The organism is Streptomyces nanhaiensis (assembly GCF_046614825.1).
Taxonomy (GTDB): Bacteria; Actinomycetota; Actinomycetes; order Streptomycetales; family Streptomycetaceae; genus Streptomyces; species Streptomyces radiopugnans.
Genome location: NZ_JBKJFM010000012.1, coordinates 1 through 55,897, shown reverse-complemented (window position 1 = coordinate 55,897; position 55,897 = coordinate 1). Strand labels below are relative to the sequence as shown.

Genomic DNA, 55,897 nt, shown 5'->3' with positions numbered 1-55,897 from the left:
GGGGGAGCCCGGCGCCTCGCCGTGAGCACCTGCGGGTGTGAAGCCGCGGAAGTCGTCAACTCCGGCGCGCTCCTGGTGCGCTCCCGGCCTACTTGAAGAAGGCGATCCCGTCGTCCGGGAGGTCCTTGAGGTCCTTGGCCCACTCGCGCGGGTCGACGACCTTCTTCAGGTGCGCCGACATGTACGGGCGCAGCGGGCGCTCGGGGTCCGGGGTGGCCAGCTCGCCGACCCACATCAGATCGCCCTTGACGTAGCCGTACAGCCGCTTGCCGCCGGAGTACTCGCCGGCCGAGGACAGGCGGGCGAAGGCGTCCGTGACCAGGTCGATCTGCGGCTTCTGCTCGGCCATCCCGCCGTGCCAGACCTCGACGATGCCCCGGTCGCGGACCATGACGGCCTCGACCCGGCGCTCCGCGTCGATCTTCCAGTAGCCGCTCTCGTTCTCCAGCGGGCGGACCTTCTCGCCCTTGTCGTCCAGCTCCCAGGTGCGCGAGACGTACTCCAGGGTGTCCCGGCCGTCGTGGGAGAAGGTGACCTCCTGGCCGAAGTTGCACTGCTCGCGGTCCGGGAAGTCCGCGACGCCAGCGCCCGCCCAGTCGCCCAGGAGGAACGCGAGGGGGACGAGGTCCGGGTGGAGGTCGGACGGAATCTCGATCATGGGGTGCTCAGACGATCTGTCGAGGGCGTGTGGTCTGCGGTGCGGCCCGGGCTCAGGCCGTACGCGGCCCGGGTCATGGGACGGGAACGGGTCAGCGCTGGCCCTGGTAGAGCTTCTTCACGGTCAGGCCCGTGAACGCCAGGACGCCGACACAGACCAGGACCAGCAGGGCGGTGAAGAATGCCTCAAGCACGGGAGCGCTCCTCGGGGGCTCGGCACGGACGTACGGGCCTGCGGGCGGCCCGCCGACGAGTCTAGTCGGCCCGCGGCGGGGCGGTGCTGTGAGGTGCGCCGCCCCGCCACGGGGCCGGTCGGGGCCGGGCTCCCGGCCCTGGATCTCAGCCCCTGGATCCCAGCCCCTGGATCCCAGCCCCTGGATCCCAGCCCCTGGATCCCAGCCCCTGGATCTCAGCCCAGGAGCTGGGCCTGGAGGATCACCGTCTGCCGGAACGGCACCGCGGGAGCCGTCCCCTTCCGGGACTGGACGATCAGGGCCACGGTGTCGCCGGCGAGCAGGTACGCGTGGCGGGTGTGGACCTCGCCGCGGGGCTTCGGCTCGTCGTACACCTCGAGCTCGACGTTCTCCGGGGCGTTCTCCGGCGGCCAGCTCTCGTCCATCTTCGACTCCGGGGCCTCGGCCAGGGGCAGACCCGGCACCAGGCCCCCGTACAGCACCTCGGCGTGGAGGTCGCCCGCCACGGCGCCGCTGTTGAACCGCAGCAGGTGGACGCTGGTGCGGGTGCCGTCCGGCATGACCCAGCCGCGGGCGGCGACGTGCCGTACGGCGTCGTCCGCCAGCCGCTGCCGCAGCTCGTCGCGGTCGCCCTTCTCGTAGAGGCCGGTGTAGTCCCCGACCGTGACCCAGCCGCCCTTCGACGGGGGAAGCCCGCCGCCCTCGCCGGCCTTCCCGTCCTCCTCGGCCTCCTCGGCCCCCTCGGGCAGGGGGATCAGCAGCTCGCGCAGGTCGGCGTGGTGGACCTCGCCCTCGTTGCCCCGCGCGAACGGGCGCGGGGAGCCGGAGGGGAGGGCGGGCAGGGCGAGCCGCGGATAGTCCCAGCGCCCGTCGCTCTCGGTGGCCAGTCCCGGCACCTCGTGGCGCTCCAGCCGCGTGATGCCGTAGGCGGTGCCAGCGCAGAACACACCGAAGACCGCCACGGCGGCAGTCCAGCGGCCGACGGCCCGCAGGACGCGGGGCGACGGACGGCGGCGCTTCGGCGGCGCGGGGGGACCGGACCGCGCGGCCGGAACGGCTGCGGAGGGAGCGGGCGGCGGAGCAGGCACGGCGGCCGCCCGCGGGTCCTCCGCCGGGCTGGCCGCCGGTACGGGCGAATGCGGCGGGGCGGCGGGTGCGGTCGGCTCCGGCCGGTCTGTCGTGGACTCGGTCATACGTACTCCCCCGGGGACACCAGGTGGTCGAGCTGGTCCTTCAGCAGTTCCGCCGCTTCCTTCTCGGGGAAGGGCTCGACGCCGTCGACCCGGAACGAGACCAGGTACTCGTCCTGGTGGGCGGTGCAGAACATCGCCTCCAGCTCCGAGTCGCCGTCCTCGGGCGGCAGGAAGCACCGGGCGTTCCCGTGGCCCTTGATCTCCGGGCCGTCGCGGAAGACCGACAGGGCGTCGGCCAGCTCGGACTGGAAGGTGCTCAGGTCCTTCACGCCCTTCTCGTTCTTCATGCGCGCGAGCTGGATCTCGGCCGTGAACCGGTTGTCGTAGGGCGTGTACGTGCGCATCACGATGCCCTGGACACGCAGCTTCTCCACGTACTCGCGGTGCCGGCGGCGCTCCTTGCCCGGCAGCCCCTTGCCGCCCTCGCGCAGCAGGGCCTGTGCCTGCCTGCCGCTCAGCTCGGTGTCGTTGCCGAACTCGGAGACGTCCGGGCCGAGCCGGAAGTCCTCGGGGACGGGCAGCAGTTTCCTGCGCAGCTCGCCGTCGGTGCGGCCTTCCCGGAGGTCGGGCGCCGGATCGTCCTCGGAGGGGGTCTTCGAGGGCTTCTTCCAGACCTCCGTGGGGGCCGAGACGTCGGCGCCGTCCACGGTGGCCCTGGTGTAGGCGAGTCCGCCGCCGGCCGTGCCGAGCACCAGGGCGGCGGACAGCAGGGGGACGAGGACGCGGCGGAGCCGGCCCCTCCCGCGCGGACCGGCGTCCTGCGGGCCGTCCGCGGCCGCCGTGGCGGGGGGTGCGTCCGGGCCGGTCCCCGCGCTTGGCGCGGTCCCCGTGTCCGGGCCGGTGGTCCCCGTGTCCGGGGCGGTGGTCCCCGTGTCCGGGGCGGTGGGCGCGGTCGGCGGCTCGGCCGGTGCGTCCGCGGTGCTCCGGTTCTCCTGGTCGCTCACAGCCGCTCCAGTTGCCGCTCGGCCAGGGACCTGATGTCGCGCTCGGCGATCGGCTTGGCGTCGTAGATCCAGATGTCCATCATGATGTCGCCGCGCTGGGCGATGGCCCGGGCCCGGTACATCGGGAGGTAGCCGGGCCTGCGGTCGGGCCGGTCGAAGGTGTAGTAGCGGCCGTTGCCCGACCCCTTCAGCGCGGAGCCTTCGTTGCCCGCGTGACTGTCGAAGGACATGTACGACTGCTGGCTCTCGGCGTGGTCGAGGGCGGACCGGCGCTTCTCCTCGCGGAACTGCACGAGCCTGACGCTCACCGTGCGCCGTGCGCTCGGGCGCCAGGCCGCGGTCGCGATGCGGCGCAGGTTCTCGTCGGCCAGGTAGGTGAACATGCGGCTGGGACTCTCGAACTCCCCGGCGTAGCCGGACAGCGAGAGCCAGCCGTCCGACTCCGACGGCATCTCCGACTCGCGGGCGCCCTCGGGCTTGTCCAGGAGCAGCTTGCGCAGATCGCCGTCCGTGCGCACCCGCCGGTCCTCCTCGGCGGTCAGCGGCTCGGGCCCCTCGCCTTCGGGCAGCGGCTTCTTCGGGTACGACAGCTCCGCCTGGGACAGCGGGGGCAGCGGGGTGGGCGCGCGGTCGGCCTGGGCGGTGTAGCCGCCCGCGAGTCCGCCGACGGTGCCGAGCAGGGCGGCGCAGGCCAGCAGCAGGGCCGTACGGCCGCGGCGGCGCGGCCGGTCCCGGACGGGCGCCGCGGGCGGCGCCTCCGCCGGGAGCGAGGGCGGGACCGGGGGCGGAGGGCCGGCCGGGAGGGCCTGTACGGCCTCGGCTTCCGGCGCGGGCGCGGCCTGGGGTACGTGCGCGGGCTCGGGTACGGACTCGGGAGGTTCCGCCGGTCGCGGCGGGAGCGTGGACATGAAATCTCCTCACACGTTTGTCAGTTCGCTGACAAGGCGGTGGGAGGGAAGGTTGTGCCCGTGCCGATCACGATCGGATTGCGGTAGGCGCCAGGGGCTACCGTGGTCCGCATGGCAGCTGTGTCGAAGAAGCTCGTGATCAAGGTGACGGCCGGGGCGGACGCGCCCGAGCGGTGCTCGCAGGCCTTCACGGTGGCGGCGGTGGCCGTGGCCAGCGGGGTGGAGGTGTCGCTCTGGCTGACCGGGGAGTCGGCGTGGTTCGCGCTGCCGGGCCGGGCGGCGGAGTTCGAACTGCCGCACTCCGCGCCGCTGCCCGAGCTGCTCGACGGCGTCCTGGCGGGCGGGCGGGTCACCCTGTGCACCCAGTGCGCGGCGCGGCGCGGGATCGAGGAGAAGGACGTGATCGAGGGCGTCCGCATCGCCGGGGCCCAGGTGTTCGTCAGCGAGATCACGGGCGAGGGCGTGCAGGCACTCGTCTACTGAACGCCCGCTGGAAGCCTGCCGGACGCCCTCCGGGCGTCCGCGTCCGGACAGGACGGAGGCCGTGCCCCGCACAAGGTGTCCAACCCCGGGGCACGGCCTCCGTACGTCATGCGGCCGCCGGCGGCCGCCGTGCGGCCGTCACGCGGTCACACCGCGATGGGGACCTCCACCAGGCCGCCCTGCTGGGCGACGACGGTGCGGTCCGCGCTGCCGCCCGGGACCAGGGCGCGCACGGTCCAGGTGCCCTCGGCGGCGTAGAAGCGGAACTGGCCGGTGGCGGAGGTGGGGACCTCGGCCGTGAACTCGCCGGTGCTGTCCAGCAGCCGGACGTACCCGGTGACGGGCTCGCCGCCGCGGGTCACCTGGCCCTGGATCGTCGTCTCACCGGGCTTGATGGAGGAGGCGTCGGGGCCGCCTGCCTGTGCTCCGCACATGTCGGGTGCTCTTCCTTCCGGAACGGGGAGTTGGTGTGGCGGTGGAGCGGAGGGGCTCAGGCGCCCTTGCCGTCGCCGAGCTCGATCGGCACGCCGACCAGCGAGCCGTACTCGGTCCAGGAGCCGTCGTAGTTCTTGACGTTCTCCTGGCCCAGCAGCTCGTGCAGGACGAACCAGGTGTGGGCGGAGCGCTCGCCGATGCGGCAGTAGGCGATGGTGTCCTTGGACAGGTCCACACCCGCCTCCTGGTACAGCTCCTTCAGCTCCTCGTCGGACTTGAAGGTGCCGTCGTCGTTGGCCGACTTCGACCACGGGATGTTGCTGGCGGTCGGGACGTGGCCCGGACGCTGCGACTGCTCCTGCGGCAGGTGGGCGGGGGCGAGCAGCTTGCCGCTGAACTCGTCGGGGGAGCGGACGTCCACCAGGTTCAGCTTGCCGATGGCCTCGACGACGTCGTCGCGGAAGGCGCGGATCGACTTGTCCTGCTCCTTGGCCTTGTACTCGGTCTTCGCGCGGGTGGGCACCTCGGAGACCAGCTCGCGGGCGTCCAGCTCCCACTTCTTGCGGCCGCCGTCGAGGAGCTTCACGTCCTGGTGGCCGTAGAGCTTGAAGTACCAGTAGGCGTAGGACGCGAACCAGTTGTTGTTGCCGCCGTAGAGGACGACGGTGTCGTCGTTGGAGATGCCCTTCTCGGACAGCAGCTTCTCGAAGCCCGCCTGGTCGACGAAGTCACGGCGGACCGGGTCCTGGAGGTCGGTCTTCCAGTCGATCCGGACGGCGTTCTTGATGTGGTTCTTGTCGTAGGCCGAGGTGTCCTCGTCCACCTCGACGATGACCACCTTGGGGTCGTCGATGTGGGCCTCGACCCAGTCGGCGTCGACCAGGACGTCACTGCGGCTCATGTCTCTCCTCCGGAGGGCAGGTACTACGGGGTGTGCGGTGCGGTGGACGTGCGTGCGGCGGCGCGGGGCGCCGGCGGGCGCGCACGGGGCTGTACGCCGCGGTGGCGGGGACAGCGGGGCGGTGTGCGGCTGCGGTCCGGGCTGCGAGGGGCGCCGAGGGCCGGCCGTCAGACGACGGCGCGACAGAGCATGGCGGCGACACGGCAAAGATCGACTGCCCGTCGCTTCGTGAGATCCGCCTGTCGCTTCATGGGCCCGATCGTAGGGACGGAGGGGCGGGCGTGTCACCGTAGTTCCAGATGGTGAGAAAGTGATGCCCGAAATGTGAGACGGAGGGGAGGCCGGGGAGCCCCTCCGGACGGATCCGCGGATGCCCGGGAGAGGGGTTCTGCGAGGCGGACGCGGGCGTCTCGGAAAGTGGACGGGCCGGGCGGTCCGCGAGCGGTGCGGTGCCGGCCGGGTGCCGGCCGGGTGCGGCGTCAGCCGGCCAGGTTCACGTCCGATCCGCTCAGGTGCAGCACGACGCCCTCCTCGTCCACCTCCGCCTTCTCCAGCTTCAGCCCCGCGGGAAGGCCGGTGATCTTCAGCTTCCGGTCTATCTGCGCCCGCACGGCGTTCTCGGCCACGGGCAGGTCGGGGAGGTCCTCGGCGTGCAGCGCGACGGTGTCGCCGTCCTCCACCTCGACCGAACTGTGCAGGGTGAGCTCCACGAGGGTCAGGTTCACATCCAGTCTGACCTGGTTCTTCGCGGCCCGCTCCGCGCCGGCGTAGGCGAGGGAGGCGCCCTTCGCGCCCGCCTCGGTCAGGTCCTGGTAGCTGATCCGCGCGCTGCCGGCGGCCCGGTCGGCGACGGCGGAGGAGAAGTTGTCCTCCAGCCGCACGTCGCTGAGGCGCACGTCCACCTCGGTGACGTCCACGTCGCGCCCGCCGACCTGGACCGTCAGCCCGTTCATCGTGGCGTCCACCGACTCCAGCTCCTTGCCCACGACCTGGGTCAGGAAGGGGAAGCCGTGGATCTCCACGGCGGCCCGCTCGTTCAGGCCCCTGGAGCTCTGGACCTTCTCGGCGACCTTGTCCTCGGCCAGGTTCACCGCCAGCCGGTCGGCGCCGACGAACAGACCGCCGAAGAGGACGACGAGTCCCAGCAGGGCTTTCAGTGCGCGCATCGTGGTGGTCCCCCCAGGGTGGCCGGGTGCGGTCGGGTCGGTCGGACTGGTCGCGCCGGTCGGTCCGCGCCGATCGGTCCGGGCTGATCGGTCCCGGCTGATCGGGCTGCTCGGTCAGATCGACGCAGACGGAAGCCGATCGGGTTCCGGCGAGCCTAACCCGTGGTGCCCCGCGACAGGTCGGCACCACGGGCCGCGCGGCCCTACGCCAACGCCCTGCCGAGCAGGTAGACCGCCGGCACGGCGGCGGTCAGCGGCAGCGCCACACCGGCCGTCATGTGGACGAAGCGGGAGGGGAAGTCGTAGCTCGCCACCCGCAGCCCGATCAGTGCGCACACCCCGGCCACCGCCCCCAGCAGCGCGCCGGAGCCGCCCATGGAGGTGAACTCCCCGGCCGCGGCACCCGCGCCCGCGGCGGCCGACAGCGACACGACCACGGAGACCGCCTGCGGCAGCGGCAGCGCCCGGGCGAGCGCGGCGGCCGCCACGGCGAGCGCGCCGACCGTCACCGCGTCGGGCTCGGCGGCCAGGTGGCCGGCGGCGATCACGGTGAGGGCGGTGGAGGTGACCCCGGCCGTCAGGGCGTACAGGCGCTCGTCGGGCGAGGAGTGGTTGCGCAGCTGGAGGACGAGGACGAACAGGACCCACACCCCGAGCGTGCCGATGACGACGGCCGAGGCGTGCTCGGCGCCGAGCGCCAGCAGGGCGACGTCCGCGGTGACGCCCGCCAGGAAGGCCAGGGCGATGCCCTGCCGCGCCGGCCACATGCCGTTGAGCCGGAACCAGCCCGCGGCCGTGACCGCCTGGAGCAGCACCACGGCGACGGCCGCCACCGGGCGGGAGGCCTGGACGGTGGCCGCGAGCAGTACGGCCAGGAGGGCGGTGAGGGCGGCGGGCGCCAGGCCCGGCGCGATGATCGGGCTGCCGGTACGCCGCGGAGCGGCGGAGGGGGCCCCGGCGGCGGAAGCGGCGGCCGGAGCCTCGGCGGTGGCGGTGACCGCCGCGCCGCCCCGCTCGGGGGGCAGTGGCCCGGGACCGGGGTGGTGGGGCGGCGCGGGGACGCCGGGAGCTGTGTACGGGTCCTGGCCCGGGGCCTGACCCGCGGCGGCGTACGGGCCGGGCTGCTGGTACCGGCCGTACTGCTCGTACTGCTCGTACTGGCCGTACGCCTCCTGCCCGCCGTACGCCGGGCCCGCGGGGGCGGCCGGGGAGTCGTGGCCGTGGCCGTGACCGTGGTCGTAGCCGTAGGGGCCGGGCTGCGAGCCGTACGGCTGCCCCGGCGGGTACTGCTGGTCGGTCATCGGGAGCCTCCCGCGAAGGGGGGAAGCACCTCGACGGTGCCGCCCTCGGTCAGTCGGACGAGTCGGTGGTCGCGCTTGCCGACCGGCTCGCCGTCCACCAGGAAGGAGCACAGGCCCAGCACCCGGTCGAAGTCAGGCCGGCCGGCGTGCCGCAGGCGCGCCTCGGCCAGCGCTTCGGCCAGCGTGTGGGCCTCGTATCTCTCCTCGGTGATCCCGGCGGCGGCCTTGGCCGCGGCCCAGTAGCGGATCATGCCGCTCGGCATGGTGTGTCCCTCTCAGCCGTCCGTCGTGCCTCCACCATGATGGCGCGGCGCACGCCCGGCCCGTGCCGTCGCCCAGGAGGCGATCCGCTCCAGCAGCTCCGGGGGCGCGGCGTTCTCGGCGTGTCCGAAGCCGCGCTCGATCCACAGCTCCGTGCACGCCGGGTCGGCGGCTTCGAGCAGCGAGTACGGGTGGTCCAGCGGGAAGTAGGCGTCCCGGTCGCCGTGCACCACCAGCAGCGGGGTCGGGGCGACCAGCGGTGCGGCCTCCACCGGCGACAGCGGCACCGGGTCCCAGTCCCGGTGGTGGACGCGGGTGCGCAGTCCGTAGCGGGAGACCAGGCGCCCGGTGGGGTGCTGGATCGCCCAGTGGACCCGCCGCATGGCCGGGGTGCCCCGGTAGTACCAGCGGGCGGGGGCGCTCACGGCGACGGCCGCATCGGTGTGTGCGTCCGTGCGCCCCCGGTGCATCCTGTGCTCCGAGTCACCTGTGCCGGCCCCGCCGTCCGGCCCGGCACCGTACGCCGTGCCGGCCGGCTCCGCCCGGCAGAGCGCCGCGTGCCGCAGCACCACCGAGCCGCCCATCGAGAAGCCCGCAGTCGCCACCGCGGAGTGCCCCAGCGAACGCGCCCAGCGCACCGCCGCGGCGAGGTCGAGCACCTCCCGGTCGCCGACCGTGGAGCGCCCGCCCGAACGGCCGTGCCCGCGGAAGGAGAACGTGATCACGTCCGCATGCCGGGCGAAGACCTGTGACACTCGTCGCACCGCGGGCCGCTCCAGCGAGCCGGTGAAACCGTGCGCGACGACGATCGCAGGGCCCCGCCCGGCGGCCCGTGCCGCGCCCTCGTCCCGGCCCGCGGAACTCCCGTCGCGGGGCTGGTAGCAGGCGTCCACGCCCACCCCGTCGTCGGTCCGCAGCCGTGTCCGCAGGAGCGTGCGCGAAGGCGCCCGCTCCCCCGTGCGCCCGGCACCCTGGGTGACCGTCCCGCCACGGAAAAGTCCCTCCGCGCCCTCCGCGTCCTCGCTCATGTGGGATATTGTCGATGAAGAGAAGGATCCGGGCAGCGCCGCCCCCGGGTCCTTTCGTGCTTTCGGAGCGCAGTACGAAGCAGTGCCGCCACACGCCCCACGGGGCCGGGGAAGGACTCGACGTCATGAGCTCGCTACTCCTGCTGACCAACGCCCTCCAGCCCTCGACCGAAGTCCTGCCCGCGCTCGGCCTGCTGCTGCACAACGTCCGTGTGGCCCCGGCCGAGGGCCCGGCGCTGGTGGACACCCCCGGCGCCGACGTCGTCCTGATCGACGGCCGCCGCGACCTTCCGCAGGTGCGCTCCCTGTGTCAGCTGCTGCGCTCCACGGGGCCGGGCTGCCCGCTGATCCTGGTGGTCACCGAGGGCGGTCTCGCGGCCGTCACCGCCGAGTGGGGCGTCGACGACGTCCTGCTGGACACCGCGGGGCCTGCCGAGGTCGAGGCCCGGCTGCGGCTGGCCACCGGACGGCGGCAGATCGCCGGCGACGACGGCCCGGCGGAGATCCGCACCGGCGACCTGTCGGTGGACGAGGCCACCTACAGCGCCAAGCTCAAGGGGCGCGTACTGGACCTGACCTTCAAGGAGTTCGAGCTGCTGAAGTACCTGGCGCAGCACCCCGGCCGGGTGTTCACCAGGGCGCAGCTCCTCCAGGAGGTGTGGGGCTACGACTACTTCGGCGGCACCCGGACCGTCGACGTCCACGTACGGCGGCTGCGGGCCAAGCTCGGCCCGGAGCACGAGTCGCTGATCGGGACCGTGCGCAACGTCGGATACCGCTTCGTGCTGCCGGAGAAGAAGGAGCCGACCGCCGAGGAGCGCAAGGCGCGCAAGGACGCCAAGGCGACCGTGGACGCCGCCGAGAGGATGGCGCAGGACGCGGCGCACGGCGTGGCCGGGGACGCGGCCGGGGACGGGCGGAGGACCGCCGCTCGCCGGGGAGGGAACTGAGTCGGCGCGCGTAGACTTCCCGCTGTGGCGAAGGTGACGCGGGACGATGTGGCGAGACTGGCGGGTACGTCGACCGCGGTCGTCAGCTATGTGATAAACGACGGGCCCCGGCCGGTCGCGCCGGCGACCCGCGAGCGCGTGCTCGCGGCGATCAAGGAGCTGGGGTACCGGCCGGACCGGGTCGCGCAGGCGATGGCGTCCCGGCGCACCGACCTGATAGGGCTGATCGTCCCCGACGCCCGGCAGCCGTTCTTCGCGGAGATGGCGCACGCGGTCGAACAGGCCGCCGCCGACCGCGGGAAGATGGTGCTCGTCGGCAACTCCGACTACCTCGACGAGCGCGAGGTGCACTATCTGCGGGCCTTCCTCGGCATGCGCGTCTCGGGCCTGATCCTGATCAGCCAGGGCCCCAGCGAGCGCGCCGCCGCCGAGATAGAGGCGTGGGACGCGCGCGTGGTGCTGCTGCACCGCAGGCCCGAGGCGATCGACGACGTGGCCGTCGTCCTCGACGACGTCGGCGGCGCGCAGATGGTCACCCGCCACCTGCTGGAGCACGGCCACGAGTACGTCGCCTGCCTGGGCGGCGTGGAGTCCACCCCCGCCTACGGGGACCCGGTGACCGACCACGTGGAGGGCTGGCGCCGGGCGATGAAGGAGGCCGGCCGCTCCACCGACGGCCGTCTCTTCCAGGCCCCCTACAACCGCTACGACACCTACCGCGTCGCCCTCGACCTGCTCGCCGGCCCCGACCGGCCGCCCGCGCTGGTGTGCGCCACCGACGACCAGGCCATCGGCGTGCTGCGCGCCGCCCGCGAGCTGGGCCTGGACGTGCCCGGCGAGCTGGCGGTGGCCGGGTTCGACGACGTGAAGGAGGCGGCGCTGACCGATCCGCCGCTGACCACGGTGGGCTCGGACCGCGAGGCGATGGCCCGCGCGGCGGTCGACCTGGTGCTGGACGACGGGGTGCGGGCGACGGGGTCGCGGCGCGAGCGCGTGCGCCAGTTCCCGTCGGGGCTGGTGGTGCGCCGCTCCTGCGGCTGCGGCGGCTAGACGGGAGCAGACGGAGGTCCCGGCCGGTTCCGGTCCGCCGGGCTTCGGTCCGCGGGGCCACGGTCCGCGGGGCTTCGGGGGATCCCGGGGGCGGTTCTTCCCGAGGTCTCAGCCCGCCCTCATGAAGTTCTCATTCCGGGCGCGCACGGTTGTGTGCATGAGCGACCACGAGACGAACCGCGCGTATCCGCTCCGCCCGTCGTACGAGCCCTCCGTTCCGGACCCCGGCCCCACTCCCGAGCCCGCCCCCGGAGCGCACGCCCGGCGGCGGGCGGGCCGCCCCGTCGGGCTGCTGGCCGCCGTGGCCGTCGTGGCCGCCGCGGTCGGCGGCGGCACGGCGACCCTGGCCGGCGAGGCGTTCGGCGGCGGTTCCGCGCCCGCCGCCACCTCCTCCGTCCTCGGAACCAACGCCTCCGACACCGGCACCGGCATCGCCGAGGTCGTCAGGGCCGTCACCCCGAGCGTCGTGGAGATCGCCGCCTCCTCCCGCTCCGGTTCCGCGACCGGATCCGGCGTGGTGATCTCCGGGAAGGGCGAGATCCTCACCAACAACCACGTAGTCTCCGGCGCCACCGGGATCGAGGTCACCTTCTCCGACGGCGGCACCGCCCGCGCCGAGATCGTCGGCACCGAGCCCGGCCTCGACATGGCGCTGATCCGGATCGAGGACGCCGACGGCCTCGACCTCACCCCCGCCGAGCTCGGCGACTCCGACGCCGTCCGCGTCGGCGACCGGGTCATCGCCTTCGGCTCGCCCCAGGGCCTGTCGGGCACGGTCACCAGCGGCATCGTCTCCGCCAAGGACCGCGAGGTCACGGTGGAGAGGGCGGGGGAGGACGCCCGGCCGAGGGACGACCGGACCTGGCCCTTCGAGTTCGACGGCGGCCGGTACAACGGCGAGCTGGGCTCCGAGACCACCACCTACCGGGCGATCCAGACCGACGCCTCACTCAACCCCGGCAACTCCGGCGGACCGCTGGTCGACACGGAGGGCCGCGTGATCGGCGTCAACTCGGCGATCCACAGCAACGCCTCCACCGCCGCCGAGGCGGGCAGCGTCGGCCTGGGCTTCGCCGTACCCGTGAACGACGTGAAGGAGATCCTCGACGACCTGCGCGCCGGCGGATGAGCGGCGGACGAGGTGAGTGCGACACTCCCCCCATGACCACCGCCTCCTCCGCCACGCCCCACCCCGCCCCGCCCGCGCGCGTGCTGGTCGTCGACGACGAGCCGGCCGTAAGGGAGGCCCTGCGCCGCAGCCTGGTCTTCGAGGGCTACGAGGCCGAGCTCGCCGCCGACGGCCTGGAGGCGCTGCGGCAGGTGGAGGCGTACCGCCCCGACCTGGTGATCCTGGACGTGCTGATGCCGCGCATGGACGGGCTGACCGCCGCACGGCGGCTGCGCGCGAACGGGGTGACCGTCCCCGTCCTGATGCTCACCGCCCGGGACACCGTCGGCGACCGCGTCACCGGCCTGGACGCGGGGGCCGACGACTACCTGGTCAAGCCGTTCGAGCTGGACGAGCTGCTGGCCCGCATCCGCGCACTGCTGCGCCGCAGCTCCTACGCCCGCGAGCAGGCCGGCGCCGAGGAGACCGAGGTGCTCTCCTTCGCCGACCTGCGCATGGACCTCACCACGCGCGAGGTGACCCGCGGCGGGCGGCCGGTGGAGCTGACGCGGACGGAGTTCACGCTGCTGGAGATGTTCATGGCCCACCCGCGGCAGGTCCTCACCCGCGAGCAGATCCTCAAGGCCGTCTGGGGCTTCGACTTCGAGCCCTCCTCCAACTCCCTGGACGTGTACGTGATGTACCTGCGCCGCAAGACCGAGGCGGGCGGCGAGCCGCGCCTGGTGCACACCGTGCGCGGCGTCGGCTACGTCCTCCGGGACAACGCGGGCTCCGGCCCCGGCGCGGCACCCGGCCCCGCACCGGGGGAAGCGCGCCCGTGACGTCCCGGCTCAACTCCCTGCCGCTGCGCTCGCGCCTGGCCCTGCTGGTCGCGGTGGCCGTGGCGGTCGCGGTGGCGGCGTGCTCGCTGGCCGCCTGGCTCCTGGTGCGGGAGCAGCTCACCGACTCCCTCGACGACGCGCTGCACGCCAACCGGGTGCCCGACAGCCGGCTCATCGACCTCGTCCGCGCCGGGCGGTGCCGGGCGGTGCCGGAGGAGGAGCGGCTGGACACCCCCAATCCGTTCGACTCCACCGTGCAGCTCGTGGACCGCGACGGCGACAGTTGCATGGCCTTCGGCGAGCGGCCCCTGCCGGTCTCCGCCGCCGATGTGGCCGTCGCCCGCGGCGAGCGCGCGGAGGCCCTGCACACCGTCACCGCGGGGGGCGAGAGGTACCGCGTGCTCACCACCCCCCTGGGCGGCACGGACGCAGCCGTGACGGTGGCCCGCCCGATGGCCGAGGTCGACCAGAGCCTGGACACCCTCGCCCTCGTCCTCGGCCTGGTCGCCGCCACCGGCGTGCTCGGCGCGGCGGGCGCCGGCGTTCTGCTCGCACGCGCCGGCCTGCGCCCGGTGGACCGGCTGACCGACGCGGTCGAGCACGTCGCCCGCACCGAGGACCTGGCCGTCCGCATCCCCGTCGAGGGCGACGACGAGATCGCCCGCCTGTCGCGCTCCTTCAACGCCATGACCGCCGCCCTGGCCACCTCCCGGGACCTCCAGCAGCAGTTGATCGCCGACGCCGGGCACGAGCTGCGCACCCCGCTGACCTCGCTGCGCACCAACATCGACCTGCTGGTGCGCAGCGAGCAGGCCGGCCGCCCGCTGCCGCCGGAGGACCGCCGGGAACTGCTGGAGTCGGTACGCGCCCAGATCGGCGAACTGGCCTCCCTCATCGGCGACCTCCAGGAGCTGTCCCGGCCCGACGCGGCGCCCGCCGGCGGGCCGGTGGAGATCACCGGACTGCACGAGACCGCCGAACGCGCCGTGGAGCGCGCCCGGCTGCGCGGCTCGGACATCACCATCACCCGCGACCTGGCCCCCTGGTACGTACGGGCCGAACCGGCCGCGCTGGAGCGGGCGGTGGTCAACCTGCTGGACAACGCGGTGAAGTTCTCCCCGCCCGGCGGGACGATCGACGTACGCCTCGACGGATCCACCGGCACCCTGCGCGTACGCGACCGCGGCCCCGGCATCCCCGAGGACGAACTCCCCTACGTCTTCGACCGCTTCTGGCGCTCGCCGTCCGCCCGCAGCCTCCCCGGCTCGGGCCTGGGCCTGTCCATCGTGGCCCGCACGGTCCGCCGCAGCGGCGGCGAGATCGCCCTCCGCCCGGCCCCGGGCGGCGGCACGGAGGCCGTCCTGCGCCTCCCGGGCGCACCCGCGCCCCCGCCGGACCCCGTGCCCTGACCGACGGGGCCGGAGGCCCGGCGGAGGCCGCGTCACGCGGTGGCGGGCCGGCCGGAGGCGGCGGCAGCGGCGGGGGCGGTCAGGACACAGGTGAACACGGTGTCCCCGCCCTGGCGGCCCGTCACCTCGACTCCGTGGCTCCCGCCGTCCGGGTCCGCCACGGGTTCCACCTCGACGGTGCAGGGCTCGTCCAGTTCGACGTAGCGGTGGAAGAGGGCCGACGCGGAGGTGGGCCCGGTGCGGTGGGAGAGGAAGTGGCCGTGGGCCGCCTGGTAGGCGGCTTCGAGCAGCACCATGCCGGGGACGTGGTCGGTGCTGTGGTCGAAGAGGACGGGGTTGCGGGGGTCCGGGCTCAGCAGCCAGTGCTCCGGGCGGCTGGTGGGGGCGAGCACCACGTTCACGGGGTCGAGGCGGCCGACGAGGTGGGGGGCGACGGTGGACGGCCGCTCACGGAGACCGCCGATGCCGGCGGTGTCCCTGCCGCCCCGCATGCGGCGGTACGTCTCGGGAGGGATGCAGGTGAACTCTCCCCCGCCGATGGCCACGGTCCGGCCCTCCCGGCGGATGGTGATCGACATGCGGAGCCGCACGCGCCGGGAGCCGCGCCGGTGGACCTCCGCGGTGGCCTCCAGCGTGAGGTCGGTGGGGGCCAAGCCTATGCGGCAGTGCTCGCGGTCGACCGTGAAGTCCAGGTGGTGCAGGAGGAAGGCGTGCCCGAGCGGGACGCCGAACTCGCTGTGGGCGAGGTACAGCCCGGCCTGGCGTATGGTCTCGGCGGCCAGCAGCGGGTGGTGCAGGGTGCCGTCCTCGACGGTGAAGAGGGTGTGGGCCCGGGGCCACTGGCCGGTCAGGGAGAAGTGCTTGTCGTCCAGCCGGGTGGCGCGGCCGGTCAGGAAGACCTCGGCCACCGCCCTGCGGTGGACGAACTCCCGCGGAACGGTGGTGGTCGTCTCCGGAGGGGTCGGCTCGGGCCTCCGGAGCGGCGGGCGGTGGGAGGGGACCGAGATCGTCATTTCGCTCATGGACATCTCCAGATGAGGGCGAGAGACGCGGAGAGATGGCGGTCAGACTCGACAGTTAATAAGATACAAACTGGACGGTTTTTTCAAGGGAGTTCTGTGGTCCGCCTGCCGACCGAGGCGGCCGGGCCGCCTCACCGTGCGGCGGGCGGCCCGTACTCCGACCATTCCGAGGGGAGCTGGAACTTTGAGAAGCCGGATCCGCCCTGTGGTGCTCGACCCCTCCGGCCGTGACGTGCTCGGTGAGGCCGACCGTCTGCGGCGCATGGGCCCCGTCGTGCCCGTGGAGCTCCCCGGAGGTGTGAGGGCCTGGTCGGTCACCAGCCACGAGCTGGTGAGGCGGCTGATGCTCGATCCCAGGGTCTCCAAGGACGCCCACCGCCACTGGCCCGCCTGGACCGGGGGCGAGGTGGACGACAGCTGGCCCCTGGCCATGTGGGTCTCGGTCGAGAACATGCTCACGGCCTACGGCGAGGACCACAGGCGCCTGCGGCGGCTGGTGGCCGGAGCGTTCACCGCGCGCCGTACGGCCGGACTGCGGCCGCGCGTCGAGGAGATCACCGCGGAACTGCTCGACGGGATCGCCGCGGCGCCCCGGGGCCGGCCGGTCGACCTGCGCGAGGAGTTCGCCCTGCGGCTGCCGGTCCGGGTGATCTTCGAGCTGCTGGGCGTCTCCGGCGCCGACCACGGCGGCCTGCGCCACCTCGTCGACAACCTGCTCAGGACCTCGGCGACCCCGCAGGAGGCGGCGGCCAACCAGCGGAAGCTGTACGCCGAGCTCTCCGCCCTCGTCGCCCGGCGGCGCGCGGCTCCCGGCCCGGACCTGATCAGCGCCCTGATCGACGCGTGCGACGAGGGCGGGGGGCTCAGCGGGAAGGAGCTCGTCGACACGGTCCTGCTGATCGTCGGCGCGGGGTACGAGACGACCGCGAACCTGCTCGAGCAGGCGGTCTTCTCGCTGCTCACCCACCCCGGTCAGCTCGAACTCGTCCGCTCCGGCCGCGCCTCCTGGGAGGACGTGATCGACGAGACGCTCCGCTCCCGCCCGCCCATAGCCAACATCCCGCTGCGCTTCGCGGTGGAGGACATCGAGGTGGGGGACACCCTGATCGCGAAGGGCGATCCGATCGTCATGGGCCTGGCGGCCGCGGGACGGGACCCCGATGTGCACGGGGCGGACGCCGGGGAATTCGACGTCACCCGCCCCACCCGGGCCGACCACCCGGCCTTCGGCCACGGCGTCCACCACTGCCCCGGGCGTCCGCTCGCCCGGCTGGAGGCCGGCATCGCGCTGCCCGCGCTCTTCGACCGGTTCCCGCGGATGGCCCTGGCCGTGCCGCCCGGCGGAATCCCGCCGCTGGAGTCGTTCATCTCCAACGGCCACCGCACGCTGCCGGTCCTGCTGCACCGGGAGGAGGAGCTGTGAGCCGCCGCACGGGGGGTCTCCGAGGGGCGGCGCAGGTAAGATACGTCTCGTTCGGTTTTGTTTCACCGGCGGCACACCCCCGTCCTCCCGAAGGGCCGTGGTCGCGTACGCCGCCGGGACGGCCGGGGCGCAGGCAGCACCACCGGCGGGAGGACGCTGATGGCACGGCAGGAACGCGGGATCCGGACTCGCAGGGAAGTACTGGAGGCGGCGGCGGAGGTGTTCGCCGAGCGTGGCTACGCCGCGGCCACCATCTCCGAGATCCTCTCGCGGGCGGGGGTGACCAAGGGGGCGCTGTACTTCCACTTCGCCTCGAAGGAGGAGCTGCTGCGCGGGGTGCTCGAGGAGCAGTTCACGGAGAAGGACATCGTGCCGCGGGAGTCCAAGCTCCAGGAGTGGGTGGACGTGGGCATGGCGCTGGCGCACCGCCTGCCCCGCGAGCCGCTGCTGCGGGCCGGTGCCCGGCTGATGTCGGACCCGAAGCTGCAGGAGCTGTTCGGCAGGGGCCCGCAGGTCTCGTGGGTCGGGCTGACGCACCGGCTGCTGGCCCAGGCCGGGGAGCGGGGCGAGCTGCTGCCGCACGTGGTGCCGGGGGAGACGGCGCAGTTCGTCGTCAACGCCTGGAACGGGGTGCAGCTGGGCTCGCAGATAGCCGCGGACTGGACGGACCTGGAGAAGCAGGTGTCGGTGCTCTTCCGGCACGTGCTGCCGGCCGTCGCGGTGCCCGGGGTGCTGCTCCGGATCGACACCGCCCCCGACCGCGGGGAGCGGGTGGTCGCCGAGGTCGAGAGGCTGCCGGCACCCGCGTGACCGGTGCGGGCGGGACGGCGGGCGGGGGAGGCGGCCGGTGATCCTGCTCACCGGAGCGAGCGGCACGGTCGGCCGGGAGACGGCCCGGCTGCTCACCGCGGACGGACACCGCGTACGGCTGCTGACCCGCGACCCCGCGCGCCTGCCGGAACCGGGCCCCCTGGCCGAGACGGCGGTGGGCGACTTCGGCGACCCCGGGGCGGTGCGGGCGGCGATGTCCGGCGTCCGCGCGGTGCTGGTCGTCACCAGCGACCCGCTGAACCCCGGGCACGACGCCGCGCTTGTGCGCGCGGCCCGGCAGGCGGGAGTGCGGCGCCTGGTCAAGCTCTCCGCGCTCGCGGTCACCGACCCGGAGGCCGACGACCTGATCACCCGCTGGCAGCGGGAGGCGGAGGAGACCGTGCGCGCCTCCGGGCTGGAGTACACCCTGCTGCGGCCGCGCGCGTTCATGTCCAACACCCTCGCGTGGGCCGCGGACGTCAGACGCTCGGGCACGGTCCGCCTCTGGCCGGCCGACGCCCCCTCGGCGTGCGTGGACCCGCTGGACGTCGCCGCGGTCGCGGCCCGGGCGCTGACCGGGCCCGGACACGCCGGACGCGCCTACGCGCTGACCGGGCCGCGGCCCCTGACCGCCCGGCAGCAGGTCCAGGTCCTCGCCCGTGAGCTGGGACGTCCCCTGACCGTCGAGGAGTCGTCGCGGGAGGAGCTGCTGCGGCGGTTGCGCGGACGGTTTCCGGAGCCCCTGGCCGAGGCGCTGGCCGAGATGGCGGCACGGAGACTGGGAGGGGCCGGCGCCCGGGTGGACCCGACCGTGGAGCGGTTGCTGGGAAGGCCCGCGCGAAGCTACCGGCAGTGGGTCCGTGAGCACTCCTCGTCGTTCCTCTGACCGCCGCCGTGGCCGTCCCCGCGCCCGGAGGGAGGGAGATCGCCGTCGGCGTGCAGGCGCCGGGCGCAGCCCTCCTCGGCCAGGGAGGGCAGGATCATCCCCCAGACCTGGGTGAGCCACTCGCGGGGGGACTCCTCGTGCCGCTGCGCGTCGTAGGCGTCGCGCACCAGTGCCAGGGCGAGCCGGACGACGGTCCTGACCACGAGGCCGGAGCGCAGGCTGCGGTCGGCCGCGGCGTGCTGGACGGCGTCACGGAAGACGTCGCACCAGACGGCCATGCAGTGCACCGCCGGGTCGTGCGGGGTGCCGCGCTCCACGGCCAGACGCATGCTCGCGCGGGTCACGGGGTCCTCGGCGAGCTGCTCGGCCGCCGAGTGGGTCATGTCGATGACGGTCTGGAGTGCGGGGACGTTCCGCCCCTTCAACGCCTCCAGCCGGGCGCGCGAGGAGGCGCAGGCCAGGATCTGGACGTTGTCGGCCAGGGCCGACTTGCTGGAGAAGTGGAAGGAGAGCGCGCCCCGGCTGACGGAGGCCGCCTCGCTGATCCCCGCCAGCGTGGTGCGGTCGTAGCCGAGGCGGTCGAAGACGGTGGCGGCGGCCATGAGCAGAGCCTTCCTGGTGCGCTCCGCCCTCTCCTGCATGAGGTCTACCTCCGCTTCCGGTGTGCCCGTGCGGTGCTCACCCAAGGTTGCGGCGAGCCACCACAGCGTAAAAACAGCGCGTTTGGTATGTCAACTTCGCCGACAACCCCAGGTGGAGTTCGCCGACGCGGTGAAGTTGGCATATGATCTTGGAATTTCCTCTTGAAAAACCGTCTGGGCGGTTTGGTAATGTGTCGGGGTGTCGCCGCAGACGGGCTCCCGATCGCACACCAGTGCCCATGGGGCGAGTGGGCGGGCCGCCGGTCCGCCGACTGCCCGTCCCCGGGGATCGAACAGGGGGATAGCCATGCATGTACTCGTAGTCGAGGACGAGGCGGGCGTCGCCGAGTCCCTGATCCGCGGCCTCCGCCGTCATGGTTACGAAGCGTTCGGTGCCGACACCGGAGCCCGCGCGCTGGAGGCCTACCGCAGCGCGGACCTGGTGCTGCTGGACCTCGACCTGCCGGACATGGACGGGCTGGACGTGTGCCGCCGCATCCGCTCCGCGTCCGACACCCCGATCATCGCCTTCACCGACCGCGCGACCGAACTCGACCGGGTGCTGGGGCTCCAGGCGGGCTCGGACGACTGCCTGGGCAAGCCGTTCGGCTTACGGGAGCTGATGGCCCGGATGGACGCGGTCATGCGGCGCGCCCGGCCGCGGGAGCGGACCGAGGGGCGCTGCATCTCCCACGGGCCGCTGCGGATCGACGCGGCCGCCCGGGAGGTCCGGCTCGACGGAAGGCTCATCGAGGTCACCCGCAAGGAGTTCGACCTCCTGTACCACCTCGCCTCCCATCCCGGCATGGTCATCTCGCGCGCGCAGTTGATGGCCGAGATATGGGGCGACCCGGTCGGCCCGCATCTCGGCACCCGGGCGAGCCGCACCATCGACACGCATGTGAGCACCCTGCGCAGCAAGCTCGGCAACAGGGACTGGATCCGCACCGTGCGAGGGGTCGGCTTCCGGTTCGGCCACGGATGAGGGGCCGCCGCGCCGGGGAGGACTGAAGAACGCCGGAGGGCGGTGCCGTGAGGCACCGCCCTCCGGCGTGGCCGGGGCCGTGCGCAGGATCACCTCCCGGACCCCGCACGGCCCCGGAGGGCCTCGCGCACCTCGGCCTCGTCGTAGTACGTACGGCCGCCGCGGCGGTGGCGGGACCAGCGCCGCTCACTGGCCAGGCGGTAGACGCTGCCGGACGGCACGCCCCACAGCCTGGAGATCTCGTCGGCGGTCAGCCAGGCCGTCCGGCCCGCCGGAGGCCCCGGCCGGCCGCGGCGCACGTGCCTTCCCAGGCGGGTCCACTCGCTCCCGGCCCACCGGTGGTCCGGATGGGCGTCGCAGCGGATCTCCGCCCTCGCCTCCGGTGCCTCCGGCCTGAGCGTGGCGACGAGCGTCCCGCGGCAGTCCGGCTCCGCGCAGCGGCCGACGCGCACCCGGCGCACCGGATCGGGGTCGGCCAGGCGGCCCGCCCGGCGGACCAGCCGCGCGACCTCCTCGGTGAGGTCGCCCACCGCGCAGTGGGCGGACAGCCAGCCCAGATGCCGGGTCAGGAACGCGGCCAGGTCGGGCACCGCGCGCCGCGGCGGTGCCGTCCCGCGCTCCTCGGCGACCAGCGAAGCCCAGGAACCGAGGACTCCGAGCATGGCCGAACGGACCTCGAAGGCCGCGGTGTTGAAGGGCATGCCGGGCAGGTGCCCCCCGGAGGTCCGCTCCCGCGGCCCGGTGCGGCCGCCGCCCAGGACGCGGCCGCAGGCGTCGTACAGCCGGGGGATCCGGCGCAGGTCCGCGGCGAGCCGGTCGTGGCACACCGCGCACAGCCGTCCGCCGGCCGGGGTCCGCCGCCCCGCCGTCCCGTTCCCGCCGCGGGAGCGGCACCCGGCGCCCACGCAGAGATCGACCTTCTCCACCGTTCTCCCTCTCCTTCGCGGTTCCTCGGACTCCCGGTTCTCCTTGGAACCGGTGCGTGTCCCGTGGACACGCGAACACTAGGAGCGCGGTGGCGGCCGGGCCCAGTGGCGTCACAGATATTTGTATTTCTCTTGAATGCGCGGAGACTGCGGCGATCCGGGCCGGATTCCGTGGACCAAGGTGTTTTCCTCCGGTCTTTCGCGCGGCCCGCCACCGGTTCACCGAAGGGCCGCAGAGCCTGCGCCGGGAGGCTTGTCGGTGCCTGCCGGCCGAGGAACTCCGCATTGCTCGACGGGAATCCCGGAACGATCAATTCCGTTCTCCTGCGGAGGAGGAAGCGGCCCGTCATCACGCACCCGATCAGGTGTGACCTGCGGCACAGTGAGGGTCGGCATCCTGCCGTTTAACTTTTCCCTGACGTTCTTCTGTGTTTCTTTTGAAGAGATCGGCTTGACTCGGGAAGGCGCCGCGAAGAAACTCCTGAATAGCCTCCGGTGAGTTGCGCGCAAGCCCCACCCGTTGAACTCCCGACGCTTACTGGGCGGTCCGCGGGAGTTCCGGACGAATCCCGCGGTCATTCCCCCGCCGCTCTCCCGGCTATTCGCCCGAGTGGCGCCGGCGGCCTTCCGGCGAGGCTCCCCCGCACCTTCCGGGAACCGCGCCGGACCCCGTTCCGCGTGGCCTTCCCCGCCCGGCAGCCCTCCACTCCCCGGACGCTCAGCGTCGAGGTCCTGCCCGTTCCGAACCCATCGAGGAGAGGCACATGGATGCTTCGGTCATCGTCGCCGGCGCCGGCCCGGCCGGACTCATGCTCGCCGCCGAACTGCGTATCGCGGGGGCCGACGTCATCGTCGTCGAGCGCCTCCCCGAACGCACCGGTGAGTCCCGGGGCCTGGGCTTCACCGCCCGCACCATGGAGGTCTTCGACCAGCGGGGCCTGCTGCCGCGCTTCGGCGAGGTGGAGACCAGCAACGTGGGGCACTTCGGCGGCCTTCCGGTGGACTTCGGGGTCCTGGAGGGCGCCCACCAGGCGGCCAAGACCATTCCGCAGTCGGTGACCGAGACCATCCTCGAGCAGTGGGCGGCCGAACTCGGCGCGGACATCCGCCGCGAGCACGAACTGCTCTCCCTGCGCGAGGACGGCGAGGGCGTGGAGATCGAGGTCAGCACACCCGAGGGGAGGCGGACACTGCGCGCCTCCTACCTCGTGGGCTGCGACGGCGGGCGCAGCACGGTCCGCAAGGCCGCCGGCTTCGACTTCCCCGGCACCGCGGCCACGATGGAGATGTACCTCGCCGACCTCCGCGGCGTCGAACTCGAACCGCGCATGATCGGCGAGACCGTGCCCGGCGGCATGGTGATGGTCGGCCCCCTCCCCGGCGGCATCACCCGGATCATCGTCTGCGAGCGGGGCAACCCGCCCCAGCGGCGCACCGAGCCGCCCGCCTTCCAGGAGGTCGCCGACGCCTGGAAGCGGCTCACCGGCATCGACATCTCGCACGCCGAGCCGGTGTGGGTCAGCGCCTTCGGCGACGCCACCCGCCAGGTCACCGAGTACCGCCGCGGCCGGGTCCTCCTCGCCGGCGACGCCGCGCACATCCACCTCCCGGCCGGCGGCCAGGGAATGAACACCAGCATCCAGGACTCGGTCAACCTGGGCTGGAAACTGGGGGCCGTCGTCCGCGGCACCGCGCCGGAGACGCTGCTGGACACCTACCACGGCGAGCGCCACCCGGTGGGGCGGCGCCTGCTGATGAACACCCGGGCCCAGGGCCTGCTGTTCCTCAGCGGCGAGGAGATGCAGCCGCTGCGCGAGGTGTTCTCCGAGCTGATCCGGTACGAGGAGGTCAGCCGCCACCTGGCCGCCATGGTCAGTGGGCTGGAGATCCACTACGACGTCGGCAGCGGCACCCACCCCCTGCTGGGCCTGCGGATGCCCCGCCTGGAACTGTCCGCGGACGGCCGCCGCACCAGCAGCACCGAACTGCTGCACCGGGGACGCGGCGTGCTGCTCGACCTGGAGGACAACGCCGTACTGCGCCGCCGGGCCGCGGGGTGGACCGACCGGATCGAGGTCGTGACCGCCGCTCCGGCCGGCGCCGCTCCCGGCGGTCCCCTGGAGGGCACCGCGGCGGTGCTGGTGCGCCCCGACGGCCATGTCGCCTGGGCCGCCCCCGGCAGCCACCACGACCTGCCCACGGCCCTGGAGCGCTGGTTCGGACCCGCCCGGTGAGCCGCCGCACGCGCACCTCCCGGACCTCGTCCCACCAGGCCCTCCACGCCTGACAAGGAGAAGGGAAACAATGCACAGCACGCTGATCGTGGCCCGCATGGAGCCGGGCTCGGCCCAGGACGTGGCCCGGCTCTTCGCGGATTTCGACGCCACCGACATGCCGCACCGCATGGGGACCCGGCGCCGCCAGCTCTTCTCGTACCGGGGGCTGTACTTCCACCTCCAGGACTTCGACTCCGAGGACGGCGGCGAGCGGATCGAGAAGGCCAGGACGGACCCGCGGTTCGTCGGCATCAGCGAGGACCTCAAGCCGTTCATCACGGCCTACGACCCGGCCACCTGGCGCTCCCCGTCCGACGCGATGGCCGAGCGCTTCTACCACTGGAGCACGCTGTGACCGGGCGGCGCGTGGTGATCACCGGCATCGGCGTCACCGCCCCCGGCGGGGTGGGCACCAAGAACTTCTGGCACCTGCTCTCCGAGGGCCGGACGGCGACGCGCCGGATCAGCTTCTTCGACCCCTCCCCCTTCCGCTCCCAGGTCGCGGCCGAGATCGACTTCGACCCCGGCCTGCACGGGCTGAGCCCCCAGGAGGTCCGGCGCATGGACCGGGCCGCGCAGCTCGCCGTGGTCACCGCCCGGGAGGCGGTGGAGGACAGCGGGGTGGAACTCGGCGACGCCGACCCCCACCGCGTCGGGGTGACCATCGGCAGCGCGGTCGGCGCGACCACCGGCCTCGACTGGGAGTACCGCGCCGTCAGCGACGGCGGACGGCTGGACCTGGTCGACCACGCCTACGCGGTGCCGCACCTGTACAACTACTTCGTCCCCAGCTCCTTCTCGGCCGAGGTCGCCTGGGCGGTGGGCGCGGAGGGGCCCAACACGGTGGTCTCCACCGGCTGTACCTCCGGACTCGACGCGGTCGGGTACGCCACCGAGCTGATCCGCGAGGGCACCGCCGACGTGATGGTCGCGGGCGCCACCGACGCCCCGATCTCGCCGATCACCGTGGCCTGCTTCGACGCGATCAAGGCGACCACGCCGCGCAACGACGACCCCGAGCACGCCTCCCGCCCCTTCGACGGCACCCGCAACGGCTTCGTCCTGGGCGAGGGCTCGGCCGTCTTCGTGCTGGAGGAGCTGGAGAGCGCCCGGCGGCGCGGGGCCCACGTGTACGCCGAGATCGCGGGCTACGCCTCCCGGTGCAACGCCTTCCACATGACCGGACTGCGCCCCGACGGGCGGGAGATGGCCGAGGCCATCCGCGTCGCCCTGGACGAGGCCCGGCTCGCACCCGAGGACATCGACTACGTCAACGCGCACGGCTCGGGAACCAAGCAGAACGACCGGCACGAGACCGCCGCCTTCAAGAAGAGCCTGGGAGAGCACGCGTACGCCGTTCCCGTCAGCTCCATCAAGTCGATGGTCGGACACTCGCTGGGCGCGATCGGCTCGATCGAGATCGCCGCCTGCGCGCTGGCCATGGAGTACGGCGTCGTGCCCCCCACGGCCAACCTGCACACCCCCGACCCCGAGTGCGACCTCGACTACGTGCCCCTGACCGCGCGGGACTGGAAGACCGACGCCGTGCTGTCGGTGGGCAGCGGCTTCGGCGGATTCCAGAGCGCGATGGTGCTCGCCCGACCCGAGAGGAGTGGCGCATGACCGGCAGCGCGTCCGGGGCCGGCGCCCGCAGGACCGTCGTCACCGGCCTGGGCATCGCGGCCCCCACCGGCCTGGGCGTGGAGAACTACTGGAACGCGACCCGCGAGGGCGTGCACGGGATCGGCCGCCTGACCCGGTTCGACCCCTCGCGGTACCCGGCCCGGCTCGCCGGTGAGATCCGCGACTTCGTCGCAGAGGAGCACCTGCCCGGCCGGCTGATCCCGCAGACCGACCGGATGACCCGGATCGCCCTGGTGAGCGCCGACTGCGCCTTCGCCGACGCGGGCGTACAGCCGAGCGACCTGCCCGAGTACGAGATGGGCGTGGTCACCGCCAGTTCCTCGGGCGGCTTCGAGTTCGGCCAGGGCGAGCTGCGGAACCTGTGGAGCAAGGGCGGCCAGTACGTCAGCGCGTACCAGTCCTTCGCCTGGTTCTACGCTGTCAACAGCGGTCAGATCTCCATCCGCAACGGGATGCGCGGCCCCAGCGGGGTGGTCGTCAGCGACCAGGCCGGCGGCCTCGACGCGATCGCCCAGGCCCGCCGCCAGATCCGCAGGGGCACCCGGCTGATCGTCTCCGGCGGCATCGACGCCTCGCTCTGCCCCTGGGGCTGGGTCGCCATGCTCGCCGGCGGGCGGCTGAGCACCCGCGAGGACCCCGAGCGGGCCTACCTGCCCTTCGACGCCGACGCGTGCGGGCACGTGCCCGGCGAGGGCGGGGCGCTGCTGGTCGTGGAGGACGCCGAGAGCGCCCTGGAGCGCCGGGCGCCCCGGATCTACGGCGAGATCGCCGGATACGGCTCCACCTTCGACCCCCGTCCCGGCGGCGGGCGGTCGCGGGGGCCGGGGCTGCAGAAGGCGATCGAACTGGCGCTGGAGGACGCGGGCGCGCAGCCCGGGGAGATCGGCGCCGTCTTCGCCGACGCCGCCGCCGTCCCCGAGCTCGACCGCGTCGAGGCGGAGGCCCTCACCAAGGTCTTCGGACCGCGCGGCGTCCCGGTCACCGCCCCCAAGACGACGACCGGACGGCTGTACTCCGGCGCCGCCTCGCTGGACGTGGCCACCGCCCTGCTGGCGATACGCGACGGGGTCATCCCTCCGACCCCCCACGTCACGCTCGCCGACGCGTACGACATCGACCTGGTCACCGCGGAGGAGCGGCCGGCCGAGGGGCTGCGCTCGGCCCTGGTGCTGGCCCGCGGCCACGGCGGCTTCAACTCCGCGCTGATCGTGCGGGCTTTCGACCGCTGACGTCGGCAAGCCCACCACCGCAACCACACGAGAGGAAGAACATGGCTGCTACGCGTTTCACCGTCGAGGACCTCAGGAGGATCCTGCGCGAGGGGGCCGGCGCCGACGAGAGCGTCGACCTCGACGGCGACATCCTGGACACCGACTTCGAGGAACTCGGCTACGAATCGCTCGCCCTGCTGGAGACCGGCGGCCGCATCGAGCGGGAGTACGGCATCAGGCTCGACGACTCCGCGCTGACCGACGCGCGCACGCCGCGCGCCCTGATAGAGCTCGTCAACAGCCAGCTGGCGCCCGCGCCGGTCGCCTGAGGCCGCGACCCGACCCCTCCCCCTCCGGTGTGCGCACCGCCCCACCCGTCGGTGCGCACCCACCGCTGCCGCCGCGCCGCACCGGCGCGGCGGCAGCGCCCTGAGCGCCCTGAGCGCCCGGGCTTTCCCAACGACCGCCCCGAACAGCCCTCCCGGAAGGAAGACATGACACAGCAGGAACCGAGGGTCGCCGTCGTCACCGGTGCCACCAGCGGCATCGGACTTGCCACCGCGCGGCTGCTGGCCCGCCGCGACCACCGGGTGTTCGTCTGCGCCCGCAGCGAGCAGAACGTCACCGAAACCGTCAAGGAGCTCCAGGCCGAGGGCCTGGACGTGGACGGAGCCCCGTGCGACGTCCGCTCCGCGCAGGATGTCCGGGACTTCGTGCGGGCGGCCGTGGACCGGTACGGCACGGTGGACGTGCTGGTGAACAACGCCGGCCGCTCCGGCGGCGGGGTCACCGCCGACATACCCGACGAACTGTGGTTCGACGTCATCGACACCAACCTCAACAGCGTCTTCCGGATGACGCGCGAGGTGCTGAACACCGGCGGCATGCGGAGGAAGGACCGCGGCCGCATCATCAACATCGCCTCCACCGCGGGAAAGCAGGGCGTCGTGCTGGGCGCCCCCTACTCGGCCTCCAAGCACGGCGTCGTCGGCTTCACCAAGGCCCTGGGCAACGAGCTCGCCCCGACCGGGATCACCGTCAACGCCGTGTGCCCCGGCTACGTGGAGACCCCGATGGCCCAGCGGGTCCGCAAGGGCTACGCCGAGGCGTACGACACCACCGAGGAGAAGATCCTGGAGAAGTTCCAGGCCAAGATCCCGCTCGGCCGCTACTCCACGCCCGAGGAGGTCGCCGGGCTCGTCGGCTACCTGGCCTCCGACACGGCCGCGTCCATCACCGCCCAGGCGCTGAACGTCTGCGGCGGGCTCGGCAACTTCTGACCGCGGGCCCGGCCCGCTGACCCGAACCGGAGAGGGGAGAGCACACCATGACCCGCGAGGTCGAGCACGAGATCACGATCGGGGCCCCGGCGGCCGAGGTGTACCGGCTGATCGCCGAGGTGGAGAACTGGCCCCGGATCTTCCCCCCGACCGTCCACGTCGACCGCGTCGGGAACGGCCCGGCCGGCGGTCCGGCCGATGACGCGGACGGCGTGACCGAGGAGCGCATCCGCATCTGGGCCACCGCCAACGGCGAGGCCAAGAGCTGGACTTCCCGCCGCACCCTGGACCCGCGGGCGCGGACCGTCACCTTCCGCCAGGAGGTCTCCGCGCCTCCGGTGGCGTCCATGGGCGGCACGTGGATCATCGAGCCGCTCGACGCGGCCTCCTGCCGCGTGCGGCTGCTGCACGACTACCGGGCAGTCGGCGACGATCCGGAGAAGCTGGAGTGGATCGACCGGGCGGTGGACCGCAACAGCCGCTCGGAGCTGGCCGCGCTGAAGAGGAACGTGGAACTGGCGACCGGCGCGGCCGAGCTGTCCCTGTCCTTCCAGGACAGCGTCGAGATCAACGGATCCGCCAAGGACGCCTACGACTTCGTCAACGAGGCCGGCCTGTGGAAGGAGCGGCTGCCGCACGTGGCCGAGGTCTCGCTGACCGAGGACTCCCCGGGCCTGCAGGTGCTGCGGATGGACACCATCGCCAAGGACGGCTCGACCCACACCACCGAGTCCGTCCGGGTCTGCTTCCCGCACCACAGGATCGTCTACAAGCAGACCACCCTCCCGGCGCTGATGGCACTGCACACCGGCTACTGGCTGTTCGAGGAGGGCCCCTCCGGCGTCACCACCGCCACCTCCCAGCACACGGTGGTCCTCAACACCGCCAACATCGCGAAGGTGCTGGGCGAGGACGCCGGGGTGCTGGAGGCGCGCGACTTCGTCCGCAGCGCGCTGAGCACCAACAGCCGGGCCACCCTTGGCTACGCCAAGGAGTACGCGGAAGCGCGGCGCTGAGCGGTGTCCACCCGGTTCGACACCGCGCTGGACACCGATGTCGTGGTCGTCGGGGCCGGGCCCGTGGGCCTGCTGCTCGCCTTCGAGCTGCGCACCGGCGGGGCCCGGGTGACCGTGCTGGAACAGCTCGCCGAGCCGACCACCGAGTCCCGGGCGTCCACCCTGCACGCCCGGACCATGGAACTGCTCGCCGAACGGGGCCTGCTGGAGGAACTGGGGCCGCCCGCCCCCGGCGGCCCCGGGCACTTCGGCGGCATTCCGCTGGACCTGACCGCGGCCGATCCCGGCCACCCGTACGCCGGGCAGTGGAAGGTGCCGCAGACCCGTGTCGAGGCGGTCCTGCGGCGGCGGGCCGGCGCACTCGGCGCCGAAACGCGGCGCGGCCACCGGGTGACCGGGCTCGCCGACCGGGGGAGCCACGTCGAGGTCGAGGCCGAGGGGCCCGGCGGGACGCCGGTGCGGCTGCGCTGCGCCTACGTCGTCGGCTGCGACGGCGAGCGCAGCACCGTACGGCGGCTCGCGGGCTTCGACTTCCCCGGCACCGAGGCCACCAGGGAGCTGCTGCGGGCGGACGTCACCGGCATCGAGGTGCCCGGCCGGCGCTTCGAGCGCCTCCCCGCCGGGATGGCCGTCGCAGCCCGCCTCCCGAGCGGGGTCACCCGGATCATGGTCCACGAGTACGGGCGCGCGCCGGTGCGCCGCACCGGGGCACCGGACTTCGCCGAGGTCGTCGACGCCTGGCGCCGGGTCACCGGCGAGGACGTGTCCGGCGGCACACCGGTGTGGGTCAACGCCTTCGGCGACGCCCGCCGCCAGGTGACCCGCTACCGGCAGGGCCGGGTGCTGCTCGCCGGGGACGCCGCACACGTCCAGATGCCGGTCGGCGGCCAGGCGCTCAACCTCGGCCTCCAGGACGCCGCCGACCTCGGCTGGAAGCTCGCCGCCCAGTTCGGGGACCGGCCCGACGAGGCGCTGCTGGACTCGTACCACGCCACCCGCCACCCGGTCGGGCGGCGGGTGCTGGCCAACATCGGGGCCCAGGCACGGCTGCTGCTGGGCGGGCCGGAGGTGGAGCCGCTGCGCGCCGTCCTCGGCGAGCTGATGGAGAAGCCCCCGGTGCGGCGCCATCTGGCCGCCATGATCAGCGGTCTGGACACCCCGCGCTCCGACCGCCCCGCGCCCGCGCCCGCGCCCGGGAACCACACCACCACGCGAAGGAGGAACACCATGGAGAGGCTCACGGGCAGGACCGCCCTCGTCACGGGCTCCAGCCGCGGGATCGGCAGGGCGATCGCGCTGCGGCTGGCGCGGGAGGGCGCGCTGGTGGCCGTGCACTGCTCGACGGCCCGGGAGGCGGCCGACGAGGTCGTCGCGTCGATCGAGAAGGACGGCGGCCGGGCCTTCGCCGTCCAGGCGGAACTGGGCGTCCCCGGCGACGTCCACGAGCTGTTCCTCCAGTTGGAGGAGGGACTGAAGGAGCGCACCGGCGGCACCGGGCTGGACATCCTGGTCAACAACGCCGGCGTGATGGGCGGTGTCGCCCCCGAGGAGGTCACCCCCGAGCAGTTCGACCGGCTCTACGCGGTCAACGCCAGGGCGCCGTTCTTCATCGTGCAGCGCGCGCTGAAGAACATGTCCTCCGGCGGGCGCATCATCAACATCTCCTCCGGCCTGACCCGTTTCGCCAATCCGCAGGAGATCGCGTACGCGATGACCAAGGGCGCCGTCGACCAGCTCACCCTGCACTACGCCAAGCACCTGGGCCCCCGCGGCATCACCGTCAACAGCGTGGGCCCCGGCATCACGAACAACGGCACCCCGGTCTTCGACATCCCCGAGGCCGTGGAGCAGATGGCGGCGCTGTCGGTGTTCAACCGGGTGGGCGAGCCGCAGGACATCGCCGACGTGGTGGCGTTCCTGGCCGGCGACGACGCCCGCTGGATCACCGGCTCCTACCTCGACGCCAGCGGCGGCACGCTGCTGGGCGGCTGAGGCGCCGCGGGACTCCGGCGCCCGCCCCCGCCGGGCGCCGGTGCCGGGCCGGCCGCGGAACCGCCGATCCCCCGTCCGCGGCCGGCCGGCGGCCTCCGCCCGCCCACGTCCCCGTACGCCCCGCTCCTCCACCACCCCCGACCCCCTCGACTGCCCGGCGGTGCGACCGACATGACAGCGACCTCACCCTCCCCGCCATCCCCGCCCCCCGCCGCCGCGGGCTCCGGCCCGCGGCGGTGGGCCCTGCTCCTGGTGCTCGCCGGGAACATGCTCATCGACGCCCTGGAGGTGTCGGTGGTGCTCGTGGCGCTGCCGGCCATCGGGGCCGGTCTCGGCCTGTCACTGTGGACCGTGCAGTGGACGATGAGCGGCTTCGCCCTCGGCTTCGGCGCCCTGCTGCTCCTGGGACCCCGGATCACCGCGCGCTGGGGGCGGCGTCCGGTATACCTCGCCGCGCTGCTCGTCTTCGCCGCCGCGTCCGCGGCCGGCTACCTGGCCGACAGCGCGGCCGTGCTGATCGCCACCCGCGTCGTCAAGGGCGTGTGCGCGGCGCTCACGGCCCCGACCGGACTGGCCATCATCACCGTCGCCTTCCGGGAGGGACCGGAGCAGCGCCGCGCGGTGTCGGTCTACTCCCTCTTCGGCGCGGCCGGCTTCACCGTGGGGCTGCTGCTCTCCGGCGCCCTCACCGAGGTGGACTGGCGCTGGACGCTGCTGTTCCCCGCCCCGGCGGCGCTGGTGCTGCTGGTGGCCGGGGCGCGGCTCATCCCCCGGGACCCGCCCCGCCGCGACCGGCTCCCCGCCCCCGCGCCGTGGGCGCCCGCCCTGCTTCGCGACGGCACCCTGCTGCGCTCGGCGGCCGGTGCGGCGGCCCTCAACGGCACGTATCTGGGCCTGCTGCTGCTGAGCACCTTCGAACTGCAGACGGAGTGGGGCTGGTCGCCGTGGTGGACTGCCCTGGCCTTCCTGCCCGCCTGCCTGCCCCCGGCGCTGACGGCCCTGCACGCGGGCCGGGTGGCCGGGCGCTTCGGCACGGCCCGGCTGATCGCCGCAGGCGCCCTGGCGGCGGTCACCGGGTACGGGCTGCGCCTGGTCTCGCCCGCGCCGGACTCCTACGCCACCGGGCTGCTGCCGACGCTGCTGCTGGTCGGCGCCGCCTTCGCGCTCTCCTTCGCGCCCCTGAACATGCAGGCCACCTCCGCCCTGCCGCCCGCCTCCCGCGGAGCGGCCGTCGCCCTCTACCAGGCCGCCGTCCAGACCGGCGCGGTGGTGACGCTGTGCCTGGTCGCGGCCCTGCACGGCGCCTTAGGCGACCGTCCCGCGCTGCTGCTCGTCACCGCGATCGGCTCCCTGGGCGCCCTCGTCGCGCTCACGGGGCTGCGCGGACCCGGCGGGCGCGGACCCGGCGGGTGGCCGGGGAAGGGGGACGCGCTCGTCACCTCCGGCGGTCCGCGGTGAGCCCGCCGCGGCCACCGGAACCTGGACGGCTCGACCTGTGGCTGCTGCGCCAGCCGTGGACCCGGCTGCCGGGCGACCCGCTGGTGGTCTCGGAGCTCGACGAGGGGGAGCTGGCCCGCGCCGACTCCTTCGTACGGCCGCACGACCGGCTGCTGTACCTGTCGGCGCACATCGCACTGCGGCGGCTGCTGGCGGCCTACCTGCGGACACGGCCGCGGGACGTCCGCCTCGTCCGGGAGCCCTGCCCCGGCTGCGGCGGGCCGCACGGCCGCCCGGCCGTCGCCGGCGAGCCGCCCCCGCTGCACTTCTCCCTCTCCCACAGCCACGGGCTGGCGCTCTTCGGCGTGGCCGCGGAGCCGGTCGGGGTGGACGTGGAGAAGCTGCCGGCGCAGGAGACGGTCCGGCTGTGCGGTCCGGTGCTCCACCCGGCCGAGCGGGAGGAGCTCGCACGGCTGGAACCGCGCGAGCGCCCGCGGGCCTTCGCACGGCTGTGGACACGCAAGGAGGCCTATCTCAAGGGCATCGGCACCGGACTCGGCCGCGGCCTGTCCGCCGACTACCTGGGCGAGTACGGCGGACCGGACGCACCCAGCGGTCCGGCGGGCTGGACGGTGCGCAACGTGCCCTGCGGCTCCAGCCACGTCCGCCACGTGGCCGCCGCGGCCGTCCGCGGCACGGCGGTGCGGCGCACCACCGTCCGCTGGCTGCCCGCCGACTGCCTGTACGCCCAGGACACCACAGGACTCATCGACGGAAGGGAGCCCCCGCAGTGGACCGAACAGCCCCCGTCCTCCACGGACACGGATCCCAGCGGCGGACGGGAACGGGCGCCGGCGCAGCCGAGCGGTGGCCCGGCCCGGTCGACGCCCGTCTGACGGAGGAGCACTCGTCATGATGCAGGAGCGGCTGGAGGAACTCGGCGCCATCCGTGAGCAGGTCCGGCGCGGTCCGAGCGAGCGGGCCACCGAGGCCCAGCACGCCAAGGGCAAGCTGACCGCGCGTGAGCGGATCGAACTGCTGCTGGACGAGGGGTCGTTCCAGGAGGTGGAGCCGCTGCGGCGGCACCGCGCCACCGGCTTCGGCCTGGAGGACCGCAAGCCGTACACCGACGGGGTGGTCACCGGCTGGGGGACGGTCGAGGGCCGCACCGTCTTCGTCTACGCCCACGACTTCCGGATCTTCGGCGGGGCGCTGGGCGAGGCCCACGCACAGAAGATCCACAAGATCATGGACATGGCCATCGCGGCCGGTGCGCCGCTGGTCTCCCTCAACGACGGGGCCGGCGCCCGCATCCAGGAGGGCGTGGTGGCGCTGGCCGGCTACGGCGGCATCTTCCAGCGCAACACCAAGGCGTCCGGCGTCATCCCGCAGATCTCGGTGATGCTGGGTCCGTGCGCGGGCGGGGCTGCCTACTCCCCGGCGCTGACCGACTTCGTGTTCATGGTCCGCGAGACCTCGCAGATGTTCATCACCGGCCCCGACGTGGTCAAGGCCGTCACCGGGGAGGAGATCACCCACGACGGGCTGGGCGGGGCGGACGTGCATGCCGCGACCTCCGGGGTGGCGCACTTCGCCTACGACGACGAGGCCACCTGCCTGGAGGAGGTCCGCTACCTGCTCTCCCTGCTGCCGCAGAACAACCGCGAGCTGCCGCCCGCCGAGGAGTCCGGGGACTCGCCCGACCGGCGGACCGACGCCCTGTACGACCTGGTGCCGGCCGACGGCAACCGCCCCTACGACATGCGGGCGGTGATCGAGGAGATCGTCGACGACGGGGAGATGCTGGAGGTCCACGAGCGCTGGGCCACCAACATCATCTGCGCGCTGGCCCGGCTGGACGGGCAGGTGGTGGGCGTGGTGGCCAACCAGCCCCAGCATCTGGCCGGGGTGCTGGACATCCACGCCTCGGAGAAGGCCGCCCGCTTCGTGCAGATGTGCGACGCGTTCAACATCCCCATCGTCACCCTGCTGGACGTGCCCGGCTTCCTGCCGGGGGTGGACCAGGAGCACGGCGGGATCATCCGCCACGGGGCGAAGCTGCTGTACGCGTACTGCAACGCCACCGTGCCGCGGATCTCGCTGGTGCTGCGCAAGGCCTACGGGGGCGCGTACATCGTGATGGACTCCCAGTCCATCGGCGCGGACCTGACCTACGCCTGGCCGACCAACGAGATCGCGGTGATGGGCGCCGAGGGCGCGGCGGGCGTGATCTTCCGGCGGGAGATCGCCGCCGCCGACGACCCCGAGGCGGTGCGGCGGCAGCGCATCAAGGAGTACCGGTCCGAGCTGATGCACCCCTACTACGCGGCCGAGCGCGGCCTGGTCGACGACGTCATCGACCCCGCCGACACCCGCGGTGTCCTCATCGGCGCCCTGGCCATGCTCCGCGCCAAGCACGCCGACCTGCCGCGCCGCAAGCACGGCAACCCGCCCCAGTGACGACGACAGCGGGGGAGGAGACAACGATGACCACCGCCGAACGGACCGCCCTCCTGCGGGTGACCCGGGGGAACCCCGGCGCGGAGGAACTGGCCGCCCTCACCGCGGTCCTGCTCTCCCGCACGGCCGCCGCCGGTGCCGAGCCGGACGACGTCTCCCGGAGCCGGCGGGCGGTGGCCCGCTGGTCGCGGCCGGAGCGCGAGCCGGGGTTCGAGGGGGCGCGCACCTGGCGGGCCCCGAACGGCTGAATTCCACATACAACTCTTCGTCAAATTCGTTGCGGCCCGCGGAACCCCCGATGAGGATTTCCCCAGACGTGGTTTCCGTGTGCCGCCACCCGTTCGGACACGGCGCGGCCGGGTTCTTCCGGCCGCGCCGCGTCCGGGAAGGTGAACAGCCGAAACAGGAGGAAACGTGCTCTCGTCCACCACGGCCGCCGGGGCGGAGGAAACGGCACTCAGGGACCAGGTCCGCATGCTCGCCGACCGATCGGAAATCACCGCGCTCCTCGACCGGTACGTCGTTCTCCTGGACACCCAGGACGAGAACGGCTTCGACGAGACGTGGCCGCGCCGCATCTTCACCGAGGACGTCCGGCTGGTCTTCCCCATCGGTGAGCACCACGGGCTGGACGGCCTGTCGGAGTTCCACTACCGGGCCAAGCGGAAGTTCGTCCGCACCCACCACCTCGCGTCCAACTACCTCGTCGACCTGGACGGGGACCGGGCGGCCTTCCGCTTCCAGATGATCTCCACTCATGTGCACCCGGGGGAGAAGCCTCTGTTCGAGGTGGGGGGCCACTACGAGGGGGAGGCCGTGCGGACGGGCGAGGGCTGGCGCATCCGGCGGTGGACGTACCACGTGGCGTGGTCCACGGGCCCAGGACCGTCGTAGGCCCGGGTGCTGACACCCGGTCCCGAGCGAGCCCATCCCGGACGGGCCCCGCCCCGGACGGGCCACCCGACACGACGAGGTTGACCTCTGATGAACACGACTGCCCCCGAACGCGCCGGGCGGCGCGAGTGGACCGGGCTCGCGGTACTGGTCCTGCCGACCCTGCTGGTCTCGATGGACCTGACCGTCCTGCACCTGGCGGTGCCCGTGCTCAGCGCGGACCTGCGGCCGACGGGCACCCAGCTGCTGTGGATCACCGACATCTACGGCTTCCTGATCGCCGGATGGCTGATCACGATGGGAGCGCTCGGGGACCGGATCGGCCGCCGCAGGCTGCTGCTGACTGGAGGCGCCGCCTTCGGAGCCGCGTCGGTCCTCGCGGCCATGTCCGACAGCGCCGAGATGCTCATCGCGACCCGCGGCCTGCTGGGCGTGGCGGGCGCGACGCTCATGCCCTCCACGCTCTCGCTGATCCGGCACATGTTCCAGGACCCGGCCCAGCGCACCTTCGCCGTCAGCACCTGGATGACCACCTTCATGGTGGGTGGCGCCATCGGCCCGCTGGTCGGCGGCGCGCTGCTGGAGAAGTTCTGGTGGGGCTCGGTGTTCCTGCTGGGCGTGCCGGTGATGCTGCTGCTGCTCGTCCTCGGGCCGGCCCTGCTGCCCGAGTACCGCGCCCCCGGGGCGGGCCGCCTCGACGTGGTCAGCGTGCTGCTGTCCCTGGTGTCGGTGCTGACGGCGGTCTACGGCGTCAAGCGGCTGGCCGAGCACGGCGCGGACTGGGCGGCCGGGGCGGCCGTCCTCACCGGTCTCGCAGTCGGCGCGGTCTTCCTCCGGCGCCAGCGGATGCTGCGCGACCCGCTCATCGATCTGCGGCTGTTCTCGGAGCGGACCTTCTCGGCGGCCCTGTCCACCCAGACCCTGGGGGTCTTCGCGATGGCGGGGACCCAGTTCTTCATCATCCAGTACCTCCAGCTCGTGGAGGGTCTCTCCCCGCTGCAGGCCGGGCTGTGGACGCTTCCGTCGACCGCCGCCGGCATCGTCGGGGCGATGCTCGCGCCCGCGGTCGTACGGAAGGTGCGCCCCGCGTACGCCATGGGCGCGGGCCTTCTCCTGGCCGCCCTGGGCTTCGTCGCGATGACCCGGGTGGCCGGGGACTCCGGACTCGCGGTGCTGGTGGCCGGGTTCGTCGTCACCTCCTTCGGGCTCGGTCCGACGATGACCCTGACCACGGACATGATCATCGGCTCCGCGCCGCCGGAGCGGGCCGGCGCGGCCTCGGCGATCTCCGAGACCGGCAGCGAGTTCGGCCTGGCGATGGGACTGGCCGTCATCGGCAGCGCGGGCACCGCCGTGTACCGGGCCGAGGCGGCCGACGCCGTTCCCGGCGGGGTTCCCGCCGACGCTGCCGAGGCCGCGCGGGACACGCTCGGCGGCGCGGTCGACGTCGCCGGCGGGCTGCCCGCGGGCCTCGCCGCCCGGCTGCTGGACGGGGCGCGGGAGGCGTTCACCAGCGCACTGCACACGACGGCCGCCCTGAGCTGCGCCGTCACACTCGCCCTGGTGGTGCTCGTGATGACCCTGCTGCGCCGCACCCCGGCCGGCGCCGGGCCGCAGGAGCACGGCGAGGCCTCGGAGAAGAACCACGACGACAGTGACGACGTCCCCGGGCGGCGCGAGGAGAGCGTGCCGGAGAAGCGGGACACGATCTGACGGAGGCACCGCACGGATGACCGCACCGCCCCTGGACGCAGTGCGCCGCTGCCACGGCGTCCTCAACGCACTTCACTCCACCGTCTACTTCACCCCGTACCTGGACAAGGAGCTGGCCGCGTACGGGATCGACGACCCCATGGCCGCCTACCTGGCCGGCCGGGCCGCGCCCATGGGGCCGGTCGGCGCCGGACCGGTCACCGCGACCTTCTACAGCTTCCACCACGACCTCGTCGCCCGGCACGTGCCGCGGGTGTGGGACCTCGCCGCGCCGGAGACCGTGTGGGCCGCCCGGCTGCGCGCGGCCGACGCCACGCTGCGCCGGGCGCTCGGGGACCGGGCCGTGGACGGCCCGGAGGTGGCCGAGGCGGCGGAGCTCGCCCTGCGGGCCGCCGAGGGATGCCGCAGGCCCGGACGCCCGCTCTACGCCGCCCACGCGGACCGGCCCGTCCCCGGCGAGCCACACCTCGCCCTCTGGTACGCCGCGACCCTGCTGCGGGAGCACCGCGGCGACGGGCACGTGGCGGCGCTGGACGGTGCCGGACTCGACGGGCTGGAGGCCCTGGTCTCCCACAGCGCGAGCGGGGAGGGCATGCCCAAGGAGATCGTGATGACCAAGCGGGGCTGGACCGAGGAGGACTGGGCCGCCGCCGAGGAACGCCTGCGCGGCCGGGGGCTGATGGCCGCCGACGGGACGCTGACCCCCCAGGGGCGCCGGCTGCGCCGGGACCTGGAGGAGACGACGGACCGGATGGACCTGGCCCCGTACGAGCGGCTCGGCGCGCGGGACACCGGCCGTCTCACGGAGCTGGCCGACGGCCTGGTCGGCGAGGCCGCGAGGTCGGGAGTCTTTCCTCCCGTCCTGCTGGGCTTCTTCACCGGCCGGGACCACACGGACAAGCACTCGGGCGGCGGGACGGGCGGCGGCACGGGGAACGACGCGGAGGGGACACCCCGATGAAGGTGCTGTTCACGATCATGCCGGCCCCGGCGCACCTGTACCCGATCGTGCCGATCGCCTGGGCGCTGCAGTGCGCGGGGCACGAGGTGCGCGTCGCCTCGCACCCAGGCATCGCGGACGCCGTCGTCGCCACCGGTCTCACGGCGGTGCCCCTCGGCCCGGAGGTGGACCTGGCGGCGTCGGTGCGGGCAGCCGCCGACAACCCCGAACTGGAGCGCATAACCAGGGCGCTGGCGCTCGACCCGGCCGACCACAACCTCCGCACAGCGCTGCGGTACTACCTGATGGCCCCGTTCGCGAACTACTACCGGTCCGGGGCGCCCGGACCGGAGGAGCGGCCGATGGTGGACGCCCTGGCCGACTTCACCCGCGCCTGGCGGCCGGACCTGGTGCTGTGGGACCCGCTGTTCTTCCCCGCGCCCGTCGCCGCCCGCGCCTGCGGCGCCGCGCACGCCCGGCTCCTGTGGGGACTGGACCACTTCGGCTGGGCCAGGACGCGGTTCGCGGAACGTCTGGGCCTGCCGGACACCGAGCCGCACGAGGACCTGATGGCCGCCATGATGCGGCCCACCCTGGAGCGGTTCGGCCAGGACTTCGCGGAGGAGCTGCTGGTCGGCCAGTGGACGGTGGACCCGACACCGCAGCGTCTGCGGCTGCCGGCCGACCTGCGCTACGTACCGGTGCGCTGGGTGCCCTACAACGGCGCCGCGGCCGTTCCGCCGTGGCTGCGCGAGCGGCCGGAGCGGCCCCGGGTGTGCCTGACGCTGGGGGTGAGCGGCAGGAAGTTCTTCGCCGACGACGACGTCCCGGTGGCCGGACTGCTGGACGCGGTGGCCGGCCTGGACATCGAACTGGTGGCGACCCTGGACCGGGACCAGCTCGCCGCCTCCCGGGTAGAGGTCCCGGCCAACGTCCGCACGGTCGACTACCTGCCGCTCAACCTGCTGCTGCCCACCTGCTCGGCGATCGTCCACCACGGTGGCGCCGGCACCTTCGTGGCCGCGGCGGCCCACCGGGTTCCGCAGCTCATCGTCCCCAAGCAGGGCGGCGACTTCGTGGACCACGCCCGCTACGCGGAGGAGCTCGGCGCGGGGATCGCAGTGGAGCGCGAGGGGCTGACGGGAGCCGGGCTTGCCAAGCAGATGATGCGGCTGGTCGAGGAGCCCGCCTTCCGGCGGGGTGCCGAGGCCCTGTACGCCGACATGCTGGCCGCGCCGGGCCCGGACGGTCTCGTCCCGGTCCTGGAGAAGCTCACCGAGGAGCACCGCGGCCGCGGCTGACCCCGGCTCCGGAGCCGCGGCGCGCGGAAAGCGCGCGGAGCCCGGGCCCGCCGCTCCGGACACGGCGCACCGCCGCACCGGCGGGCCGGCGGGCCGCCGTGTCCGGAGCGGGCACGCCGGAACCCGACACCCCACAGCCCCACACCCCACAGCCCCACAACCCACAGCCTCGCAGCCCCACAACCCACAGGAGGAACAGCCGTGCCGGAGAACCCCGTCAAGCTCGCCGTGATCATCGGCAGCGTGCGAGGTGGACGTTTCGGCCCCACGGTGGCGCGCTGGTTCGCCGGCCAGGCGGAGCGGCACGGGGACGTGAGCGTCGACGTCATCGACCTGCTCGACCACCCGCTGCCCCTGCGGATGCCGCCCTTCGGCGAGGAGCCCGACCCGGAGACCCGTCAGGTGCGCGAGCGGCTGTCGGCCAGGCTCGCCGCCGCCGACGCCTTCGTCGTGGTCACCCCCGAGTACAACCACACCACCTCGCCCGCCCTGACCAACGCCATCGACTGGTTCATGGAGGAGTGGACGGCCAAACCGGTCGGCCTCGTCTCCTACGGGGGCATGGGCGGCGGCCTGCGGGCCGCCGAGCACCTGCGCCAGGTGTTCGCCGAGGTGCACGCCATGACCGTCAGGGAGATGCTCAGCTTCCACAACGCCTGGGACGCCTTCGGAGAGGACGGGACGACGGCCCCGGAGGGCAGCGAGGGCGCCGCCAAGGCGCTGCTCGACCAGCTCGTGTGGTGGGCCAACGCCCTCCGCGAGGCCCGCGAGAAGGTTCCGTACCGGCGCTGACGCCGGGCCGAGACCGGGCGGTACGGGGTTCGCCCCCGTGCCGCCCGGCTGTGTTTCCCGGCGGATTTCTTCGTGAGAGGTCAGGATGATCAACGTTTTCCAGCCCAGTCTGGGCGACGAGGAGGCCGCGGCCGTCGCGGAGGTCTTCGCCTCCGGCTGGCTGGGCCACGGGCCGCGCACCAAGGCCTTCGAGGCCGGCTTCGCCGAGCACGTCGGGGCCCGGCCGGAGCAGGTCGTGTTCATCAACTCCTGTACCGCCGGGCTGTTCCTGGCCACCGAGCTGCTGGGGCTCGGCCCCGGCGACGACGTGGTCATGCCCTCGGTGAGCTTCGTGGCCGCGGCCAACGCCGTCGCGGCCACCGGGGCCCGGCCGGTGTTCTGCGATGTCGACCCCCGCACCCTCAACCCGACGGCCGCCCACGTCGAGAGCGCGCTGACGCCGCGCACGAAGGCGGTGCTGGTGCTCCACTACGGCGGTCACCCGGGCGACATCGCCGCCATCGCCGCACTGTGCCGCCGCCGCGGGATCGCCCTGGTCGAGGACGCCGCCTGCGCCGTGGCGTCCACCGCGCACGGCACCGCCTGCGGGACCTTCGGGGACATCGGGGTGTGGAGCTTCGACGCGATGAAGGTGCTGGTCACCGGAGACGGCGGGGCCCTCTACGTCCGCGACCCCGAACTCGCCCGCAGGGCCCGCCGCATGGCCTACCACGGGCTGGAGCAGGCCAGCGGATTCTCCGCCGCCCGGGTCTCCCACCGCTGGTGGGAGCTGGACGTGCGGGAGTTCGGCCGCCGGGTCATCGGCAACGACGTCACCGCGGCCATCGGCAGCGTCCAGCTGCGGCGCCTGCCCGGTTTCGTCGCCCGGCGCCGCGAGATCGCCGGGGCCTACGACCGGCTGCTCGCCGACGCCGAGGGCGTGCGGCTGCCGCCGCCGCTCCCGGCGGGCCACACCGGCTCGTACTACTTCTACTGGGTGCAGCTCGACCCGGCCGTCCGCGACGGGGTCGCGGCCGACCTGCTGGAGCGCGGCGTCTACACGACCTTCCGCTATCCGCCGCTGCACAGGGTCCCCGCCTACGGGGCCGGCCACGGCGAACTGCCCGGCACCGACGAGGCGTCGGAGGCCACCTTGCTGCTGCCCCTGCACCAGGGGCTCGACGACACCGAGGTGCGGACCGTGGCCGACGAGCTGCGCAAGGCCGTGGAGAGCCGCTCCTCCGGTGGCAGGAGGTGAGCGGTGAGGATCACCGAGACGGCCTTGCCCGGTGTGTACACCGTCACCCCCGACCGGCTCCGCGACCGGCGCGGCGACTTCTACGAGGCGATGCGCGCCGGGGAGTTCGAGAAGGCGCTGGGGCACCCGTTCGTGCCCCGGCAGATCAACTACTCGGTGTCCAGGCGCAACACGCTCCGCGGCGTCCACGGCGTGACCGTCCCGCCGGGCCAGGCCAAGTACGTCACCTGTGTCCGGGGAGCCCTGCGGGACGTCGCCGTCGACCTGCGCGTGGGTTCGCCCGCCTTCGGAGAGCACGTGGTCAACGAGCTGGACGCCGAATCGGGCCGCGCGGTGTACGTGCCCGAGGGAGTGGGCCACGGCTTCCTGGCCCTGACCGACGACACCTGCATCTGCTACGTGCTCTCCTCCGAGCACGTGCCGGGCACCCAGGTGGACGTCAACCCGCTCGACCCCGACCTCGCCATACCCTGGGGCTTCACCGAGCACCCGCTGATGTCCGAGAAGGACGCCCGGGCCCCGACCCTGGCCGAGGCCATGGCGGCGGGCCTGCTCGCCACCTGGCGGGGGTCCCCGCACGCGCGCCGGCCCGCCGCGGCCCGCTGACCCGCCCCGCCCCTCCGGAACAAGCCCCTCCGAACGGCCCTTCCGGAACGGCCGGGCACCGCGCCGCCCTTCGCCGGGCGGCCACCGGGTCACCGACGTGCTCCGAGTCAGCTCCGTTCGACGGCCGCCGCGCCGCACGACGTGCGGCGGCCCGTGTCCGGCGACGAGACGCCGGGAATCCGGGTCCGCCGGCCCCACGGCCCCACGGCCCCACCGGGCCCCCGGCACGACCCGGCGCTCCCACTCCGTACCGCTGTGAGGAGAAGACCGTCATGAAGGCTCTGGTGCTGTCCGGCGGTTCGGGCACCCGCCTGCGCCCGTTCAGCTACTCCATGCCCAAACAACTCATCCCGATCGCCAACAAGCCCGTCCTGGAACACGTCCTGGAGAACATCCGCGACCTGGGCGTCACCGAGGTCGGTGTGATCGTCGGCGGCTGGGCCCAGCAGATCACCGAGGTGATCGGCGACGGCTCCCGGCTGGGGCTGCGCGTCACCTACATCGCGCAGGAGGAGCCGCTGGGCCTGGCGCACTGCGTGCGGCTGGCCCGCCCGTTCCTCGGCGACGACGACTTCGTGATGTACCTGGGCGACAACATGCTGCCCGACGGGGTCGTCCCGATCGCCGAGGAGTTCGCCGAGCACCGCCCGGACGCCCAGGTGGTGGTGCACAAGGTGCCCGACCCGCGCGCCTTCGGCGTCGTGGAGATGGACGCCGAGGGCCGTGTGACGCGGCTCGTGGAGAAACCGCGGGAGCCGCGCAGCGATCTGGCCCTGGTCGGCGTGTACTTCTTCACCGCGGCCGTCCACCGGGCGGTCGACTCCATCGAGCCCAGTGCGCGCGGCGAACTGGAGATCACCGACGCCCTCCAGTGGCTGGTGACCCGGGGGGCGGAGGTCAGGGCCAGCGAGTACGGCGGCTACTGGAAGGACACCGGCCGGGCCGAGGACGTCCTGGAGTGCAACCGCCGGCTGCTGGAGGAGCTCCGCCCCGGCCTCGCCGGCGAGGTCGACGGCCGCAGCGAGGTCGACGGCCGGGTCGTCGTCGAGGAGGGGGCCCGTGTCGTGCGGTCCCGCATCGAGGGGCCGGCGATCATCGGCAGGGGCTCGGTCGTCGAGGACAGCCACGTGGGCCCCGGCACCTCCGTCGGCCGCGGCTGCGTGCTGCGGGACACCCGGATCGCCGAGTCCATCGTGCTGGACGGGGCGTCGATCTCCGACGTGCCCGGCCTGTACGGCTCGCTGATCGGCCGCAACGCCACCGTGGGCGCCTCGGCCCGGCACCGGCTGGTGGTCGGCGACCACACCCGGATCGAGGTGGCGGCATGAGGTTCCTGGTCACCGGTGGCGCCGGCTTCATCGGCTCGCACTACGTCCGCACCATGCTGGAGGGCGGCTACCCGGGGTACGAGCGGGTCGGGGTGACCGTCCTGGACAGCCTCGGCTACGCGGGCAACCGGGAGAACCTGCCGGCCTCCCACCCCCGGCTGGAGTTCGTCCGGGGCGACGTCTGCGACCTGCCGCTGCTGCTGGACCTGCTGCCCGGCCACGACGCGGCGGTGCACTTCGCCGCGGAGTCGCACGTGGACCGGTCGCTGGAGTCCGCCGCGGAGTTCGTCCGGACGAACGTCATGGGCACCCAGACCCTGCTGGAGGCCTGTCTGCGCACCGGTGTGGAGCGGGTGGTGCACGTCTCCACCGACGAGGTGTACGGGTCGATCGAGAAGGGCTCGTGGACCGAGGAGTGGCCGCTGGCGCCCAACTCCCCGTACGCGGCGTCCAAGGCGGGCTCGGACCTGGTGGCCCGCGCGTACTGGCGCACCCACGGGCTGGACCTGTCGATCACCCGGTGCTCCAACAACTACGGGCCCCGCCAGCACCCGGAGAAGCTGATCCCGCTGTTCGTCACCAACCTGCTGGAGGGCGAGCCGGTCCCGCTGTACGGGGACGGGCTCAACGTCCGGGAGTGGCTGCACGTGGACGACCACTGCCGGGCGGTCCAGCTGGTGCTGACCCGCGGGCAGGCGGGCGAGGTCTACAACGTCGGCGGGGGCGACGAGCGGACCAACCGGGAGATCACCGGGCGCCTGCTGGAGCTGTGCGGTGCCGACTGGTCGATGGTCCGCCACGTGCCCGACCGCAAGGCCCACGACCTGCGCTACTCGCTGGACGACACCAAGATCCGCGACGAGCTCGGCTACTCGCCGCGGATCCCGTTCGACCGGGGCCTGGCCGAGACCGTCGCCTGGTACCGCGACAACCCCGGCTGGTGGAAGCCCGTCAAGCACGGCCGCGCCGACGACGAGAAGGGAAGCGGAAGATGAGCGACCACAGGGCGCTGGTACTGGACGAGACCCGCAAGTACCACCTGGACCTCCAGGACGACGGCGGCTTCGTCCCCGGCGTGACCGAGATCTGGCCCTCGGGCGCGGTCCTGGACGCGGACGACCGGGTGGCGCTGGTGGAGGCCGCGCTCGACCTGCGCATCGCCGCCGGGGACCGGTCACGCAGGTTCGAGTCCCGTTTCGCCCGGCTGCTGGGACGGCGCAAGGCCCATCTGACCAACTCCGGCTCGTCGGCCAACCTGCTGGCCCTCACCGCGCTGACCTCGCACGTCCTGGGCGACCGGCGGCTGCGGCCGGGCGACGAGGTGATCACGGTGGCGGCGGGGTTCCCCACCACGGTGAACCCGATCGTGCAGAACGGCCTGGTGCCGGTCTTCGTCGACGTGGAGCTGGGCACCTACAACACCACCGCCGAGCGGGTGGCCGCCGCCATCGGCCCGCGCACCCGCGCCGTCATGATCGCGCACGCCCTCGGCAACCCCTTCGAGGTGGCGGAGATCGCGCGACTGGCCGAGGAGCACGGCCTGTTCCTGGTCGAGGACAACTGCGACGCGGTGGGCTCCACCTACGACGGCCGGCTCACCGGCACCTTCGGCCACCTGACGACCGTGAGCTTCTACCCGGCGCACCACCTGACGATGGGGGAGGGCGGCTGCGTCCTGACCTCTGACCTGAAGCTGGCCCGCGTCGTGGAGTCACTGCGGGACTGGGGCCGGGACTGCTGGTGCGAGCCGGGGAAGAACAACACCTGCCTGAAGCGGTTCGACTACCAGATGGGGAAGCTGCCCCACGGCTACGACCACAAGTACATCTTCTCCCACGTCGGCTACAACCTGAAGGCCACCGACCTCCAGGCCGCCCTGGGGCTGACCCAGCTCGACAAGCTCGACGGCTTCTGCGCCGCCCGGCGCCGGAACTGGCGCCGGCTGCGGGAAGGGCTGGACGGGCTGCCGCACCTGCTGCTGCCCGAGGCCACCCCGCGCAGCGACCCGAGCTGGTTCGGGTTCGTCATCACGGTCGATCCGGGCGCGCCGTTCAGCCGGGCGGCGCTGACGGACTTCCTGGAGGGCCGGAAGATCGGCACCCGGCGGCTGTTCGCCGGCAACCTCACCCGGCAGCCCGCCTACGTCGACCGGCCGCACCGGATCGCGGGGGAGCTGACCAACAGTGACGTCATCACCGAGCAGACCTTCTGGGTGGGCGTCTACCCGGGGCTGACCGACGAGATGATCGACTACGTCGTCGCATCGGTGCGGGAGTTCGTCCGGAGGAACGGATGACCATCGGGATCGCCGAGAACACCGCGGTCGCGGGCCCCGCGCTGCGCCCCCGCCGGGACGACCGCCTGGCGGCGCGGCTCGCCCGCTCCGCCGCGGAACGCGCGGAGGGCGCGGGCATGCGCACGGAGGACTTCGCCGCCTGGCTGGAGGAGCGCGGGCGCAGCCACCGCTTCGCGGTGGGGCGGATACCGTTCGCCGAGCTGGACGGCTGGTCCTTCGCCCCGGGCACCGGGGACCTGGCGCACCGCAGCGGCCGGTTCTTCAGGGTCGAGGGAATGCGCGCCCAGGTGGACGAGGGCCCGTTCCGCCGGTGGGAGCAGCCGGTCATCAGACAGCCCGAGGTGGGCATCCTGGGCATCCTGGCCAAGGAGTTCGACGGAGTCCTGCACTTCCTGATGCAGGCCAAGATGGAGCCGGGCAACCGCAACCTCCTCCAGCTCTCCCCGACGGTGCAGGCGACCCGGTCCAACTACACCAGGGTGCACCGGGGTTCGAAGGTGAAGTACGTCGAGCACTTCACCCGGCCGGGCGGGGGCCGGGTGCTGGCCGACGTGCTCCAGTCGGAGCACGGCTCGTGGTTCCTGCGCAAGTCCAACCGGAACATGCTCGTGGAGACCGCCGGCGACGTTCCCCGGGACCCGGACTTCTGCTGGCTGACCCTCGGCCAGATCGGTGAACTGCTGCGCCGGGACAACGTCGTCAACATGGACGCCCGGACCGTCCTGGCGTGCGCGCCGGTGGCCCACCCGGGGAGCGGCGCCCTGCACTCCGACACCGAGCTGCTGTCCTGGTTCACCGGGGAGCGCTCCCGCCACGAGGTGCGCGTCGAGCGCGTCCCGCTCGGCCGGGTGGAGGGCTGGTGGCGGGGGGAGTCGTCCATCGAGCACGTGGACGGCCGGTACTTCAAGGTGGTGGCCGTCTCCGTCGAGGCCGGCAACCGGGAGGTGCGGGGCTGGACCCAGCCGCTGTTCGAGCCGGTCGGGCGCGGTGTCACCGCCTTCCTGACCCGGCGGTTCGGCGGTGTGCCGCACCTGCTGGCCCACGCCCGGGTCGAGGGCGGCTTCCTGGACACCGTCGAGCTGGGGCCCACCGTCCAGTACACCCCCGCCAACTACGCCGGCCTGCGCGGTGCGTACCGGCCGCCCTTCCTGGACCTGGTCCTGGACGCCCCGCCGGAGCGCGTCCGCTACGAGGCGGTCCACTCCGAGGAGGGCGGCCGCTTCCTCAACGCCGAGTCCCGCTACCTGTTCGTGGAGGCCGACGAGTCGCAGGCGCCCGCCGACCCGCCGCCCGGCTACCGCTGGGTGACCCCCGGCCAGCTCACCTCCCTCGTACGGCACGGGCACTACGTGAACGTGCAGGCCCGCACCCTGCTGGCCTGCCTGACGACCGGGACGGTGGAGCTGTGAAGGCCACCGCGGCGGCACCGGTGCGGGTCGCGGTGCTCGGCTGCGCGGACATCGCCCGCCGCCGGATGCTCCCCGCCCTGGCAGCGTCCCCCCGGACCGGACTGGTCGCCGTGGCCGGCCGGGACCGGCGGCGGGCCGAGGAGACCGCGCGTCCCTACGGCTGCCGCGCGGTCCACGGCTACGAGGCCGTGCTGGAGGACGATGCGGTCGAGGCCGTGTACGTCCCGCTGCCCGCGGCGCTGCACGCCGAGTGGGTCGAGGCCGCGCTGCGGGCGGGCAAGCACGTCCTGGCGGAGAAGCCGCTGACCACCGACCGGCACCGGACGCGGGAGCTGCTGGAACTGGCCCGTGAGCGCGGGCTGGCGCTGGTGGAGAACACCATGTTCGTCCACCATCCGCAGCACGCGGTGGTCCGCAAGCTGCTGGCCGAGGGGGTGCTCGGCGAACTCCGCTCCCTGCGGGCCGAGTTCGCCGTACCCCGGCGCCCCGAGGGCGACATCCGGCTCCGCCGGGAACTGGGCGGCGGCGCGCTGTGGGACACCGGTGTCTACCCGGTCCGGGCCGCCCTGTACTTCCTCGGTTCCGAGGCCGTCGTCGCCGGCGCCGTCCTCACCGACGACCCCCGGCACGGCGTGGACGTCTCCGGCGCCGCGCTGCTGCGCACCCCCGGCGGAGTCACCGCCCAGCTCGCCTTCGGTCTCGACCACGGTTACCGGTCCGTCTGCGAGCTCACCGGGACCCGCGGCCGGATCGTCGTCGACCGGGCCTTCACCCCGCCCGCCGACCACGCCCCGGTGATCCGGGTCGAGGGCGCCGCGGGGGTGGAGGAGATCCGGCTCGACCCCTTCGACCAGGTCGCGGCCGCGGTCGACGCCTTCGCGGCGGCGGCGCGGGCCGGCGCGGTCCCGGACGCCCGGGCGTGCCTGCGCCAGGCCGAGCTGCTGGAGGAGATCGCGCGGACGGGCCGGCCCGCGCGGGACTGAAGCCGGGCCGGCCGTACGAGCGCCCGCCCGCGACCGCGCGGACGCCCCGTCGTCTCCCCCCGGGGCGTCCGCGCTTCCGTGCGTTCCCGAGCCTCCGCGCCCGCGGCTCCGCTCCGTTCCGGTCCGGTGCCGGCCGGGGACCGGCCCCGCGCGCCCCGGAGACCGTCCGGCGGCCCGCGCCGGCCCGCCTCAGCCTCCGGTGAGACGGCTGCCGCTGTGCGCGGCGCCGTACGCGTCGTGCGGGTTGGTCAGGGCGCAGCGGTCGAGGGAGAGGCAGCCGCAGCCGATGCAGTCGGTCAGGTCGTCGCGCAGCTCCTCCAGCTGCCTGATGCGGGTGTCGAGGTCCGCGCGCCAGCACTCGGACACGCGCGCCCAGTCCTCCCGGGTGGGCGTGCGGCTGTCCGGCAGCAGCCCCAGCACCGTGCGGATCCTCTCCAGGGAGATGCCCACACGCTGCGAGGCGCGGACGAACGCGACCCGGCGGAGGGTGTCGCGGCCGTAGCGGCGCTGGTTCCCGCTGGTCCGGCGGCTGTGGATGAGCCCGTTGCGCTCGTAGAAGCGCAGGGCCGAGGTGCTGACACCGCTGCGTTCGGCCAGCTGGCCGATGGTGAGCTCTTGGGCCTTCCAGGAAACGGGCGGCATGTGTCCCAGACTACTGGACTTGAACCTTTGTTCAAGTTGCACTCTGTCTGCCGGAGGGAATCCGCCCTGCCAGAGGAACCGAGGAGACGACGATGAGTGAGACCCTGCCGCGCCTCGCCGTGATCATCGGAAGCGTCCGCGAGGGACGCTTCGGGCCGACCGTGGCGAACTGGTTCGCCGGTCAGGCCGAGGAGTTCGGCCGCTTCGAGGTGGACGTGATCGACCTGGCGCAGTGGCCGCTGCCCGTGGTGATGCCGAGCTGGGACGGCGAGCCGTCCGCGGAGACGATCCGCAGCAAGGAGGAGCTGTCGCGCAGGCTGGGCGCGGCCGACGCCTTCGTCGTGGTGACCCCCGAGTACAACCACAGCTTCCCCGCCTCCCTGAAGAACGTGATCGACTGGTTCCGGGAGGAGTGGTTCGCCAAGCCGGTCGGCCTGGTCTCCTACGGGGGCATGGGCGGCGGCCTGCGGTCGGCGGAGCACCTGCGCCAGGTCTTCCCCGAACTGCACGCGATGACCGTCCGCGACTCCCTGAGCTTCCACAACGCCTGGGACGTCTTCGGCGCGGACGGGCAGCCGAAGGACCCGGAGGCCGCCGCCTCGGCGGCCAAGGGGATGCTCGACCAGCTCGACTGGTGGGCCGGCGTGCTGCGCGAGGGCCGCAGGCGGCGCCCGTACGGGGGCTGAATCCACGGGCGGAGTCCTCCCGGCGCTCTTGGCGGAAAGAACGCCGCCGACCGGCGCGGGGCCGGTCGGCGGCGTTGTGGGGGGAGTTCCGCGGGCCGGGGGAAGGCGGCCCGCGGAGGGAGGGTCATCCGCCGTGGGGGGTCACCGGATGACCGTGATCCGGTCCGCCGCCGGTGCGCCGATCGGGTCGGCGGCGGAGGAGTTGGCGGTCAGGTAGTCCTGGAGGGCCGCCAGGTCGTCACTGCCGACCAGCGGGTCGGTGCCCTGCGCCAGCGTCGGGAAGCCGTCGCCGCCACCGGCCAGGAAGGAGTTGACCGCGACGCGGTAGGAGGCCGACGGGTCGATCGGTTCGCCGTTCAGCCGCACCGAGTCCGCGACGACCCGGTCCGCGCCGGAACGGGTGAGGTCGAGGGTGTAGGTCAGGCCGGAGGAGACCTGGAGGATCTTCGGGGAGGCCTCGTTGGCGCCGCTGACCTGCTCGCGCAGCACCTTCAGGAGCTGCTCGCCGGTGAGGGTGGTCAGGTTGACGGTGTTGGAGAAGGGCTGGACGGTGAAGCCCTCGGCGTACGTCACCACACCGTCGCCCTCGGCGCCGGAGGCCGCGTACACCAGGTCGGCGCGGATGCCGCCGGGGTTCATCAGGGCCAGGTCGGCCTCGGGGTCCAGCCCGCGGGCGTGGGCGAGCTGGGCGTCGGCGATCAGGTCGCCCAGCGGGGACTCGGGCCTGGTGCGGTCGGCGGTGATGTCCTCGGAGATCCAGCCGATGGGGCGGCCCGCGACGGGCGCGGCCAGCCCCTTCCAGTAGTCGATCAGGGAGGTGAGGTCGGCGGCCTTCTCCTGGTTGCGGTGGACGACGCGGTTGGCGCCCTGGACCGAGGCGCGCACGATGTCGCGGGTGCGGCGGTCGTACTCCATGTTCAGCTCGGTGAACAGCCGGCCGAAGGAGGCTGCGGAGGTGACCAGGCGGTCCTCGCCGCGCGGGTCGGGGATGGAGCAGACGTACGGCTGGTGGGTGTGGCCGGTGATCAGCGCGTCCACGCCCGCGTTCGTCCGCTTGGCGATGTCGACGATCGGGCCGGACAGCCTGCCGCCGTCCTCGCCGCAGTCGGCGTTGTAGGCGCTGGAGGCCGGGGTGCCGCCCTCGTGGACCAGCGCGATGACGGCGTTGACGCCCTTGCGGCGCAGCTCCTCGGTGTACTTGTCGATGGTCTCGGCCTCGTCGAGGAACTTCAGCCCCTTCACGCCCTCGGCCGAGACGATGTCCGGCGTGCCCTCCAGCGTGACGCCGATGAAGCCGACCTTGACGCCCTTCATCTTCTTGACGGTGTACGGGGCCAGCAGCGGCCTGCCGGTCTTCTCGTCGACGACGTTGGCCGCGAGGATCGGGAAGTCGGCGCCCTCGAAGGTGCGGCCCTCGTCGTAGCAGCCGTCCTCGGGGTGGCAGCCGCCCTTCTGGAGGCGCCTGAGCTCGGCGGCGCCCTCGTCGAACTCGTGGTTGCCGACGCCCACGACGTCCATGCCGAGCGCGTTCATCGCCTCGATGGTGGGCTCGTCGTGGAAGAGGCCCGACAGCAGCGGGCTGGCGCCGACGATGTCGCCGGGGGCGACGGTCACCGAGTACGGGTTGCCCTCGCGGGCCTCGCGCAGGGAGGTGGCGAGGTACTCGGCGCCGCCCGCGTCGATCTGCTCGGTGGTGCCGTCGGGGTGCTGGTGGGTCACACGGCCGGAGGAACCCGTCGGGGGCTCCAGGTTGCCGTGGAAGTCGTTGATGGCGAGCACCTGGAGGTCGACGGTGCGGCCGTTGTGCTCGCCGCGGTCGCCGTGCGCGCCGGGGGTCCCGGACGGGGCGTCCTGCGCGGCGGCGGGCATGGCGGCGCCGAGGGCGCCGACGGTCAGCAGACCGGCCGCGGCTGCGGTGAGTCTGCGGGAGAGGGGAGACCGCTTGGGCGGAGTGGACATGTTCTGTCCCCTTCTGTTCCCTTGTCGAGGCCGTGAGTTGACCCGAAAGTGGCCGGTGGTGGCGGAGGCAGCCTAGGTCAACGCGCGTAGCGTGTCATTGTTGCGTTGGTAACCGCCAGGTTTCGATGCTGCGTAGGCTTCTCCCCATGAGCGACGTGGTGGTTGTGGACGAGCTGACGCCCGAGGCCGTGCGGCAGGCCCAGGCGCTGATCGACGAGGCCGCCCGGGTGGACGGCCAGCCGGCCGTCTCCGAGCAGGGCCGCCTCCAGTTGCGCGGCGGGCGCCGCGAGGGCGTACGGCATCTGCTGCTCTGGGAACAGGGGGAGCTGGCCGGTTACGGGCAGCTCGAGGACACCGATCCGGTCGAGGCTCCGACCGGTGAGTTCGTCGTCCACCCCGACCACCGCAACCGGGGCCACGGACTGGCCCTGGGCCGCGCGCTGCTGGAGGCGTCGGACCGGCGGCTGCGGGTGTGGGCGCACGGCGGCCACCCGGCCGCACGGCACCTGGCCCGGCTGCTCGGCCTCACCCTCTTCCGCGAACTGCGGCAGATGCGGCGCCCGCTGACGGGCCTGGACCTGCCCGAGCCGTCGCTCCCGCCGGGCGTGCGGCTGCGGACCTTCGTCCCCGGCCGGGACGACGCCGCCTGGCTGGCCGCCAACGCCGCCGCCTTCGCCCACCACCCCGAGCAGGGCGGCATGACCCAGCGCGACCTGGACGACCGCAAGGCCGAGCCGTGGTTCGACCCCAACGGCTTCTTCCTCGCCGTGCGCGACGGCGGGCGTGACGGGGGCGGCGGGGACGAGGGCGCGGGCGGCGGTGGGGAACTGCTCGGCTTCCACTGGACGAAGGTCCACAGCGCCGAGCAGCTCGGAGAGGTGTACGTCGTCGGCGTCACCCCGGACGCCCAGGGCGGGGGCCTGGGCAAGGCTCTGACGCTGGTGGGCCTGCGCTACCTCGCCCGCGACCGCGGCCTGCCGACCGCGATGCTGTACGTGGACGCCGACAACACCGCGGCCGTGAAGGTCTACGAGGGCCTGGGCTTCGAGACCCACGAGGTGGACCTTATGTACCGCACGGAGGGCTGAACCGGCCGCCGGCCGCCGGCCTCCGCTCGGAGGTCGGCGGCCGGCGGGTCGGCGGACGCGTCAGCGGTCCGTCGTCCGCCTGCGGCGCAGCACGGGCCAGGCCGCGGCGTACCCCGCCGCCACGCACCCGGCCAGGACGGCCGACCACTGCACGATCGCCTCCCCGGGCAGCCCGAACCGGCGCCCGAGGGAGGCCAGTACGAGCACGGACATCGCGATCACCACGGTCCCGTGCAGCAGGTGGGCCCGGCGGGTGCGCACCTCGGCGGGCAGTAACCAGCTCAGCAGCTCGGCCAGGAACAGCACGTCACAATCCCCCGTTCGTCGGCGTGGCAGTCCGTTCCCGACCTGCCCGCCCTCGGCCGGCTCCCCCTCGGCAGCGGCGGCCGGGAACGGGATCAGCCTGCCACGGGCGCCTCCAGTACGGCCCGCAGCCGGCGGGCCTCCTTCACCAGGCGGCCGCTGCCGCCCCGGCCGGCGGCCTCCGCCACCCCGCCGACCGGCCCGCGCGCCCCGCAGGTCCCGGCGCACTCGGTGGCCAGCGCCAGAAGATCCGGCAGTCCCCGCACCGGCTCACGTATCGCCAGCATCTCCGGCAGCGCGGCGGCCAGCACAGCGAACACCGTGGCCGGGGCCCCGGCACGCACCGCCTCCCGCAGCGACTCCAGCAGCCGGTTCGGCTTCACCGTCCCGGCCGCCACCGTTCCGGCCACGTCCCGGCCCAGCCGCGCCGCGTCCAGATCGCCGCGCGCCGCCAGCACCAGCAGCGCGTCCACGGCCGCCGTACGGTCCTCCGGGTGCCGCGCGCCCAGGGTGTGCGCCAGCCCCAGGTGGACGGCCGGCCCGGCCGCGCCCCCGGCCTCGGCCAGCGCGGGCAGCAGCGCCGCGCCGCCGCGCAGCTCCTCGTCGCTGGTGGCGGCGAAGGTGGTCTGCAGACGCAGGGCGACCAGCTCGCGGTGGACGGGCAGCACGGACGGCCACAGGTGGTGCCCGGTGTTCCAGACGGCCCGGCCCCGATCGCCGTCGGGGGTGTACGTGTCCAGCAACCGCCGGAAGACGGGGCTGAGTTCGCACGGCGCCGACACCGCGGCGCCGGAGAGCGAGACCCGGGTGACGGGGATCCGGTAAGGGTCGGGCCGGTGCTCCTCCACCGCGCGGACGGGGTCCGCCACCGACAGGCCGCCCGCCTCCAGCCAGGTGGCGAGCCGCCGCCCGGCCGGGGTGCCCAGCCGTCCGGCGGCGGCCAGGGCCTCCGGACCGGCGGCATGGACGTCGACGCGCAGCAGCGCCTGGTCCAGATCGCAGGGACCGGGTACGGCGCCCGCGCTCTCGTACTCGGCCAGCCGGGCGACCAGTCCGGCCGGGTCGATCCGCCCGTCGGCGGTGGTGGGGGTGGCGAGCAGGAACGGCAGCGGATCGCGCCTGGACCGCCAAGCGGCCTCCCTCAGACGCGCCATGACGACCTCACCGAACGGGCTGAGGCCCCGTTCCCGCGCCTGCTCCCCGGCCTCGGCCTCCGACTCCGGCGGCAGGGTGGCCCGTTCCTGGCGGAACAGCACCGCGATCACGTACCGAAGGTGGCCCGGGCCCGGATCTCCCCACCACATACCGTGCCTGTCCCAGTGATGGGCGCGTATGACCGGCTCCAGCGCCTCCTTCAGGCCCTTGCGGTCCCGGTGGGCGTGGCGGACCAGGCCGTCCAGGGCCCGCTCGAAGGCGGCCGCGTCGACACCGGGGGCGGCGGAGGGCCGGAACCGGGCCGCCCCTGCGGCGGCCAGGACGGCGCCGACCTCCTCGGCCACCTCGGCGGCGGTGGCGAGCGGCGGCGCCATCGGCACCGGCTCGGGGACGGGCGGGAGGACGTCCTCCCAGGGCCCGGCGGCCCCGTCGTCCGCCAGCTCCACACCCAGCACCTCGGCGGCGCGGGGACGCAGAGCGGGGCTCAACGAGCTTGCGGCCGAGGCAAGTTCGGGGCGCACCGCGTCCCCGGCGTGCTTCAGGCGGCGGGCGATCAGGTTCAGTGCCCGCTCCTGGACGGCGGTGTCCTCGTGTCCGAGGGCATCGGCGGCGGCGAGCACCACCGCCCCGGCCCGCTCCCGGTCGCGGCGGGCTGCGGCGTCCAGCCAGCTCAACTGGGCGCGCACCAGCTTCTTCTCCGTCCGGAACAGCACCGCCCGCGACGCCTGGGCCAAATGCTCGTCGTCCAGCCGTCCGTCCGCGTCCAGGGCGGCAAGACGCTCCTGGGCGAGGGCGGCGACGGTGGAGTGGGCGTCGGGCAGCAGCCGCAGCAGGGTGGTGGCGCGGGCCGCGTACTCGTCATCGGTGGGCTCCAGGGCCTTCAACAGGGCGAGGAAACCGCGTGCGTCTCCCGGACTCCCACTGCGCAGCAGCCGGGAGAGGCAGCCGTCGAGCAGGGTGGACCGCTCCAGCCGTCCCTCGGCGGCGAGCGCCGCCAGGGTCTGCGGCCAGGATCCGGCGCTCTCCAGCAGCAGTGCGCCGATGTCCTCCGCCTCGAACAGGAGCGGGGCGAGCACCTCCAGGAAAGGATCGGCGCGCAGCCGTTCCATAAGCGACAGGGACGCGTCGTGCGGCGCGCCCGGCCGGTACCGGGACCGGGAGGGCCAACTCCGGTTCCGCACCCACTCCTGGACGAACGCCCCGCCGGTCGGCACGGCGCATCCCGAACGCAGGACCAGCGCCTCGACCAGGGCGTAGTGGCCCCGGCCCCACTCGCTGTCCGCCCGGCGGCGCCCGGCGACACGGTGGGCGACGTCCCCCTGCCAGCTCGCCGGCCGGTCGCCGAGGACCGCCAGGAGACAGGGGGCGTCTGCGGGCTCGACCAGGCTCAGATCGGTGTGCGCGAGCCACTGGGCGGCAGCGGCGGCCCCCGTGTGGCAGCCCGCGCCCGCGATGACCAGAGCCCCCCTGCGCGGCCGGGCCTGGTGACCCCACTCGTCGCGCAACCGGGCGCGCCATGCCTTCAGATGGGGGACGCACGAGCGCCGCTGCCCGTCGGACAGGGCGGCGATCAGCTCGGGCAGCCGCTTCGGCTCACCACCCGCCACGGCGAGCAGCACCGCGTACGCGTCCTGGTCCAGCTCCCGTTCGGCCGCCGCCAGTACCTCGCGCTCCCCGTCGGACAGGTGGTCCGTGCGCGTCCGTCCGCCCACCAGCCGGGCCAGGG

The 55,897-nt window shown here is 73.7% G+C and carries 55 protein-coding genes (1 of these 55 cut by a window edge); 37 read left to right on the top strand and 18 right to left on the bottom strand.

All coding sequences use genetic code 11. From position 1 onward, the window contains the following. Positions 1–25, top strand: partial view of a helix-turn-helix transcriptional regulator gene (locus ACLIYP_RS06030; protein ID WP_412712106.1) — the end only. 830 nt of this gene lie to the left of the window's left edge; 25 of the gene's 855 nt are visible here — the last part of the coding sequence; its start codon lies beyond the left edge, outside the window; it ends in the stop codon at positions 23–25. Between the two features lie 63 nt (positions 26–88). On the opposite strand, the gene ACLIYP_RS06025 is transcribed toward ACLIYP_RS06030, so the two are convergent. The 4 genes from ACLIYP_RS06025 to ACLIYP_RS06010 form a co-directional block, all read right to left on the bottom strand. Further along, positions 89–658 (bottom strand): heme-binding beta-barrel domain-containing protein, encoded by a 570-nt coding sequence (locus tag ACLIYP_RS06025; RefSeq protein ID WP_412712105.1) that lies wholly within the window; start codon positions 656–658, stop codon positions 89–91. 408 nt (positions 659–1,066) lie between these two features. Further along, positions 1,067–1,813, bottom strand: coding sequence for a hypothetical protein (locus ACLIYP_RS06020; protein ID WP_412712104.1), 747 nt, complete (start codon positions 1,811–1,813; stop codon positions 1,067–1,069). A 227-nt stretch (positions 1,814–2,040) separates the two neighbouring features. Beyond that, positions 2,041–2,988: a hypothetical protein gene (locus ACLIYP_RS06015; protein WP_412712103.1), complete on the bottom strand. Its 948-nt coding sequence runs from the start codon at positions 2,986–2,988 to the stop codon at positions 2,041–2,043. Then, positions 2,985–3,896, bottom strand: coding sequence for a hypothetical protein (locus tag ACLIYP_RS06010; RefSeq protein WP_412712102.1), 912 nt, complete (start codon positions 3,894–3,896; stop codon positions 2,985–2,987). Before ACLIYP_RS06010 ends, ACLIYP_RS06015 begins: the two co-directional genes overlap by 4 nt. A 120-nt stretch (positions 3,897–4,016) precedes the next feature. On the opposite strand from ACLIYP_RS06010, the gene ACLIYP_RS06005 reads away from it, so the two are divergent. Then, positions 4,017–4,379: a DsrE family protein gene (locus ACLIYP_RS06005; protein ID WP_412712119.1), complete on the top strand. Its 363-nt coding sequence runs from the start codon at positions 4,017–4,019 to the stop codon at positions 4,377–4,379. Positions 4,380–4,525: 146 nt separating this feature from the next. On the opposite strand, the gene ACLIYP_RS06000 is transcribed toward ACLIYP_RS06005, so the two are convergent. From ACLIYP_RS06000 to ACLIYP_RS05970, 7 genes are all read right to left on the bottom strand, one after another. Further along, entirely contained in the window at positions 4,526–4,813 is a 288-nt protein-coding gene (locus ACLIYP_RS06000) for a DUF1416 domain-containing protein (RefSeq protein WP_093658758.1), read from the bottom strand. 56 nt (positions 4,814–4,869) lie between these two features. Then, entirely contained in the window at positions 4,870–5,715 is an 846-nt protein-coding gene (locus tag ACLIYP_RS05995) for a sulfurtransferase (RefSeq protein WP_412712101.1), read from the bottom strand. A 167-nt stretch (positions 5,716–5,882) separates the two neighbouring features. After that, on the bottom strand, positions 5,883–5,966 hold the full coding sequence (locus tag ACLIYP_RS05990) for a putative leader peptide (protein WP_369126573.1): 84 nt from the start codon (positions 5,964–5,966) through the stop codon (positions 5,883–5,885). Positions 5,967–6,194: 228 nt separating this feature from the next. After that, positions 6,195–6,881, bottom strand: a complete 687-nt coding sequence (locus ACLIYP_RS05985) for an LmeA family phospholipid-binding protein (RefSeq protein WP_412712100.1) — start codon at positions 6,879–6,881, stop codon at positions 6,195–6,197. 203 nt (positions 6,882–7,084) lie between these two features. Next, positions 7,085–8,182, bottom strand: a complete 1,098-nt coding sequence (locus ACLIYP_RS05980) for a hypothetical protein (RefSeq protein ID WP_412712099.1) — start codon at positions 8,180–8,182, stop codon at positions 7,085–7,087. Continuing rightward, complete coding sequence (locus ACLIYP_RS05975; protein WP_093658765.1) at positions 8,179–8,445, bottom strand: MoaD/ThiS family protein; 267 nt, start codon at positions 8,443–8,445, stop codon at positions 8,179–8,181. The genes ACLIYP_RS05980 and ACLIYP_RS05975 overlap by 4 nt, the downstream gene beginning before the upstream one ends. Before the next feature lie 12 nt (positions 8,446–8,457). After that, on the bottom strand, positions 8,458–9,471 hold the full coding sequence (locus tag ACLIYP_RS05970) for an alpha/beta hydrolase (protein ID WP_412712098.1): 1,014 nt from the start codon (positions 9,469–9,471) through the stop codon (positions 8,458–8,460). 125 nt (positions 9,472–9,596) lie between these two features. Here ACLIYP_RS05970 and ACLIYP_RS05965 point away from each other — a divergent pair, with 125 nt between their 5' ends. From ACLIYP_RS05965 to ACLIYP_RS05945, 5 genes are all read left to right on the top strand, one after another. Beyond that, on the top strand, positions 9,597–10,421 hold the full coding sequence (locus ACLIYP_RS05965) for a response regulator transcription factor (RefSeq protein WP_412712097.1): 825 nt from the start codon (positions 9,597–9,599) through the stop codon (positions 10,419–10,421). A 24-nt stretch (positions 10,422–10,445) separates the two neighbouring features. Further along, entirely contained in the window at positions 10,446–11,471 is a 1,026-nt protein-coding gene (locus ACLIYP_RS05960; protein ID WP_412694868.1) for a LacI family DNA-binding transcriptional regulator, read from the top strand. A gap of 157 nt (positions 11,472–11,628) precedes the next feature. Beyond that, complete coding sequence (locus ACLIYP_RS05955) at positions 11,629–12,600, top strand: S1C family serine protease (protein WP_412712096.1); 972 nt, start codon at positions 11,629–11,631, stop codon at positions 12,598–12,600. A 32-nt stretch (positions 12,601–12,632) separates the two neighbouring features. Beyond that, entirely contained in the window at positions 12,633–13,421 is a 789-nt protein-coding gene (locus ACLIYP_RS05950; RefSeq protein ID WP_412712095.1) for a response regulator transcription factor, read from the top strand. Continuing rightward, positions 13,418–14,830 carry a HAMP domain-containing sensor histidine kinase gene (locus tag ACLIYP_RS05945; protein WP_412712094.1) on the top strand — a complete coding sequence of 471 codons (1,413 nt, stop codon included), beginning with the start codon at positions 13,418–13,420 and terminating at the stop codon, positions 14,828–14,830. Before ACLIYP_RS05950 ends, ACLIYP_RS05945 begins: the two co-directional genes overlap by 4 nt. 32 nt (positions 14,831–14,862) lie before the next feature. On the opposite strand, the gene ACLIYP_RS05940 is transcribed toward ACLIYP_RS05945, so the two are convergent. Then, complete coding sequence (locus ACLIYP_RS05940; protein WP_412712093.1) at positions 14,863–15,852, bottom strand: ScbA/BarX family gamma-butyrolactone biosynthesis protein; 990 nt, start codon at positions 15,850–15,852, stop codon at positions 14,863–14,865. A gap of 184 nt (positions 15,853–16,036) precedes the next feature. Between ACLIYP_RS05940 and ACLIYP_RS05935 the strand changes: the two genes are divergently transcribed. The 3 genes from ACLIYP_RS05935 to ACLIYP_RS05925 all read left to right on the top strand — a co-directional run bounded on the left by ACLIYP_RS05935 (position 16,037) and on the right by ACLIYP_RS05925 (position 18,971). Beyond that, complete coding sequence (locus tag ACLIYP_RS05935; protein WP_412712092.1) at positions 16,037–17,275, top strand: cytochrome P450 family protein; 1,239 nt, start codon at positions 16,037–16,039, stop codon at positions 17,273–17,275. Between the two features lie 159 nt (positions 17,276–17,434). Further along, positions 17,435–18,085 (top strand): ScbR family autoregulator-binding transcription factor, encoded by a 651-nt coding sequence (locus ACLIYP_RS05930; protein ID WP_412712091.1) that lies wholly within the window; start codon positions 17,435–17,437, stop codon positions 18,083–18,085. 37 nt (positions 18,086–18,122) lie between these two features. Next, positions 18,123–18,971: an NAD(P)H-binding protein gene (locus ACLIYP_RS05925; RefSeq protein ID WP_412712090.1), complete on the top strand. Its 849-nt coding sequence runs from the start codon at positions 18,123–18,125 to the stop codon at positions 18,969–18,971. Here the strand turns inward: ACLIYP_RS05925 and ACLIYP_RS05920 are convergent. Continuing rightward, complete coding sequence (locus tag ACLIYP_RS05920) at positions 18,929–19,612, bottom strand: ScbR family autoregulator-binding transcription factor (RefSeq protein WP_412712089.1); 684 nt, start codon at positions 19,610–19,612, stop codon at positions 18,929–18,931. The two genes, ACLIYP_RS05925 and ACLIYP_RS05920, sit on opposite strands and share 43 nt — an antisense overlap. 307 nt (positions 19,613–19,919) lie before the next feature. Here ACLIYP_RS05920 and ACLIYP_RS05915 point away from each other — a divergent pair, with 307 nt between their 5' ends. Then, a complete protein-coding gene (locus tag ACLIYP_RS05915) occupies positions 19,920–20,597 on the top strand; it encodes a response regulator transcription factor (protein ID WP_412712088.1) in 678 nt (225 codons plus the stop codon). Positions 20,598–20,686: 89 nt separating this feature from the next. Here ACLIYP_RS05915 and ACLIYP_RS05910 read toward each other — a convergent pair whose 3' ends face one another. After that, complete coding sequence (locus tag ACLIYP_RS05910) at positions 20,687–21,523, bottom strand: helix-turn-helix domain-containing protein (protein ID WP_412712087.1); 837 nt, start codon at positions 21,521–21,523, stop codon at positions 20,687–20,689. Positions 21,524–22,287: 764 nt separating this feature from the next. Between ACLIYP_RS05910 and ACLIYP_RS05905 the strand changes: the two genes are divergently transcribed. The 24 genes from ACLIYP_RS05905 to ACLIYP_RS05790 all read left to right on the top strand — a co-directional run bounded on the left by ACLIYP_RS05905 (position 22,288) and on the right by ACLIYP_RS05790 (position 48,338). Continuing rightward, positions 22,288–23,757, top strand: a complete 1,470-nt coding sequence (locus tag ACLIYP_RS05905) for an FAD-dependent monooxygenase (RefSeq protein ID WP_412712086.1) — start codon at positions 22,288–22,290, stop codon at positions 23,755–23,757. A 70-nt stretch (positions 23,758–23,827) separates the two neighbouring features. After that, a complete protein-coding gene (locus ACLIYP_RS05900) occupies positions 23,828–24,154 on the top strand; it encodes a TcmI family type II polyketide cyclase (protein ID WP_412712085.1) in 327 nt (108 codons plus the stop codon). Then, positions 24,151–25,422 (top strand): beta-ketoacyl-[acyl-carrier-protein] synthase family protein, encoded by a 1,272-nt coding sequence (locus ACLIYP_RS05895; RefSeq protein ID WP_412712084.1) that lies wholly within the window; start codon positions 24,151–24,153, stop codon positions 25,420–25,422. Before ACLIYP_RS05900 ends, ACLIYP_RS05895 begins: the two co-directional genes overlap by 4 nt. Next, positions 25,419–26,672: a ketosynthase chain-length factor gene (locus tag ACLIYP_RS05890; protein WP_412712083.1), complete on the top strand. Its 1,254-nt coding sequence runs from the start codon at positions 25,419–25,421 to the stop codon at positions 26,670–26,672. The genes ACLIYP_RS05895 and ACLIYP_RS05890 overlap by 4 nt, the downstream gene beginning before the upstream one ends. 41 nt (positions 26,673–26,713) lie before the next feature. Beyond that, complete coding sequence (locus ACLIYP_RS05885; RefSeq protein ID WP_412712082.1) at positions 26,714–26,983, top strand: acyl carrier protein; 270 nt, start codon at positions 26,714–26,716, stop codon at positions 26,981–26,983. A gap of 165 nt (positions 26,984–27,148) precedes the next feature. Then, positions 27,149–27,934 carry a 3-oxoacyl-ACP reductase FabG gene (fabG, locus tag ACLIYP_RS05880; RefSeq protein ID WP_412712081.1) on the top strand — a complete coding sequence of 262 codons (786 nt, stop codon included), beginning with the start codon at positions 27,149–27,151 and terminating at the stop codon, positions 27,932–27,934. Between the two features lie 47 nt (positions 27,935–27,981). Then, entirely contained in the window at positions 27,982–28,950 is a 969-nt protein-coding gene (locus ACLIYP_RS05875) for an aromatase/cyclase (RefSeq protein ID WP_412712080.1), read from the top strand. Positions 28,951–28,953: 3 nt separating this feature from the next. Then, positions 28,954–30,942 carry an SDR family oxidoreductase gene (locus tag ACLIYP_RS05870; RefSeq protein ID WP_412712079.1) on the top strand — a complete coding sequence of 663 codons (1,989 nt, stop codon included), beginning with the start codon at positions 28,954–28,956 and terminating at the stop codon, positions 30,940–30,942. A gap of 171 nt (positions 30,943–31,113) precedes the next feature. Continuing rightward, entirely contained in the window at positions 31,114–32,400 is a 1,287-nt protein-coding gene (locus tag ACLIYP_RS05865; RefSeq protein WP_412712078.1) for an MFS transporter, read from the top strand. Next, a complete protein-coding gene (locus ACLIYP_RS05860; RefSeq protein WP_412712077.1) occupies positions 32,397–33,275 on the top strand; it encodes a 4'-phosphopantetheinyl transferase family protein in 879 nt (292 codons plus the stop codon). Before ACLIYP_RS05865 ends, ACLIYP_RS05860 begins: the two co-directional genes overlap by 4 nt. Before the next feature lie 16 nt (positions 33,276–33,291). Continuing rightward, on the top strand, positions 33,292–34,839 hold the full coding sequence (locus ACLIYP_RS05855; RefSeq protein WP_412712076.1) for an acyl-CoA carboxylase subunit beta: 1,548 nt from the start codon (positions 33,292–33,294) through the stop codon (positions 34,837–34,839). A 26-nt stretch (positions 34,840–34,865) separates the two neighbouring features. Beyond that, entirely contained in the window at positions 34,866–35,087 is a 222-nt protein-coding gene (locus ACLIYP_RS05850) for an acyl-CoA carboxylase subunit epsilon (RefSeq protein WP_412712075.1), read from the top strand. 166 nt (positions 35,088–35,253) lie between these two features. Next, on the top strand, positions 35,254–35,733 hold the full coding sequence (locus ACLIYP_RS05845; RefSeq protein WP_412712074.1) for a nuclear transport factor 2 family protein: 480 nt from the start codon (positions 35,254–35,256) through the stop codon (positions 35,731–35,733). A gap of 90 nt (positions 35,734–35,823) precedes the next feature. After that, positions 35,824–37,446 carry an MFS transporter gene (locus ACLIYP_RS05840; protein WP_412712073.1) on the top strand — a complete coding sequence of 541 codons (1,623 nt, stop codon included), beginning with the start codon at positions 35,824–35,826 and terminating at the stop codon, positions 37,444–37,446. A gap of 16 nt (positions 37,447–37,462) precedes the next feature. Further along, complete coding sequence (locus tag ACLIYP_RS05835) at positions 37,463–38,407, top strand: SCO6745 family protein (protein WP_412712072.1); 945 nt, start codon at positions 37,463–37,465, stop codon at positions 38,405–38,407. After that, complete coding sequence (locus ACLIYP_RS05830) at positions 38,404–39,687, top strand: activator-dependent family glycosyltransferase (RefSeq protein ID WP_412712071.1); 1,284 nt, start codon at positions 38,404–38,406, stop codon at positions 39,685–39,687. The genes ACLIYP_RS05835 and ACLIYP_RS05830 overlap by 4 nt, the downstream gene beginning before the upstream one ends. A 201-nt stretch (positions 39,688–39,888) precedes the next feature. Next, a complete protein-coding gene (locus ACLIYP_RS05825; RefSeq protein ID WP_412712070.1) occupies positions 39,889–40,479 on the top strand; it encodes an NADPH-dependent FMN reductase in 591 nt (196 codons plus the stop codon). 85 nt (positions 40,480–40,564) lie between these two features. After that, positions 40,565–41,716, top strand: coding sequence for a DegT/DnrJ/EryC1/StrS aminotransferase family protein (locus tag ACLIYP_RS05820; RefSeq protein ID WP_412712069.1), 1,152 nt, complete (start codon positions 40,565–40,567; stop codon positions 41,714–41,716). A 3-nt stretch (positions 41,717–41,719) separates the two neighbouring features. Then, entirely contained in the window at positions 41,720–42,322 is a 603-nt protein-coding gene (locus ACLIYP_RS05815) for a dTDP-4-dehydrorhamnose 3,5-epimerase family protein (protein WP_412712068.1), read from the top strand. Between the two features lie 272 nt (positions 42,323–42,594). After that, positions 42,595–43,650, top strand: coding sequence for a glucose-1-phosphate thymidylyltransferase (locus tag ACLIYP_RS05810; protein ID WP_412712067.1), 1,056 nt, complete (start codon positions 42,595–42,597; stop codon positions 43,648–43,650). Continuing rightward, positions 43,647–44,645, top strand: a complete 999-nt coding sequence (rfbB, locus tag ACLIYP_RS05805; RefSeq protein ID WP_412712066.1) for a dTDP-glucose 4,6-dehydratase — start codon at positions 43,647–43,649, stop codon at positions 44,643–44,645. The genes ACLIYP_RS05810 and rfbB overlap by 4 nt, the downstream gene beginning before the upstream one ends. Next, the gene (gene rfbH / locus ACLIYP_RS05800; protein WP_412712065.1) at positions 44,642–45,946 is read left to right on the top strand and encodes a lipopolysaccharide biosynthesis protein RfbH; all 1,305 of its coding nucleotides are present in this window, start codon (positions 44,642–44,644) and stop codon (positions 45,944–45,946) included. The genes rfbB and rfbH overlap by 4 nt, the downstream gene beginning before the upstream one ends. Then, positions 45,943–47,355, top strand: coding sequence for an NDP-hexose 2,3-dehydratase family protein (locus tag ACLIYP_RS05795; protein ID WP_412712064.1), 1,413 nt, complete (start codon positions 45,943–45,945; stop codon positions 47,353–47,355). Before rfbH ends, ACLIYP_RS05795 begins: the two co-directional genes overlap by 4 nt. Next, entirely contained in the window at positions 47,352–48,338 is a 987-nt protein-coding gene (locus tag ACLIYP_RS05790; protein ID WP_412712063.1) for a Gfo/Idh/MocA family protein, read from the top strand. The genes ACLIYP_RS05795 and ACLIYP_RS05790 overlap by 4 nt, the downstream gene beginning before the upstream one ends. Positions 48,339–48,527: 189 nt before the next feature. Here the strand turns inward: ACLIYP_RS05790 and soxR are convergent, their stop codons facing one another. Next, a complete protein-coding gene (gene soxR / locus ACLIYP_RS05785; protein WP_412712062.1) occupies positions 48,528–48,980 on the bottom strand; it encodes a redox-sensitive transcriptional activator SoxR in 453 nt (150 codons plus the stop codon). Between the two features lie 92 nt (positions 48,981–49,072). Between soxR and ACLIYP_RS05780 the strand changes: the two genes are divergently transcribed. Further along, the gene (locus ACLIYP_RS05780; protein WP_412712061.1) at positions 49,073–49,666 is read left to right on the top strand and encodes an NADPH-dependent FMN reductase; all 594 of its coding nucleotides are present in this window, start codon (positions 49,073–49,075) and stop codon (positions 49,664–49,666) included. Between the two features lie 141 nt (positions 49,667–49,807). On the opposite strand, the gene ACLIYP_RS05775 is transcribed toward ACLIYP_RS05780, so the two are convergent. Continuing rightward, positions 49,808–51,625, bottom strand: a complete 1,818-nt coding sequence (locus ACLIYP_RS05775; protein WP_412712060.1) for a bifunctional metallophosphatase/5'-nucleotidase — start codon at positions 51,623–51,625, stop codon at positions 49,808–49,810. Between the two features lie 146 nt (positions 51,626–51,771). Here ACLIYP_RS05775 and mshD point away from each other — a divergent pair, with 146 nt between their 5' ends. Then, on the top strand, positions 51,772–52,713 hold the full coding sequence (gene mshD, locus ACLIYP_RS05770; RefSeq protein ID WP_412712059.1) for a mycothiol synthase: 942 nt from the start codon (positions 51,772–51,774) through the stop codon (positions 52,711–52,713). A gap of 60 nt (positions 52,714–52,773) precedes the next feature. Here the strand turns inward: mshD and ACLIYP_RS05765 are convergent, their stop codons facing one another. Further along, positions 52,774–53,019 (bottom strand): hypothetical protein, encoded by a 246-nt coding sequence (locus ACLIYP_RS05765; protein WP_412712058.1) that lies wholly within the window; start codon positions 53,017–53,019, stop codon positions 52,774–52,776. Between the two features lie 92 nt (positions 53,020–53,111). Beyond that, the coding region (locus ACLIYP_RS05760; RefSeq protein WP_412712057.1) for a DUF6493 family protein at positions 53,112–55,897 on the bottom strand (2,786 nt) is incomplete at its 5' end.

Bases quoted from the DNA above. Each gene is read 5' to 3' on its own strand.
- ACLIYP_RS05955 (WP_412712096.1), top strand. From the start codon at position 11,629: ATGAGCGACCACGAGACGAACCGCGCGTATCCGCTCCGCCCGTCGTAC.
- ACLIYP_RS05830 (WP_412712071.1), top strand. From the start codon at position 38,404: ATGAAGGTGCTGTTCACGATCATGCCGGCCCCGGCGCACCTGTACCCG.
- ACLIYP_RS05820 (WP_412712069.1), top strand. From the start codon at position 40,565: ATGATCAACGTTTTCCAGCCCAGTCTGGGCGACGAGGAGGCCGCGGCC.
- ACLIYP_RS05775 (WP_412712060.1), bottom strand. From the start codon at position 51,625: ATGTCCACTCCGCCCAAGCGGTCTCCCCTCTCCCGCAGACTCACCGCA.
- ACLIYP_RS05865 (WP_412712078.1), top strand. From the start codon at position 31,114: ATGACAGCGACCTCACCCTCCCCGCCATCCCCGCCCCCCGCCGCCGCG.
- soxR (WP_412712062.1), bottom strand. From the start codon at position 48,980: ATGCCGCCCGTTTCCTGGAAGGCCCAAGAGCTCACCATCGGCCAGCTG.
- ACLIYP_RS05970 (WP_412712098.1), bottom strand. From the start codon at position 9,471: ATGAGCGAGGACGCGGAGGGCGCGGAGGGACTTTTCCGTGGCGGGACG.
- ACLIYP_RS05840 (WP_412712073.1), top strand. From the start codon at position 35,824: ATGAACACGACTGCCCCCGAACGCGCCGGGCGGCGCGAGTGGACCGGG.
- ACLIYP_RS05950 (WP_412712095.1), top strand. From the start codon at position 12,633: ATGACCACCGCCTCCTCCGCCACGCCCCACCCCGCCCCGCCCGCGCGC.
- ACLIYP_RS05885 (WP_412712082.1), top strand. From the start codon at position 26,714: ATGGCTGCTACGCGTTTCACCGTCGAGGACCTCAGGAGGATCCTGCGC.
- ACLIYP_RS05900 (WP_412712085.1), top strand. From the start codon at position 23,828: ATGCACAGCACGCTGATCGTGGCCCGCATGGAGCCGGGCTCGGCCCAG.
- ACLIYP_RS05920 (WP_412712089.1), bottom strand. From the start codon at position 19,612: ATGCAGGAGAGGGCGGAGCGCACCAGGAAGGCTCTGCTCATGGCCGCC.
- ACLIYP_RS05940 (WP_412712093.1), bottom strand. From the start codon at position 15,852: ATGAGCGAAATGACGATCTCGGTCCCCTCCCACCGCCCGCCGCTCCGG.
- ACLIYP_RS05915 (WP_412712088.1), top strand. From the start codon at position 19,920: ATGCATGTACTCGTAGTCGAGGACGAGGCGGGCGTCGCCGAGTCCCTG.
- ACLIYP_RS05795 (WP_412712064.1), top strand. From the start codon at position 45,943: ATGACCATCGGGATCGCCGAGAACACCGCGGTCGCGGGCCCCGCGCTG.
- mshD (WP_412712059.1), top strand. From the start codon at position 51,772: ATGAGCGACGTGGTGGTTGTGGACGAGCTGACGCCCGAGGCCGTGCGG.
- rfbH (WP_412712065.1), top strand. From the start codon at position 44,642: ATGAGCGACCACAGGGCGCTGGTACTGGACGAGACCCGCAAGTACCAC.
- fabG (WP_412712081.1), top strand. From the start codon at position 27,149: ATGACACAGCAGGAACCGAGGGTCGCCGTCGTCACCGGTGCCACCAGC.
- ACLIYP_RS05850 (WP_412712075.1), top strand. From the start codon at position 34,866: ATGACCACCGCCGAACGGACCGCCCTCCTGCGGGTGACCCGGGGGAAC.
- ACLIYP_RS06000 (WP_093658758.1), bottom strand. From the start codon at position 4,813: ATGTGCGGAGCACAGGCAGGCGGCCCCGACGCCTCCTCCATCAAGCCC.
- ACLIYP_RS05995 (WP_412712101.1), bottom strand. From the start codon at position 5,715: ATGAGCCGCAGTGACGTCCTGGTCGACGCCGACTGGGTCGAGGCCCAC.
- ACLIYP_RS06010 (WP_412712102.1), bottom strand. From the start codon at position 3,896: ATGTCCACGCTCCCGCCGCGACCGGCGGAACCTCCCGAGTCCGTACCC.
- ACLIYP_RS05835 (WP_412712072.1), top strand. From the start codon at position 37,463: ATGACCGCACCGCCCCTGGACGCAGTGCGCCGCTGCCACGGCGTCCTC.
- rfbB (WP_412712066.1), top strand. From the start codon at position 43,647: ATGAGGTTCCTGGTCACCGGTGGCGCCGGCTTCATCGGCTCGCACTAC.
- ACLIYP_RS06025 (WP_412712105.1), bottom strand. From the start codon at position 658: ATGATCGAGATTCCGTCCGACCTCCACCCGGACCTCGTCCCCCTCGCG.
- ACLIYP_RS05875 (WP_412712080.1), top strand. From the start codon at position 27,982: ATGACCCGCGAGGTCGAGCACGAGATCACGATCGGGGCCCCGGCGGCC.
- ACLIYP_RS05810 (WP_412712067.1), top strand. From the start codon at position 42,595: ATGAAGGCTCTGGTGCTGTCCGGCGGTTCGGGCACCCGCCTGCGCCCG.
- ACLIYP_RS05890 (WP_412712083.1), top strand. From the start codon at position 25,419: ATGACCGGCAGCGCGTCCGGGGCCGGCGCCCGCAGGACCGTCGTCACC.
- ACLIYP_RS05930 (WP_412712091.1), top strand. From the start codon at position 17,435: ATGGCACGGCAGGAACGCGGGATCCGGACTCGCAGGGAAGTACTGGAG.
- ACLIYP_RS05980 (WP_412712099.1), bottom strand. From the start codon at position 8,182: ATGACCGACCAGCAGTACCCGCCGGGGCAGCCGTACGGCTCGCAGCCC.
- ACLIYP_RS05855 (WP_412712076.1), top strand. From the start codon at position 33,292: ATGATGCAGGAGCGGCTGGAGGAACTCGGCGCCATCCGTGAGCAGGTC.
- ACLIYP_RS05965 (WP_412712097.1), top strand. From the start codon at position 9,597: ATGAGCTCGCTACTCCTGCTGACCAACGCCCTCCAGCCCTCGACCGAA.
- ACLIYP_RS05780 (WP_412712061.1), top strand. From the start codon at position 49,073: ATGAGTGAGACCCTGCCGCGCCTCGCCGTGATCATCGGAAGCGTCCGC.
- ACLIYP_RS05905 (WP_412712086.1), top strand. From the start codon at position 22,288: ATGGATGCTTCGGTCATCGTCGCCGGCGCCGGCCCGGCCGGACTCATG.
- ACLIYP_RS05975 (WP_093658765.1), bottom strand. From the start codon at position 8,445: ATGCCGAGCGGCATGATCCGCTACTGGGCCGCGGCCAAGGCCGCCGCC.
- ACLIYP_RS05985 (WP_412712100.1), bottom strand. From the start codon at position 6,881: ATGCGCGCACTGAAAGCCCTGCTGGGACTCGTCGTCCTCTTCGGCGGT.
- ACLIYP_RS05990 (WP_369126573.1), bottom strand. From the start codon at position 5,966: ATGAAGCGACAGGCGGATCTCACGAAGCGACGGGCAGTCGATCTTTGC.